Origin of the sequence: Paenibacillus sp. FSL F4-0243 (genome assembly GCF_037963295.1) — a bacterium.
In the GTDB taxonomy this organism is placed as follows: domain Bacteria; phylum Bacillota; class Bacilli; order Paenibacillales; family Paenibacillaceae; genus Paenibacillus_AQ.
This window is the reverse complement of sequence record NZ_CP150151.1, coordinates 1,669,223-1,726,893: the sequence shown is the minus strand read 5'-3', so window position 1 is coordinate 1,726,893 and position 57,671 is coordinate 1,669,223. Positions and strand designations below refer to the sequence as shown.

Below are 57,671 nucleotides of genomic sequence, written 5' to 3'. Positions count from 1 at the left end.
CGTTTGGAATACTGGATTTGGTAGTTTAGTCCATGAAGCTGCCTCCAGAAGTTCGCTGTCTTCATCCGCTACTAATAGTCCCATGCAATAATTGAAGTCTGTAGCACTCGCCGAGAAGCTGATAAAGATACGACCATTTCGTTTCAGTACTGCTGCGCCTTCGTTTACTTTGTACCCAATAATTTCCCAGTCATGCTCTGGAGTAGCAATCATAGTCTGAGGACCTGTGAGTGTCCACGGATTGCTCATTTCAGAAATATACAGATTAGAATTACCCTCAATATTCAGGTCCTTCTGAGCCCATACGTAGTACAGTTTTCCTTTATGCTGAAACGTTGTCGCATCCAAAGCGAACGATTCCCAAGCGGTCTTCACTTGACCTTTTTCTACCCATGTTCCTTCTAAGGGATCAGCAGATGCATTCTCGAGCGCAAACATACGGTGATCGAACAAACCATCCGTCGTCTCCGTAGTCCGTGCTGCGGCAAAGTAAATGTACCATTTTCCGTCTATGTAATGAATTTCCGGCGCCCAAATGTTAGCACTAAGCGGCCCCGTCTCATACTTGCGCCATGCTACAACTGGTTCTGCAGTAGTTAATCCTTCGATGGTTGTCGATCTTCTTACTTCGATCCGGTCGTATTCTGGAACAGAAGCTGTGAAATAATAATATCCATCCGTATGTTTATATACCCATGGATCAGCACGTTGCTCCACCAATGGGTTGTTGTACTCTCTACTCGTATCCATAATCTCTCTCCTCTATAAAAGCTTTAACAATGCAGAACCATGCGGTGGAAGAACCTGCGTAACCCCTTCATTAGTAACTTCCAGGTAATGGCTTTGCCACAGATTACGTATCGTTTTTGGAACTGAAACATTTAGCTTTTGGAACGATACCTGGAGTGTCGACTCTTTGTCACTGAGATTAAACAACGCTACATAGTGGTTACCTTGTTCATCCTCAGAAGTCCAGATCGCATACTCTTCGTTCCGCTCTACTTGTCTACCACCCTTACCAAAATGATGTAGGTGAAGCACTTCCCTATTGGTTAACAAAGATAATGTCCACTCATCATTGTCTCTAAGCTCTCCCCCGAACATTAAAGGCGAACGGAAAATAGTCCAGAGCGTCATCATGGTAACCTGTTCGTCTGGAGTAAACCTTGTAAATCGGTCTCCCCCGCCATCAACGGAACGAATCCCAAGATGACCTAGCGGCAGCATATCGCAGTCTGGCCAATGTCCAGGCTGAACGTAAGGAGCCCATTTTTCGCAGCGCTCGAACATTCCACGCAGCAAATGCCAATGATCCCAATAATCGTCGGTCATTCTCCACAGGTTAGCATGTTCAGCTAAGTGTTCAGCCTCTTCTACCGGAGCAGGTCCAGGTGAAAGACTAAGCACCATTTCACGACCACAGCGGTCGATAGCCTTACGGATCATGGCAACTTCGTCTTTGTGGTATCCATAAATACGTGAAGCGGCAATATCATCCACCTTCACATAATCTACGCCCCAACTGGCATACAGCTGGAAGAGAGACTCATAGTAAGCCTGACTGCCTTCTTTAGAAGCATCTACTCCATACATATCTGTATTCCACGGACATATAGAATTGGGATGTGCGATATCACGTGCAGTTTGCTCAGACCCTAGAATGGAACTTGCCGCATGAACGGCCTGTCGAGGGATTCCACGCATAATATGGATGCCGAATTTCAACCCTAATCCATGCACATATTCAGCGAGTGGGGCAAAACCTTTGCCTCCCTTTGCGGAAGGAAAACGATTTTCTGCCGGTTGAAGTCTGGAATACTCGTCCATGACCAGCGGTACAAAGTTACGATATTGCGAAGAGTTCGCTCCAGGCTCATACCACTGAATATCTACAACAACATATTCCCAGCCAAATCCCTTCAAATGAGCAGCCATATATTCAGCGTTGCCTCTTACCTCTTCTTCATTAACACTAGCTCCGTAACAGTCCCAGCTATTCCAACCCATCGGGGGCGTTGCAGCTAACATAATGATTTTCACGTCCTTTTCTAAGACTTTCAGTTTAAAAATAGCATAGACAAAAAGACTTGTAAACACATTTATTTAAACCTTTTAATACTTTTATAAAATAAATAGTGAAAGTAACATGATTCCGGTGTAAAACCATCTTATTTCGTGAATTAGTTTCATTAATTTTTAAATTAAATTAGATTAAATGCAAAAACAGGAAAAAATCCCCCTTATTTTTATCATTCTACAAAATAAGGAAGGATACTTTATTTATATGCTATATTAGTTTATAATTTCATAAAACAGTATTCATTTATGACCATTTGGAAGAAGGTATTGATAAAATGATCTATATTAAAGATTTAATGAGTGGTCTTGAAATATTCAAGGCGCTTAGTTCTGAAATCAGAATCCTCATACTCGAACTTTTAGCTACCAATCAAGCACTGAATCTGAATGAAATTGCCAAGAAGCTGAACCTCAGCAATGGCGCAATCACGATGCATATTAAAAAGTTAGAAGAAAGCGGTCTCATCGAGATAAACACATCCGTGGGTAAACACGGTATTCAGAAGGTCTGCTATTTAAATAAGGATAAGCTTATTGTTGATCTTCGCAGCAAGGATGTTGATAATCTCTACGAAGTAGAAATCCAAGTAGGACATTATAGCAACTATCAGGCTGTTCCGACCTGCGGACTTGCTACCAAAGACAGCATTATCGGCGACTTCGACGAACCCCGTTATTTCGCTGATCCTCAGCGGATTGAATCCGAGATCATTTGGATGGCTGAAGGCTTTCTCGAGTATAGAATTCCGAACTATCTTAAAGCTAATCAAACGTTCCGCGAAATCCAATTCTCGATGGAGATTGGCTCTGAGGCCCCTGGATCTAACGATAACTATCCCTCCGATCTTTATTTCTACTTAAATGGAATTGAAATCGGCTACTGGACTAGTCCTGGAGATTTCGGAGACACGCGTGGAACGTTTAATCCAGACTGGTGGCCTCCACATTTAAACCAATATGGTATGCTCAAACTGATCCGTATCAATAATGAAGGTAGCTTTATTGACGGTTGCCGAATTTCTGACGTGACCCTGGATGATATTAAGCTTGATTACAAGAGCGAGCTTACTTTCCGGATAGCCGTAACGGACAAGCCTGTAAACAAACGCGGGCTCACCATTTACGGCAAACATTTCGGCAACTATAGCCAGGACTTACTGGCGCGTGTACTATATGATGTTCATGAAGTTGAAATTGGCGCTTCTCGTACTGCCGTTACCTTATCAGAGTAAAACATTCCCTAAACAAAAAGACCTTAGAACCAGCAATAACTGGTCTAAGGTCTTCTTTTTCTTTGTATATTTTTTTGAGTTTGACTCATAATAACCTTGTCTCCCAAACCACCGAGAAGGAGTGTTTCGAATGCGTGAAGGTCTAATTCCCGCTGTTCTTGGAACCGTCGTAACCGCTTCTAGCGCCGCTTTTCTTGGAAGCAAGTATAAGATGGCAGCAACAGGCGTACTTGGATTTGGTCTGGCTCATGTCGTATTGGGTGCCATTGATCTGTTTGAGCATCGGTAAGGATTGGAAGATGCCGGGTGGCATAAACACTGCCCGGTTTTTTTGATATACATATTTTGCGCAATTAGAGCTACTTCTTCATACATGAATCATGAATCATGAATCCAACATTCCATGAAGCATACGGACTCAGATGACGTTATCTGCTTATTTTTAGCCCCTCGTTTTCAATAGCAGGAACCACACCGAACTCAAAAAAGAAGGGCTGTCCCATCAGCTATTTTCATAGCTTTTGGGACAGCCCCTCTTAGTATGTTGAATATTTATTTTATAGCAATATAAAATAAACGTTCCGCATCATCATCCGCCTCTATCCACTCGAAATCGGCGTAGGTCTTCACATCACTAAATCCAGCCTTAAGCAGTTCATCCTTCATCCACTGGGGATCGTAGGCACGCTGAATATGCGTCTCTTCGAAACGGCGATATACATCACTCCGTCCCTCTTCGCGAGCGAAAATGGACAGATGATGTTCTATTTCGCGGCGTGGAACATCCATCTCACAAGTCCAAATGTAAGACACCGATGGTTCGTCCAGAATAAAGGGCTGCTCTTCTTCATAACGGATCAGTGTGTTTGGATGATGTACATCGAACAGAAAGGTGCCGCCTTGCTTTAGTCCTGCAAAGGTACTAGCAAAGACAGCTCTGATATCGTCTTCTTCCAGCACATAATTCAGACAATCACAGAAAGAAATCACAGAATCCACAAGCTCTGGAAGCTCCCATTCCTTCATGTTTTGTCTAATCCAACGAACACTACCTTCGCGCAAGAAACGCCGTCCCTGGGGATGCTCTTCCATTTTGCGCTGTGCCACTGAGAGCATATCTGAAGATAGATCGATTCCGGTCATATGATACCCTGAACCCGCCAAAGGAATAGTGATACTCCCGGTGCCGCAGCCAAGCTCAGCCACGGTTACAGGCTTACCGTATTTGCTCCATGCGGTTTCAGCAAAGGAGATCCAATCAGGATACGGCATATCTGCCATGAGCTCATCGTATACATAAGCAAATTTCCCATAGGAAGACACTAGTACACCGCTTTCTATTACAACATTTAATATGATTCTATTATTGACCCATCGAGCATAAACGCTCTAGGCGTCCCCACAAGATCTCTTATGTTTTAAATTATTCGGTTGTTTCTTCATTTCCCTCGGTTGAACCTTCCTCTTCCTTAGGAGCAAGATACGTCCAATTCTCTTTTTGGGTAATATGGCCTTCCTTCATCAGCTTTCCAAGCGCACGCTTAAAGGCTGATTTACTAATTCCGAAACGCTGCTTGATAATATCCGGTGGTGTAGCATCCGAATAAGGCATCGCTCCACCCGGACGGGCATGCAAGAATTCCAAAATCGTGGCAGAGTCTACATCCATGCCTACTTCTTTACGGAGACCCATAGAAAGGTTAACTCGACCATCCTCGCGAATATGGGAGACACGTGCTTCGAACTGCTCTCCAAGACGTAGTAGACGACTCCGTTCAGAGGAATGGACCATACCGATAATACCAAAGCCTAAAACCCCAGCATCTACAAGAACAAAAGTCCCCATCTGCAGCGGTTTGTACACCCGGGCTGTCACACTCTGTCCCATCCAGGATTCAGGCGCAGGAAGAGCTAGCGGAGCTAGTTCCTGTTCTCCAGCTAATTTAGCACGAAGACGCCCCTGTTTATCATGCTCCATAATCGCATACACATAGTCGCCGATCTGAGGGCGCAGCTCTGGAAGCTCTGGAAGCTCACGAATGGGCAGCAGCAGCTGCCGTCCGAGACCCATTTCCAAGAAGCAACCTAGACGTGGATGGATATCAGCCACTTCCAATAAGGCCATTTCGCCCAATGTCAGAAACGGTTTCTTCATCGTTGCCGCTAGACGGTCCTCGGTATCGAAGAAGATAAAGACTTCTACTTTATCGCCTGTCTTAACCTTCTCGGTAAGCTCAGTATAATGCAGCATAACATCCTGATCTCCTGCATTCAGGAAAAATCCGTATGGGGATACCTCTCTTACTACATTAAGTGTAACTGTAGTTCCTGCAATCAGGCTCATACAGTCTCCACTACCTTCGCATCCGACCACAGACGCTCAATATTGTAGTATTCACGTTCATCGCGGTGGAAAATATGAACAATAACATCTCCAAGATCCATCAGCACCCAGCGTGCTGAATCCATTCCTTCGATCCCCTTAATTACTCCGCCTGCTTCATGGACCACTTTGCGGACTTCGGTGGCGATGGACTGAACTTGGGTATCCGAATTACCGTGACATACAACAAAGTAATCACTAATCGGTGAAACAGTACGCAGATCTAATGCCACTACGTTCATTGCTTTTTTATCTTCCACAGCCTTAAGGGCCAGTTCTAACAGCTTGCTTGGTTGTACACTCATATTTTATCCTCCAATATTCTAACTAAATCATTACGCGCCAGTACCGTTAACGGAAAGATCACTCGGCGTTTTTCCAGTAGCAAACTAATCGTAGAATCAAATCCAGCGACTAGTCCTTCTTCCAAACTTACTTTAGCCAGCTTACGTATCTTATCAACGCCTGGAAAATCTCGGCCAGGCTCGATATAGTCGGCGAGACAGACAATCTTCTCAAGTAAACTCATGTCTTCACGACCTGAGGTGTGAAAACGGATCGCATTAAGAATATCCGGATCTGTGATTCCATAATCTTGCTCTGCTACAAAGGCACCTACTTCCGAATGCCACAGCTGCTTGTCATGCTTCAGAAGATTCAAGTTCAGATGATTCTGCTCGATAATCTCCTTCATTCTCTCCACAGGCCAATACTTGGCCACATCATGCAGAATTGCCGCTGTCTCCGCACGCTCAGGATCAGCGCCATATTGCTCCGCTAGTTGAATGGATGACTCCATGACGCCCAGTGTATGCTTCCAGCGCTTAGCAGGCATTTGTGTCGAGACCGCCTCAATCAGAGCTTCGCGGCTGTATGCCATACAATCCACTCCTTTGAACATAATCGAACACTGCCTCAGGTACCATATAACGAATGGATTTTCCAGTTGCAGCCCGTTCTCTTAACATCGTTGACGAAATATCAACCAGAGGCATATCTGCTAGTAGTACCTTTTCTGCTATATAAGTTGGCAATGCGTCTAGATCAAGAGGTGTTCCCGGACGACCTACGCCGATAAATGTAAGCCGCTGCACAAGCTCTTCAATCTCGTTCCATTTCGGTAAATACTGGACCATATCCGCTCCAATGATGAAATAAAGATCGAAATGCGGATACGCCTCTTGCAGCCGTCTTATGGTCTCATACGTATAGGAAACGCCACCTCTGACAACTTCCCAATCTAATGTGCGAAAAGCTTCATGATTGTGTATCGCTTCCTGCACCATTGCCAGCCGATCTGCTCCAGATACCCCTGCCTCATGTTTATGAGGCGGAATATGTGAAGGCATAAACCATACTTCTTGAAGTCCATAAGTTTCTCTAGCTGCTTCCGCTGCCATCATATGACCAATATGAAGAGGATCAAAGGTACCTCCCATAATTCCAACTTTCAAGAGGACGACCTCCTCGGTAGTATGCTTTCAGGTATTAGCGTGGCAGCTCAATAGTTTTGTTATCACGCGATTCCTTATAAAGGACAATGGTCTTTCCGATCACTTGTACAAGCTCAGAACCCGATTGTTCGGCCAATGCAGCACCGATTTCCTTGGGATTCTCAATATTGTTGCTCAATATACTAATCTTCATAAGCTCACGCTTCTCAATAGCTTCTTCAATGTGACGTACGAGGTGATCGTTTACTCCACCTTTGCCCACTTGAAAAATAGGATCGAGGTGATGCGCCAATGAACGAAGATACCGTGTTTGTTTACCAGTTAACATAAATGAATAACTCCTTAATTAACATATATTATTACCCTAAATTGATGAATCCATTTCTTACTCTTTTCCACCCAGACAATGGAGTATGGTCTGTCGCATGATTTCCGTAGGAGCAGGCTGCCCTGTCCAATATTCCAGTGCATAGGCTCCCTGATAGACAAACATCCCGAGGCCTCCATGAATCGTACAGCCTCGTTCAAGTCCTTCTAACAATAGACGCGTGCGCAGTGGATTATAAATCAGATCACTTACGACCATCCCTGCACGAAGCAGTTCAGGATCTATAGGTGTCTCATCCATATGAGGATACATTCCTACGGAGGTTGTATTGATCAGTACATCAACGCCATCTAGCATTTCCGCTACTTCGTTCATGCTAATCCCGACCACATTCCCTTTGCTCTGGCACTCTGCAGCCAAGTCCTGTGCCTTATCAACACTGCGATTAGCGATAAGGATAGAAGAAGGCTTCTCCTGAAGCAGTGCGGCAACAATTCCTCTTGCTGCTCCACCGGCTCCAATCACCATAATCTTCGTACCTGACAAATCAGAAATAGCTTCCGCTTTAAGCGAACGTACATAACCGATTCCATCCGTATTATATCCGGTGAGTATCCCGTTATTATTAACAATCGTATTGACTGCACCAACGGCTACCGCACTTTCATCTAATAGATCCACATAAGCCATCACCGCAACCTTATGCGGAATCGTCACATTTACGCCACGGAATCCAAGCGTGCGAATCGCTTGCACCGCATCCTCCAGATTCTCTGGAAGGATATGAAGCGGCACGTAAGCACCCGGAATTCCCAGTGCTTGCAGTGCTGCTTCATGCATAATAGGAGATTTGGATTGTATAATAGGATCTCCCATTACGCCCAGTAAAATATTCCCGGTATTGTAGCCCTCGGTTGCAGTTATCAAAGACACTGTAATAGCCTCCCGTTAGATCATCGAAGGGCGGGTAAGCACCTTCACACCACGCGGAACGTGGATAGCCACGACTGCGCCTTCTGTCCCGTTGACCTTAATCCAGCCCAAACCTGAAATATATAGATCGCTCCGACTGCCTTTATTAATTCGGAACTCATGCCGTTGCCATGGTGGCAGCTTGTCCATCCGGTCACTTCCTGGAGGAGACAACATTTCACCACGATGGTCCGCATAAAGGGAATCTGCACGTTCCAGTTTGGTGCGATGGATTTTTAAAGTACCACTAATAAAGCAAGTGAACGATTGATGCGGACCTTGCACGAAATCAAAACGTCCCAGTCCACCGAAGAATAACGTCTGTCCTTCATTCAACTGGTAGACAGCAGGCTTCAACGGATTGGCCGGCATAACTGCATCCAGATCCTGACGCTCAACTAGTTCACTATAACGCCATGGATACACGATCCCTGGCGTATCTATAATATAGTGGCCATCATCTAGTGGGATTTTGACCGTATCCAGTGTTGTACCAGGGTAACGCGAGGTGGTTAACTCCTGCTCCAAATCACTATAGTCCGAAATCAAACGGTTGATAAGCGTGGATTTCCCTACATTCGTAGCACCCACTACATAAACATCACGTTGACCACGCAGTTCTGTTACAGCTTCCAGTAAACGGTCAAAGCCTTGATTACGTTTCGCACTACAAAGTACGATTTCAGCTGTCCGCAATCCTTCTTCTTTACAGCGTTGTTGCATCCAGTTACGCAGTTTATTCCAGTTCGTAACCTTAGGCAGCAGATCACATTTATTCACTGCAAGAATAACTGGGTTATTACCGACAAACCGCTGAAGGCCGGAAATCAAACTGCCTTCAAAATCGAAAATGTCAACAATATGAATAACAAGTGCATTCTTCTCCCCTACTCCACTCAGCAAGCGAAGAAATTCATCCTGGTTCACAGAAACAGATGAAGCCTCGTTATAATTCTTAATCCGGAAACAGCGTTGGCAAATCACAGGGTCCCGATCTAGTGCGACTTCCGGAAGGTATCCTGGTTGATCCTTATGCTCCGTCTGAAGCTTGATACCACAACCGCTACACTTCTCAGTACGCTGTGTTTCACTTTGTTCGTTCATTACTATTTTTCCTCCTCGTGCCACAATCCTTTTTTACGAAGCCGTGTCAGAGCAACTCGCTCTACCCGACGATTAAATCTTGTGCCGAACCCTTCATCCTTAACGGAGATTGGCAGCACCAATACGGTATACAGGCCAAGCCGATTGCCGCCGTATACATCTGTAAGCATTTGGTCTCCCACCACAATCGTCTGCTCCGGTGGCAACTCCATCTGCTTCATCGCTTTGAGAAAAGGAGCATTACTCGGTTTACGAGCCTGATGCACAAATTCAATATTAAGCGGTGTAGCAAAGCGTGACACCCGTTCCATGTTGTTATTGGATACGATGATGAGCTTAAAGCCCACTTCCTTCACCTTCTCAAACCATAACAACAGCTCCGGAGTAGCCACAGGCGCTTTGGCACCGACCAGTGTGTTATCCAGATCCGTAATGATTCCACGGTATCCCTGTCGATACAGCTCTTCTAGAGAAATATCGAATACCGTATTCACCCGGAGTTTGGGAACTAACATTTCAAACAATACGTTCACCTCGATTTCATACAAAAAACTATAACATACTCCATGCGCTACGCAAATAAATCTATAGCAATGATTTACTGCATAAAGGCTATTTCTTGGATCTTATCGTTCTCCGCAGCCGCAAAGCTTCAGTATACACGCTCTGCCAGTCTTTGTCTTCAATAACATCAGGGCTATACTTCGCTTGTTCAAACATCGTTAGCAGTGAAGAAAGATGATTGGCCACAGCAGGTCGTTCCTGACTCCAGCGGACTACGGCTTCACGCAATGTTTCATGCTCTTCCTTCATCATTCCCTTACGATGCAAATACCTTACCCAACGCTCAGTTTCAGCCACAACTTTCTGATCAGGCGTTAAAGGTCGGCCCATTCGCATCTGTTGAACGAAGAAGCGAAGCTTAAAGCGAATATGCCAAACTTTAAAAATAGTCCAGGATAATAATACAACCACTGCCGCCAAAATTACCCATAAACCCACATGGAAGCCTTGATCTGCTTGTGCATTAGTCACAGGTGCAGGTGTTGGTTCTGCCATTTCATCTTGATCTTCCGGGTCTGTCTCCGGTATTTGCTCATTCTTAGTCAGGAGAGGAACATTAAACCCCGGTGTAGCTTCAACAGGAATCCAACCATACTCACCAAAATAGACTTCAGCCCAGGAATGGGCATCTGCATTGGTAATCGTGTAATTATTATTTGCCGCACCCACCTGCTGCGCCAGATTCATAGGCATTTCTGGCTGTTCTCCAGGTGCATAACCCTTAACCCATCTTGCAGGGATGTTTAGGGAACGTGCCATAGTGACTAGTGCCGTAGAATAATAATCACAGTAACCTTCCTTCAGCTCGAACAAAAATCCATCTACAAAATCCTCACTTGAAACACGTGTTATATCCGGCTTGTTGGTATATGGAAAGGTTTGTTGTAAGTATTGTTGCAAAAGTGCTGTTTTTTCATACGGTGTTCTTCCTTGGGCTGTAATTTCCTCGGCCAGATCTTTAACCCGTTGAGGGAAGTCATCAGGCAGCTGAAGGAAGCTTTCCTCCAGATCATTACCTTTGTATAGCTCCTCATAGGTCTTTGCTGTCAATTCCTGAACAGGAATGACGGGAACTTCAGAAGTCAGCTCGAAGGTCGAGGGATAGTCTAGTTTCTTCTTATCCATATCCCATAGAAGCTCACTATCACGATCTCTCCAGAAAAGACCCTTCCCGGCTGCCTCACCATTCAATGAATCCACCGAAGTTACAGAATAAGCACCGAATAACACCGGAAATTCATTATTGTTAAGCACTTTAACCGTCTGTTTCAATGTGCGGGTAGTGACCTTAGAAGCCACACTTTGCTCCAAGGATTTCCCCGTCTCCACCTCTTCTATTGGTCCTCGCTTCAATCGATCCTTATCCGACCATCCACTTCCAGAATAGACTCTGCGGGTTTCTCCTCGCATATAAACACGTAAATCTGAAACTACTGTCATCACCGGGGTATAATCGAAGTTAAAGCCCCCGCCCAGGTTGTCATCATTCAGACTATAGCCAGACGAAGTATTATTAACCGAGGAACCTGAGCCCGTATTGGAATTTGTTGTTCCAGTTGTGCTCTTACCAGAAGACTTTCCAATTCCATTCCACTCTTGCCACGCCGTATAAGGATCCGTCAAAGTAGGCCTTACATCCGGCATATTCACACCGATTAAAATAACCAGAGAGAAGACGATTGCGATATTCATGACTATTTTCGAGGGATATTCCAGCAAATGTACCCATCCACGCGGATAATGTAGCTGAAAACTTCTCAGGTGCTGGCTGACAAGCCAGCCCATACCCGCAAATACTGTCCAAGCCACTTCCTGCCACAATACAATAGATGTAAAGGAATCAAGCGCAGCCAGCGCTACAATGTTCATTCCTATAAACCATAAGATACGCTTCTTAGAGGATACCCACCAAGACGATAGCAGCAGCAAAGCAGAGGCACCAAGAGCAAACCAGATATACGGCACCATATACACACTAATATCCTGGAGCTTATCAAGAAGGCTTGTGGCCCATGGATCAGGAACATAAATTCCATAATTAGTAATGTTGCGATAAACGATATAGATAATAGCTACTGCTTCTATAATCAGTCTGAATTGGACTTTAACAGGGATAAAAATCTCAATGACAGTGATCGTTAATAGGGCAGCCCATACAGAAGCAGTGGTTTGATTTAGCCAGATGGGTTCCGTATAAGAAATCCACTGCTGTGCAATAATCAATAGCCATAATAGGCCGACGGAACGGTGCCAGGAGAATTTTATCTGATTCCACCAGGTTCTCATATCAACCTTCCCCTCCTAACACTGAGGGAAGCTCTTGAAGCGAGCTAATACCATAACCGGTTATTCCACGAGATCTAAGGACGTCTATCCAATCGTTACCTCTATTTACCTCTGCCAAATTTCGCACATGAATGTGAGAAGCAGTCATTCCTCTGCTGTCAGCCCAACGTAGTGCATCAAGTACAGGCTGTCCACGCTGTGGACTAATTAACACGAAGTAAGAGCCTTTAGGAAACATACGGTATCCTTTTTCCAATCGGGAGATAAGCGGACCGCGTCCCTCAGCGTTTAGATCGATTAAATATTGAATCATCTTCTGACGCTCAGCAGCACCTTCAACTGGTGCGAACACCTTCGTCGTCTTATCCAAACAACACAGTCCAATTCCAATTCTCTCCCGAATGCCGAAGCCGAGTAGTGATGCCGTCACCGAAACTGCTAGTTCGAACTGATTCGTATTCATATAAGCTGATGTGCTTCCATCAAGGACTAGAATGGTTTTGGGAATCGACTCATGCTCAAACTCTTTGGATTTCCAAGAGCCTGTCTTAGCAGTAGCGTTCCAGTGAATTCGCGTCAAGCGATCACCATATACATAGTCACGGACGCCATTAATCTGTGTGGTTTCACGCCGAGATTGAACAACGGATGTCTGCGGTCCAGATAGCCGAGATTTTCTCTCATATAACTGCCAGCGCGGAACGTAGATCGCACGAGGCAAAACCTGAAATTGTCCTTCCGATAAAAATGTTCCCTTATGCTCGACAAGCCCAAATATATCTTGGCTGATAATATCCGTATTAGCGAATGTGTATGTTCCACGCTCTAAGGCTGGTGTCTGAAACTTCAGTTCCCCAATGCCTCTGAGGCTTGGAATCACACTTTCTTCAAATACCCACGATTCTCCATTATGCCGCTTAAGAACTTCCCTTACAACAACGTAAGGCAAGGGTAAAATCCCGGGGATTGTAACCTTTAGTTTTACACGAAGATGCCCTCCGGCAGAGAGCAAATCTCCCTTGTCTTGTTCAGAATAAAGACTGCGAGTGCCCTTAGCTCGCCGAACGCCTCCTAAACCTCCAGCAATCAAATATGCAATAAGTACAGAGACCATGATAAACAACATAAATGCTGTTTTCCCGCCCTGAAAAAGTACATATAAGAGTGTAATACTCCAAATTACAAGGATGCTTGCAAGCTTAGAGGGCTGAATGATGGCTGCAACCGACGACAAATAACGTCTCATATCATTGCCTCATCGTAACAGGCACATGAATACTCTGCAGAAGCTTTTGAAGCAAAGATTCTACGCTAATATTATCTAGGCGCGACTCTGGACGCAGCAATATTCGATGACCCAAGGCAAATGGAGTAAGGATCTTCACGTCATCAGGCAGAACGTAATCTCGTCCTTGCAAAAAGGCATAAGCTTTACAAGCCATCATAAAGGATAGTGAGGCACGTGGACTTGCACCCAGCATTACAAGTGGATGTTCTCTTGTCTGCCGCACAATATCTAACAAGTAATTCAGCACAGGATCACTCATGAAGATGTCGCGAATTTCTTCCTGAATCCCTGCAATTTGTTCCATGCTTGTTACTGGCGAAAGCCTGTCCACCGGTTGGCCTTCCTGATGGCTCAGCAATAAATTTTTCTCCGTCGCTGCATCAGGATATCCAAGGCTAATTCTCAGCATGAATCGATCTAATTGGGCTTCAGGCAGTGTATAGGTTCCCTCAAAGTCTATCGGATTCTGGGTAGCGCATAACATGAAAGGATGAGGAAGTGGATACGTCTCTCCATCTACGGTAACGTTTCGTTCCTCCATCACTTCCAGAAGTGCGGATTGTGTCTTCGTAGTAGCACGGTTAATTTCATCGGCTAGCAAAATATTCGTCATCACCGGACCAGGCCGGAAATGAAACATCTCATCCCTAGGATGATAAACAGATACACCTGTAATATCACTCGGAAGTATATCTGGATTACACTGAATTCGGCGATATTCACCGGACATTGATCTTGAAAGTGCGCGTATTAGCTGGGTTTTTCCTGTTCCCGGTACATCCTCGATCAATACATGACCACCAGCAAGCAGAGCGGTTAACAATAATTGTATTTCAAATGATTTTCCAAGTATGCAGGATTCCAAATTAGTGCGTACAGCATTCATAGTGTGCATCGATTCTTGACGTACGGGCATATATGATCCTCCTAGTCAGAATAAACAGTATTATTTATATTTTACATGATTAGGGGACCCAAAGTACATTGTTGAAGATCACGAAGTGAGGATACAAAAAAAACCATAAGATGAAACATCCTACAATTTTAAAATAACAAAAAAAGGATGCCGTCTTTTTCTGACGACAACCTTTTCATGTAGCATCAACTTTACCCCTTCGGCCGTACAACTAAAGCTGCCAAAAAGGAGAACACAATAGCTGACGAGATACCCGCACTTGTAATATCAAAGATACCCGTAACTACACCGATCCAGCCATCCCGCTCCAGCTCCGTTAATGCCCCATGAACCAATGAGTTCCCAAAGCTTGTGATCGGAATGGTTGCCCCAGCACCCGCAAATTTCACAAGTGGGTCGTAGATACCAAAAGCATCAGCAATCGCTCCGGCTACAACTAAGGTACTCATCGTATGTGCAGGTGTCAGCTTCAATACATCGAACATCAGCTGTCCTATAACGCAAATGGCTCCTCCAATCAGAAAAGCCCATAAGTAAATCATCATTATGCTTGACCTCCGCTCTCTATGGCTACGGCATGAGCAACACATGGAATACTCTCTCCCTGCTGATAAGACAAAGGTGATAAAAGTGCGCCCGTTGCCACTATAAGAACCCGTTTAAGTTCACCTTTTTTTAACCGCTTAAGGATATGACCATAGGTTACAACCGCTGAGCACCCGCAGCCGCTTCCTCCAGCGATCACATATTTCTGTTTCTCCAAGTCGTAGATAAGCAAACCACAATCGTCAAAGGTTGTTTGCTCCATAGGAATTCCCTCTTTAGCCAATAGGGTCTTGGCTATAGGTAACCCTACGGATGCCAGGTCGCCGGTAACAATTAAATCATAGTGCCCGGGCGATAGACCTGTATCCCGAAAATGCGCAGTGATTGTATCCGCGGCCGCGGGTGCCATAGCCGTCCCCATATTAAAAGGATCTGTCAAACCAAGATCCATAATACGTCCAAGCGTGGCAGACACCACGACTGGATAGTTACCCGAACCGTCATTCTGACCCACTACAGCACAACCCGAACCTGTAACTGTATATTGCGCCGTTGGGGGTTTCTGCGAACCATATTCCGTTGGATAACGAAACTGCTTCTCCACCGTACAGTTATGACTTGATGTTCCCGCTAGCGCATACTTACCGCCTCCAGAATCAACGATCATTGAGGCAATCGCAAGGCTCTCCATAGAAGTAGAGCAAGCACCAAAGACTCCGAGATAAGGCACACCTAATTTTCTTGCCGCGAAAGAGCTGCTGATAATCTGGTTCATCAAATCTCCGCCGACAAAAAACTCCAGCTTTTGTTTATCGATATTCGCATTAATCAGAGCCAGATGGGAAGCCTTCTCGAACAGAGCGCGCTCGGCCTTCTCCCATGTCTTCTCATCCATTTCCAGCGTATCAAAAATAAAATCAAAATCAGAAGCTAAAGGACCTTCTCCCTCCTCCGGTCCAACTACTGCGGAAGAGCCTAAAATAATGGGGCAGTTCGTGAACTCCCATGTCTGACTACCAAGCTGTTTCATGTATGGTGTGCACCTCCTGTGCCCAAAAAGATATAGACGATACCAATTATGAAAGCAGCGACGGCACCAAATACGATGACCGAACCCGCAAGCTTAAACATATTGCCGCCTACACCAAGTACAAGACCCTCAGCGCGGTGCTCCAGAGCTGCAGAGCACATACTGTTTGCGAACCCGGTCACTGGAACTGCGGTTCCTGCACCAGCCCATTGCGCCATTTTGTCGTACACGCCAAAGCTGGTCAGAATTACAGAGAGTAGGATCATCACCGCGACTGTGGGACTGGCAGCTTCTTTGGAGGTCATATCGAAGATTGCCATAAAAGCCTCCTGAATCCCTTGTCCAATAACGCAGATTATGCCGCCAGCAATAAACGCTCGTATGCAGTTTTTGAATACGGGCCTAGCAGGAACAAAAGGCTTGGACAATTTCTCATAATCTTGTGGAGTCAGGGTGTCAAGCTTCAGCTTGACACCCGATTTCTTAGTTTTCGCCGGCATTGAGGCACCTCCTGAAAGTTAGGCGAAGGGGGCTGACAAGCATCATAGTACTCACTTTTAAGCCCCTTAAGTTATTCTTCGCTTAGAAGTTTTCCTTATTGTTTGCCATCCTCCGCTTCGTTATGTCCCTCCAGTTCAGGAAAAATACAGTAACACAACAATCAGCAATAAAAAGAGCACAAAAATAAGTACTGCTTCTCTTTCCCTTGGATTGTGGCGCCAGTATCGTCTGCGCGTTCCGTTTCCTTGTAGGCTCCTACTTGATAATCCTCCCTGCACCCTTCTTGGGGGTACGCTACCCGCTACCCTCATTCATCTTCGCATCCTTTCTAAGGCTCCTGCCACCAAAGCCTCTAATGCATAGTATTCGTGGAGCTCGTGCCCGGTGTTCATTGTCTCTTGTCATGGACAAGTGAGCTCAGAATGTTCATACTAAGTTGCAGGAAGAAATAACGATGTGGTCCATTATGGATAACATCCGTTTCTCGTAGAAATATAAGAATGATGTATAAATGAGTTCTTATATTTTAATAAAGGAGTGAATTCATATGAATCAAGAAACATTGGACATGTTCAAAACACTTACCGAATTTCCCTCAGCCCCAGGATTTGAGCGCGAACTCCGCGCTTACGTCAAGGATGCTATGACTCCTTATACTGAAGAGTTCGTACAGGATCGTCTCGGTAGTTTGTTCGGCGTACTGCGCGGCGAAGAGAACGGGCCAAAGATTATGGTCGCTGGGCATTTTGACGAAGTAGGTTTCATGGTAACTGGAATTACTAACACCGGTATGATTCGTTTTCAACCACTTGGCGGCTGGCTTGCCTCTGCTGTTGCATCCCAGCGCCTACATATCATTACACCTAAAGGAACACTGACCGGAGTTGTTGGCAGTACGCCTATCCATTTGCTAAGCAATGAAGAACGTGGTAAGACTGGCGAAATCAGCAAAATGTATATTGATATCGGTGCAGACAGCCGTGAAGAAGCAGAAAGCTTTGGCGTTAGACCAGGCCAACAAGTTCTGCCGATTTGTCCTTTTACTCCCCTTGCTAATCCCAAAAAAATCTTGGCGAAAGCTTGGGACAACCGTTACGGCGTAGGTCTCGCCATTGAACTAGTTAAAGCATTGCACGGTAAAAAGCTGCCGAATACCGTTTTCGCTGGTGCCACTGTACAAGAGGAAGTAGGTCTTCGGGGTGCGCGTACTGCGGCTAATCTCCTGTCACCTGACATCTTCTTCGGTCTGGACGCGAGCGCTGCTGCCGATATGACTGGTGACAGTCAGGCATTTGGCCATCTGGGCAAAGGAGCTCTCTTGCGTATTTTTGATCCTACGATGGTTACACATCGCGGTCTGATTGAATATGTACAAGATACAGCGGATACCCACCGGATCAAATATCAGTATTTTGTATCCCAAGGCGGAACAGATGCAGGTCAGGTTCATGTTAGTGGAATTGGCGTTCCTTCCGCAGTAATCGGAATATGCTCCCGCTACATACACACCGCTTCATCAGTGATTCACAGTGATGACTACGATGCTGCTAAAGAGCTTCTGATCAAACTGGTAGAAGGCCTTGACCGGACTACACTACAGACAATTATTGAGAACAGCTAATCGCACAAGGAATGACAGAAGAAGCCCTCAAACACTTTTACAGTGATTGAGGGCTTCTCTTTATGTGAATAGAACGGATTTAAATCATATCTAGCGGTACTTTCCAAGAAGGTATTGGGAAAGCTTCGTCCAGCTTCCAAATTTCATCGTCACTTAGCGTAATCAAGCCTGCAGCAGCATTCTCAATGACGTGCTTACGAGAAGAAGCTTTTGGGATAGAAATAACATCCTCTTCACGCATCGTCCAAGCTAACATAATCTGAAGCGGTGTTGCCTGATGTGCACTGGCGATTTCCTGAACGACTTCACTCTCGATTACTCCTTTTCGGAGTGAACCAGCTTGAGCAAGCGGTGAGTAAGCCATTACCGGGATCTTGTGACTTCTCTGCCATGGCAGCAGTTCAGTTTCAATTCCTCTGGACCCTAAATGATATAGAATCTGATTGGTTGCACAATGAGTTCCTCCAGCAATACCAAGCAGTTCTTTCATATCGTCGACATCGAAATTGGATACACCCCATCTTGCTATTTTTCCTTGTGAGACTAGTTTCTCCATACCGACAACAGTCTCTTCTAGTGGAATATCTCCCCGCCAATGCAGCAAATAAAGATCCAGATGATCCGTATTCAAGCGTTTCAAGCTTTCTTCACAGCTGCGGATAAGTTGCTCATTCCCGGCATTATGTGGATAGACTTTTGACACCAGGTAAACTTGATCCCGAATGCCTTGGATGGCCTCACCTACTAAAAGCTCCGAGCGTCCGTCCCCATACATCTCAGCCGTATCTATTAAATCCATGCCTAGCTCCACGCCTAATCGCAGGGCAGCAATCTCTTCCTCCCTACGGGCATTGTCGTCACCCATATTCCAAGTTCCCTGCCCAATTCTGGGAAGTGACGTTCCATCTGGAAGCAGCATGCGGTTAGATTGGTTCATTCTTGCGATTTCAGCCAAATGTTCGATTGAATCCTTAGTCATATTAAAAATCCCCTTATTGAAGTATTGTATACTTACTTTATACGACCTATAAGAACCTTTCTAAACATCTGAATCGTGTCCAATTTATAACTAATCTCTCTTTTGAAGAGAAAAAGTAAAGAATGAATACCTAACTAAGCTATCAGCTTTAGTCCCACAGCGGCCCCCAGAATCATAATAATACAGACGATCCGGCGCCAGTCTTTGGCCTCTCCATACAATATCATCCCCAGAATCGCTCCGCCGGATGCGCCGATCCCCGTCCATACCGCATAAGCTGTTCCCATCGGCAGACTCTTCATAGCTAAAGACAGAAACAGAAAGCTTGCTCCAAAACCAAGAAAGAGCAGCGCGAACGACAGGAAATTCCGGTGTTTATTCAACCTATTAATCATAGCTACTCCAAACATTTCAAATAAACCAGCAACGACCAGAAATACCCATGCCATTTAAGACTCCCCCTTTACTTCGGCTTCTTTGGTCACCATTTTCAATCCTATAACGCCTGCCAGCAAAATAACCACTAGAACCAGCTTCATCAACTTGAACGGTTCTCCGAATAAAACCATGTCCGCAACTACTGTCCCTGCAGTTCCTAGACCAACAAACACGGAATATACCGTGCCGACCGGCAATTTGGTACTCGCTGAAATCATCACATAGAAGCTTATTATTATAGCTACCACAGTTATCAGCCACTCCCACATCGTGGAAGCATGTTTTAAGCCGATGACCCACATGACCTCGAAAACAGCTGCACCAACTACCTTTAACCACTCTGAATTGTTCTTCATTCCAAGCCCTCCTTCAATTCACTAACTTTATAATTGCCCACGAAACAAACAAATAAGCCCGGAAGGTCATCGTCATTTATAACGATACCTCCCGGGCTTTTATCCCTCCGTGTAGACACGAACGATGCTGTTCGTGCGTTTTCCCTCGGACCAGACCAGCTGTGCACCAGCTGCGGAACCCTAGAAAACAATAACTATTAAGTTACATCGTATGGTAGCAAATCGGGGTGATAAAATCAACCTTTTCTAAATAAAAAAAGAACAAACTCATAGCAATTATGAAGAGAGGTTAAAGATAAGCGGTGATTTTATTTCCTTAAATCCATTTATTCAATATTATGGTACAATTTAAGTGAATACAGCTTATAATGAACAACTAGGAGGGCGATCTAATGGTCTTTGGGATACTGTTTATTGGAGTCGTTGTATTTATAATCATACAGTCCATAGTTAGTAATGGTTCAAACTCGAACAGTAACAGATTTGAGAGAAATAGACGAGATGACGCCGCCAGCATGTCTTTTATGGCAGCTAGCCATCCAGATCTGCTGGATCCAAATAACCCGAATCATTCTAATCACCAATATCACCATCAACATCACGGGAGCGACTCCCATCACCATTCTGGACATGACAGCGGTCATAGCTGGGGCGGGGATAGCGGGCACAGCAGCGGGGGAGATTTCGGTGGCGGAGATGCTGGTGGCGGTGGCGGATGTGATTAGAGCGTTACTCTATAACAAAAGGAAAAGGGCATCCCTGATATTTCTTCAGGAATGCCCTTTTTATGATTGTTACTTTTTTAAAACACCAATAATCTTTGCTTGCGTGTGACTTAAAAAATTCTCAGCACCGTGCGGGTGTAGTGGTTCACTCCAAACAAATCCGTCTCCTTCGTATCTAGGGATAAGGTGCATATGGTAATGGGTCAGGTCGTTAAACTTCCCGCCATTTTGGCATATGCTTATGCCATCCGGTTTGAATAGATCCTTCAAGACGATTGACAGCTTCTTTGATGCGTCCATTATCGCATAGGAAGTCTCTGAATCGATTTCTTCGAGATCCCAATAATGCTTTTTAGGAAGGATCAGTAGATGTCCTTCGTTAAACGGAGCGATATCTAGCACACAAGTAATAAATTCATTCTCATATACTACTTTTACGTTAGGCTCAATTCCGTTAGCAATCCGACACCCCAAACACTCCATATAGCACACTCCATCCCATAATCAAAGGTCATCTCTATTATTGATTAAATTGAAACCGGCTGAGAAGCACCTCACCGTTAAAAACTACATAAACATCGCTAGTACCCGTCTCCACGGATACTTCGCCTTTCAATGTGCTCCACTGTTGCAGAACTCCACCAGAAGGAACAGTCACGGTTCCAACCAGTTTCCCAGCTGCGCTTCCGGTTCTGATCTCAATGCTGCCACCTTTTGCAGAGGAGACCAGAGCTTCAATTACTACTGCTCCATGATCGAACAATACGTCATTAAAAGCGATCCAAGCGCCCTCTTTTACCGGATGTACCGAAGCCCCGCCTGCTTTGCATTCGTCCAGATATACGCCTTCGTAGTCATCATAGTTCTCTGCTTTGGTGTTGTTATATAAATTACGGGAAGGAATGATGTCCCCTTTCACCGTTACTACTGAAGATAATTTAATATCAGCAGAAGAACAGCCGATCAAAATTGCGTATTCTCCATTTTCGACGCAATATTGTTCGCGTGTAACATCCCAGAATGCTAACTCTGTAACTGGTAATGCAAACTCTATAGTATTCGATTGACCTGCGGCGGTGCTCACTTTTTCAAAACCCTTCAGCTGCTTAATCGGACGTTTGACCCGGGAATTCAAAGTTTGCACATATAACTGAACAACCTCGTCCCCATCAGCTGCTCCAGTATTATCCACTTGAACGGAAATGTTAAGCGTATCGTCTTGCTGCAGTTCCTTTGTGCTCAAATTTAGATTCTTGTAATTCACTTCAGCATAACTTAGGCCGTGACCAAAAGGATACAATGGCTTACCGTCAAAGTACATATAGGTTCTTTTACCTTTGATAATATCATAATCCATCAGCTCAGGCAGCTGCTCCACAGAACGGAACCAAGTCATATTCAGCTTACCAGAAGGACTGTAATCTCCGAACAACACTTCTGCAACCGCATTACCAAGCTCTTGTCCACTGTGGGATGTATACAATACTGCCGGGATATTCTCGTCAATCCAAGTGGAAGAAATCGGATAACTGCCGACAATAACTACCACTGTATTTGGATTCGCTTCATAGACTGCTTTGACCAGGCGCTCCTGCTCCTCCGGAAGTACAATATCAGGTCTGTCGATTTCTTCTTTTCCGTTAAGGAGTGGATGATTACCGACAAAAACCACTGCTACTTCAGCTGCTTTGGCAGCTTCTACCGCAGCGTCCAGTCCGTTTGTAACGATGTTCTTTTTGAAAAGACGAGCGTCCGCACTTGCGACCTGATCAGCAACCTGCAGCGTGCCATCCTCAGCATTCACAGAGATCAATTTGTCATTCCAAGTCCGCAAAGAGACTTTACCCTCAGCTTCCGGGACGATGTTCAAGGATTCTTTTACAAACCAGCCGTAGATTTCATCAGCAGATGCTGTAAGTGTCTCCGCTTCGCTTAAAGTTACATACTGTCCACGACTTGTCGCCTTCAGAGTATTGCTAGTCCAGCCCCAAGCGGTATGTTGGAACAATTCTCCGTGCTCTGCTATGTCATGTTGTACAGCCAGCCTTCCGTCCTCACCCGTGATTCCGATGGCTTGGCCGTTTGCAGCTGAGGTAAGAATGATTTGATCTGCGCCGCTCTCAAAAGTAACTTGTTTACCAGGCAGTTTCTTACTAACACCTTGCAGTGGAGTCACTCCATAAGGTAATGTGCCGGAATACCAGTCTCTGAAAGCTTCATCGCCAAGTGGACCAATAATCGCCACTTTGTTTAATTCAGTCTTGCTCAGTGGCAATGTTGCCTGATCATTCTTCAGCAGCACAATGGATTGTTTGGCAGCTTCCAAGGAAAGTGCGGCATGTTTTTTGCTAAGAATTACGGAATCGTCGATTGCTGTGTATGGATTACCTTCAGCGGGGTCAAACTCTCCCAGACGGAAACGAACTCTAAATGTGTTAGTTAGTGCACGATCCAGATCTTCCTCTGATAGTAGGCCTTGGTCTAGTGCTTCATGAAGAACCTTGATCGTCTCTTCAGTTTCTTCTGTTACGCTGTCAATTCCGTTTTTGATAGATTCCGCCATCGACTGTGCAAAAGATTCATAATACTTATGATCCTTCACAATCCCGAATAAATCACCAGCATCACTGACGATAAAACCGTCCATGTCCCATTCGCCTTTGACAACATCCATGACTGCCGGATGAAGAATAACAGGCACGCCATTCACCGAGTTATAGGCGGTCATCATAGACTGTGCGCCACCTTCTTGAAAAGCAGGCTTGAATGCTTCCAGATAATACTCACGCATATTTCTCGGATCGATGCTGGCGGAACAATTTCCGCGTTCGATCTCGTTGTTGTTCCCTAGGAAGTGTTTAAGCGTTGCGACCGCTTTCAAATACACCGGGTGATCGCCTTGGATTCCTTGCACAAGTGATGTGCTGAGTTGTCCAGTTAACTCTGGATCTTCACCGTAGGCTTCTTCCGTTCTACCCCATCGTGGGTCACGCTCCATATCCACCGTTGGTGCCCATAACGTCAGGCCATTCACCGTTGGATTCTTTTTGTAAAATGCTCTTGCTTCATCTCCAATAGCCGAGCCGATTTCCTTCATTAGCTCTGGGTTCCAAGTACAAGCCAGTCCGCTTGGCTGAGGAAAAGAGGTCGCTTTTCCAAGCCAGGAAATTCCGTGCGCCGCTTCTGTACCATGCTTATAGGCTCCAACGCCTAAACGCTCTATAGCCGCTTGATACTGAGGGATCAGACTTACTTTTTCATCAAGCGTTAATCTGGAGATCAAATCCTGCACTCGGTCATTTAAGGGTAAATCAATCTGTTGAAATGGATATTTAGATGTCACTGTTTCCATCATAATCGCTCCTTCGATTCAAGTTGATAGCGGTTTCATATGTTCTCGAGGTAGTTGTCTGTGTCTAACACAAATCTGGTCTATCAACTTAATCATAGAAGATTAGCTTGATAAGTAACACCTAAACAATCTAAGTGAAAATCAGGTCAAAATTAGAGATTTATCGTATGCTTCGCTCGCCCGTCTCCCTTGGTGAAGTGAGATGCGATGATAACGGGACGTTCTCGGCCCTCTTTCGCTCAAATCCAGCCTTTTGGGTCGCATCTGGGGTATTTCTACCCCTCTTTTGCTCAATTCCAGCCTTTTAGGTCGCATCTGGGGTATTTTTACCCCTCTTTTGCTCAATTCCAGCCTTTTGGGTCGCATCTGGGGTATTTTTACCCCTCTTTCGCTCAAATCCAACCTTGTGGGTCGCATCTGGGGTATTTCTACCCCTCTTTTGCTCAATTCCAGCCTTTTAGGTCGCATCTGGGGTATTTTTACCCCTCTTTCGCTCAAATCCAACCTTTTAGGTCGCATCTGGGGTATTTTTACCCCTCTTTTGCTCAATTTCAGCCTTTTGGGTCGCATCTGGGGTATTTTAATTGCCTTACCATAACTGAATATCCTTTAAGGAATGGATATATTCATATTTGCAGACTCTACCGCTCTCCTGAGAAACTATGGGGCAAAACTTTCCTTTTTGGCTGAGAGCACTCAGTCCTTTTCGAGCCGTACGCTTATCAATCCCAAGCTCCCTCACCAAATCAACCGGACGAATGCACCCATTCGTGCGAACCGCAATCCGCAAAATATCACGCTCCAGTCGGCAAAACTCCCCCTGCTCCTCCATCTTCACAGCGAGGTAAGGCATCAGCAATGGTCTTAACAAAGTAATCGTAAGTTCAGGATTCGCATCCAGATCATCATAAGGAATCGCCACGACCCGATAACCCGCGATTTGCAGATAAGTCTCTCGATTCAGCTCCTGCCTGTAGCGTGTTCGGTCTGTATTTTGCACATGTGGGCCGTAGCCTTTAACTTCAAACGCAAACTTAACCTGGCCAGGCTTCCACACAAAATCAACAAAGTAGGGCTTACTACGCCAATCCAACACTTCATATTCAGGATGAAGGTCATTGAAATGCCCCATCATAGGCCACCATACCTTCTCCAAAAACATCCGCTCACCATGGCCATGTCCACGCTCCAATCTCCCCCGCCGTTCTCCCGTTCTTCTACTAATATGATCCTCTACCCACTTACGATGCTCCTCCGTAAATCCCATACGTCACCCTCCTTCTTGGCATAAAAAAATCCCGCACCCAATATGGGTACGGGACGTGCTTCGTCCTATTCCTCAAAAGTATAGTATTCACTTTCTGATGCTGTCAATAAACACTCTACATTCAATGATAGATCCAGCAAAATTTAACTTATCGATCAAAAAAGCTAGTTGGTTTAAGTACGTTGCGTTAAAGCAAAGCCAGCTTTAGTAAGCTCATTTGGAGTTAGCTCTATTAGAGTTTGTTCAGAGAAATTAGTTCAGTTACCGTCGACTCAACTTCCCATTCCAGCTGCTTACCCCGCCCTGCAAATGTGCAAGGCGAGTATACCCCTGCTTGCTCAGAATCCGCGCTGCACTTTTGCTTCGCATACCGCTGCGGCAGTAGAGCAACACATCCCGATCCTTAGGGATTTCACCGAGCCGCTTTTCCAACTGAGACAGCGGGATGTTTTTCGCCCCCGGAATAAATCCACTCTTGTATTCATCCGGTTCGCGGACATCGATCAGCAGCCTATTTTTGGATTGCTCCATTTCGCTCCGAAACTCTGACACCTTTAACGTTCTTACACTTACACTTGCGCTTTTACCAAATCCGAGACGGGACATTAATGAGCTTAAATCCATTATCCTTCACAACAACCTTTCACTGAAATGTCGGAGAGTGTTCTTTTACTTCCTAAAAAATCACCATTTACCGCATATAACTTTCGAAAGCCCTGTTTATACAGAATTCTCGCAGCTTTGTTTCTTTTATAGTAACTATCAGCAAGGATTAGAACCGAATCGTCAGTAGATAGACAATGTTGCCAGACATAGGCTAACCGCCCGATCGATATATTTATCGAGCCACGGATACTATCCTTCTCATAATCTACGGCATCTCTAACATCGAGCATTTTCATGTCCAGTGATTGATCTGCTAATTCGCGAACGTCACGGGCTTCTACATAGGAGAGTGAACGGACTGGCCAAGCGGAACGTAAGAACCTTACTATACTAAAAGCAATTACTATACTCAGTAGGATCCTAAACATCATGTTCATCTATTACCCCCGTACCAAAAAATCATCCGTCCAAGCGCTTAATCCACCCGTCATGTTCACAACGTTATAACCCTTTTCGCTCAGCAGCTCACAAGCCAATCCGCTTCGACCACCACTTAAGCACATTACAATCATCTCTCCATTAGGATCTAGTTCATCTATACGCATTAACAGCTGCCCAAGCGGAATATGCTTCGCACCGATCACATGTCCCTCCACCCATTCGGCGGGTTCGCGTACATCCAGCAGCGTAGGAGCCTCTCCATTCTTCAGACGTTCCGCCACTTGCTGAGGGGTAATTTCCTTTGAAATTTTAAAAGACATCGAGCATCTCTCCTTCTCTTTTTTTAAAAATAACTTGATTTTAATATCACTATATCATAATATTACGATATAAGGATATTGTAAAGCGAGGAGTTCATAACCATGGACAAAAATTTCAAAGCCTATAATCAAACCGCCGAAACCCTAAAGGCTATCGCTCATCCCGTTCGCTTGTGCATCATTAAAGGTCTGCTTGAAAAAGGCAGCTGCAACGTTAGCTTCATGCAGGACTGTCTCGACCTTCCACAATCTACGGTATCCCAGCATTTGCAGAAGCTTAGAGCTCTAGGCATTGTCGAAACCGAACGTAATGGACTGGAAATTAACTATTCTGTTAAAGACGAGAAAATCAAACATCTAATTCAGCTATTTTTAGGGGAGGAATAAATCATCATGAGTAAAAAAGTACTGATTGTCGGAGGAGTTGCAGGAGGCGCATCAGCGGCCGCCAGGCTTCGGAGATTAGATGAAGAGGCTCATATCATCATGTTTGAACGTGATCCGTACATTTCTTTTGCCAATTGCGGACTGCCTTATTATATCGGAGGTTCCATTCAGGATCGCTCCAAGCTGCTGGTTCAGACACCAGAGGCGATGCATAAACGTTTTAACATCGATGTTCGAATTCAAAGTGAAGTGGTGTCTATCGACCCTGTGAACAAGAAAGTAAGAGTAGAAAGTATAGAAAAAGGCTCCTATGAAGAGAGCTATGATGCGCTTATTTTATCACCCGGCGCTAAACCGATTCGTCCGAATCTACCTGGTATCGAGAGTTCCAAAATTCACATGCTGCGCAACATTCCCGACACCGACAAAATCAAAACCAAAGTCGCAGCCGAAGGCACTCGTTCCGCCGTTGTGATCGGTGGTGGGTTTATCGGTGTTGAGATGGCGGAGAACCTCAGAGAAGCAGGTCTGGAAGTAAGCTTGATCGAGGCGGGTCCACAAATCTTAGCTCCGTTCGATACTGAAATGTCTTCTATTTTGGCAAAAGAGCTCGACGAGCATGGCGTTAATCTTATTTTTTCCGATATGGTCCAGGGGTTTGCAGAAGTGGGTGAACAAATAGAGGTTCAGTTGGCAAGTGGCACTGTGCTTCAAAGTGATATGGTTCTGTTGGCCATCGGCGTTTCGCCGGATACCTCTTTCCTGAAGGATAGTGGTTTAGAGTTCGGTCCACGCGGCCATATCTTGGTCAACGAGCGCATGGAAACAAATTTGGATCAGGTCTATGCAGTAGGTGACGCGGTCGAGGTGGTTGATTTCGTGAACGGAACTAAAACTGCTATTCCACTAGCTGGTCCTGCCAATAAGCAAGGACGGATTGCTGCGGACAACGTCAGCGGTCTAGGCACTACTTACAAAGGATCACAAGGGACTTCTATTATTAAGGTTTTTGGAGTCACGGGTGCTTCTACCGGCAATAACGAAAAAACATTACAACGTTTGGGCTTACCATATCACGTGATTTACGTACATCCAAGCTCTCATGCAACTTATTATCCGGGGGCAACTCCAATATCTATGAAGCTGATTTTTGATCCAAAAGGTACAGTACTCGGCGCACAAGCTGTGGGTTACAGTGGAGTAGATAAACGTATCGACGATATCGCTACAGTGATTCGCTTTAGAGGTACGGTCACTGATTTAACGGAATTGGAGCTTACTTATGCCCCTCCTTACTCTTCTGCTAAAGATCCAGTGAATATGGCTGGCTTTGCTGCTGAAAATATTTTGAAAGGCATGACTACAGTATTCGTTCCTAAGGATTTAGAAGGTCGTGACAACAACAATACCATTTTAGTTGACGTACGTTCGGAAATCGAGCATGCCAACGGTCATATTGAAGGCTCCATTAACATCCCTGTGGATGATTTGCGTGGTCGTCTAGCCGAGCTTGATCCTAGTAAAGAAATTTGGGTGTATTGCCAAGTTGGACTCAGAGGCTACACAGCTTCCCGGATTTTGCAGCAAAAAGGTTTCCGTGTGAAGAACCTGACCGGAGGCTATAAGACATATCAACTGAGTAAATATTCACCTAAAAAAAAAGATAGTCTGACGCCAAACGCAGGTATTTCAGCAGCAGCCCGTAAAGAAATCGCAACAACGGGAGCACCGGCGGGAACTGACACTAGCAATGGAACTGGAACTGGCACTGCTTCAGCTGCAGCCAATACCAACACTACAGCTTTCGCAGCCAACTCTAGCCCATCTGTATCCACCCCTTCCAAACAAGAATCGGATCTAACACCTGATTCCGTGCTTGATGCTTGCGGACTATGCTGCCCTGGGCCGCTGATCCAAGTCAAGATGAGCATGGACCCGCTCTTGGACGGGCAAGTCTTAAAGGTAACGGCTTCCGATCCGGGATTCTATGAAGATATTAAGGCATGGGCTCGCATGTCGAAGCATACGCTTTTGCAATTAACGAAGCTGCCTACTGGCATGATTGAAGCTTATCTGCGCAAAGGCATTACCGCGGATTCCGTACCTGCAGGAGCACAGCCCGTCCAAACTAGTAATGCAAGTACGATGGTGGTATTCAGCGGTGATCTGGATAAAGCGATCGCTTCCTTCATCATTGCCAACGGAGCTGCCTCCAGCGGCAAAAAAGTGACGATGTTCTTTACCTTCTGGGGTCTCAATATTATCCGCAAGGATGAGAAAGTGCCTGTGAACAAGAATATTATCGGTAAAATGTTCGGAGCGATGATGCCCCGTGGCAGTCGGAAGCTAACGCTTTCGAATATGAACATGATGGGCATGGGCTCCAAAATGATCCGCTCTGTAATGAAGAACAATAATGTCTCTTCTTTGGAAGAATTGATTCAAATGGCTGTCGACCAAGGCGTCGAGATCGTTGCCTGCCAAATGTCCATGGATCTTATGGGCATTACCCGTGAAGAACTGATCGACGGTGTTGGAATCGGCGGTGTAGGATATTACCTCGGTCAAGCTGATCAATCTAGTCATAATCTATTTATCTAAATACCTTAACACCGCAAAGAGACTCCTCTATTTATATAGAAGAGTCTCTTTGTTATATAAAAATGAACTCACCAGAATCGGTGATATAGATTTGAATAACCAAAATGCAGAAATTGGCTGGATCTGGATACAGAATCTAAAACCTGCTATCCTATTTAATAGGCATTCATCCGAATAATGACCTATTTTAGGTGAAATAAGGAGATTAAATGAATAACCCGATACATATTCTCGTTGCTGAGGACGACAGCGACATCAACCGATTGCTGTGCAACATTATTAAGAAAAGCGGCTACATCCCCCAACCTGCTTACTCGGGAACGGAGGCACTTCTCTATCTGGAGCAACGTCAATGGAGCATGCTGCTACTGGATCTGATGCTGCCTGGCATGTCGGGAGAGGAACTACTTGAGAAGATTGCCGGGCGGGACGATATGTCCGTAATTATCATTTCAGCCAAGGGTGAGCCCCAGACCAAGGTATCTGCCCTGCGGGCGGGGGCGGATGATTTCATTACGAAACCCTTCGACGTTGAGGAAGTCTCTGCACGGATCGATTCTCATCTACGTTTGTATTCGCGGATTGCGCAATCGGCTATGCCTAACGTGCTCCAGCATCAGGGTCTTGTACTTCATCGAGAGGCGATGTCGGTTACGGCAAATGGAGCGAAACTGACGCTCACAGCTCTAGAGTTTGAGATTCTCTCGTTGCTTTTGTCGGCCCCTAAGAAGGTGTTCACGAAAGCGAATTTGTACGAAAGGGTCTGGCACGAGCCATATTACGGGGATGACAATACGGTCAATGTCCATATGAGCAATTTGCGCAGCAAGCTAACCAAGGCCGCACCAGGAAGCGAATTTATCGAGACAGTATGGGGCATAGGTTATCGGCTCAAGCCTTAAGACATTCTTAAGATTTGGCTTTAGCTCTTCTTATGTTTTCAATTCTATACTTGGTCTATCACGAAAAGGAGGCCAAGACGAGATGTACGAGTATGTATTAAAAACAAATCAGCTATCCAAAAAGTTCAAGGGCCATACAGCGCTGGACAAAGTCAATTTGTCAATCCGTAAAGGCTCTATTTATGGTTTTATTGGGCAAAACGGAGCTGGAAAATCAACATTAATCCGGATTGTGACCGGACTTGCTTTTCCGACTCAGGGGACGATCGAGCTGTTCGGAGCCAGTGAAGAGCAGGCCTTGATCCAGGCTCGTAAGCGAATCGGCTCGATTATCGAGAGTCCCGCTTTGTTCCCCCATATGACTGCGAGCGAAAATTTAGAAGCAAACCGGATTCTACGTGGTATTCCCGGCAAAGATTGCGTTCCTAGAATGCTAGAGCAAGTTGGACTGCAGGGCGCCGGCAAGAAGAAAGCCAAGAATTTCTCACTTGGAATGAAGCAGCGGTTAGGTCTTGCCATCGCCTTGCTGGGAGATCCAGAATTTCTGATTCTGGACGAGCCGACCAATGGGTTAGATCCGATGGGTGTCGTCGAAATGCGCGAACTGCTCAAGCGACTAAACCGTGAGCTTGGCATTACGATAATGATCTCAAGTCATATTCTAAGTGAGCTGCATTTAATGGCAAGTCATTATGGCATTATTCATCGCGGTCAGTTGCTTGAACAACTCACTGCGGAGGAATTAAACGAGAAATGTCAGCAGTATTTGTTTATCAAAGTGGATGATCCGGGCAAGGCAACAGCCGTCATTCAGAACGAGCTGGGTACGGCCGATTTCGAAGTGATGCAGGATGGAACCATCAAGTTGTATAGCCGTATTGAGCAGCCAGGCAAAGTATCAACAGCGTTATTCTCTGCAGGCCTCGAGATCGAGAAGTTTATGCCTATGGGTGAAGACTTGGAAAGTTATTTTACGAAGCGGATTGGGGGGAATCCAAATGTATAATCTGATCAGAGTCGAGTTTTTCAAGCTCCGTAAGAATAGATCATTTTGGACTTTTCTATTGGCACTTTCCGTTCTCTCGCTTGCTTACCCATTGCTATATTATTTTGATCATCGGTCCAATGGGGAACCTCAGATCACCGGCGCTGAATTTCTGACTACCTTTATTTCAAGCAATGCCTACATTATTAAATTCGGCGTAGCCATTCTGGCTGGATTCTTTATCTCTAACGAATATTCCACAGGGGTCATGAAGACGATTGCATCTTCGGGCAACACCAGAGGCCGGCTGTTCGCAGCAAAACTAATCGTATTCGCAGTTGGAGCCATGGCGATTTCGCTCGTCTTTCCTATTGTCAGCACAGTCGAAGTCACGCTGCTTTCGGGCTTCGGTCATCTGCCGGAAGGAAGCACTACACTTTTCATACCGCGAGCCCTCGGGCTAACGTTGTTGTACACAGCTGGTTACGCAGCCATCGGGGCGCTGTTCACCGTAATCCTAACCGACAGCGGCAAAACTATCGGCTTCTCAATGATTTTCTTCCTTATGATCGATACGGTTTTGGCTGGTATAGGTTCGAAGATCTTTTTCTTTAGTAATTTGTACGATTATTCCATCTTCAAACTGGTGAGCGATATCGGTAAGCCCAGTATCGACAGTGGAGATTGGCCAGCGCTTTTACTTGTACCGTTGTTGACAATAGCCGTTTCCGGGGTACTCGGTATTCTCGTATTCCACAGAAAAGAAATCAAATAATAAATAGGAGGTGCAGGAGAGTGTTGCTTATTCTGACAATCATATTGTTTGCGGCAGGAGCTCTCCTGCTTTTCCGTTTGTTGATGTTAAGGCGAGAGCTAGGGCGGATAACAGGGCAATTGCATACCTACAATGAGCGATCAACCGGTAAAAAAATCGATGTGGCTCTATTCGACCAGAAGCTTGAGGCACTTGCGGGACAAATCAATCGTCAATCTAATTTAATCGTCGAAGCGGAAGCCCAACGAAAACGTGTCGAACAAGAATTCCGTCAGGCTGTAGCGAATATTTCACATGATATCCGTACCCCCCTCACCTCCATCTTCGGTTATATTCAACTGTTGGAGGATGAGTCAATTACCCCTGATGAAAAACTTGAATATGTTGCCATCGTTAAAAATCGGACGAAACGGCTGCAGGCACTGCTGAATGATTTTTTTGAGCTTTCCTTGATCGAATCGCTAGATTATCCTCTACATACCGAAAAGCTTGGGATGACGGCCCTACTCTCGGAAATTCTGGTCGGATTTTACGATTCTTTCAACGAACGCAATATTACACCGGATATACGGCTACCTGAGGAAAATGTATCCGTATACGCCGATGAGTCCGCTGTGCGGAGGGTTGTCGAGAATTTACTTGTCAATACGGTCAAACACGCGACCGGGTATGTGGAAATCCGTTTCGAACGACGGCAGGTAACAGCTGACTTAACGATAGTAAACGATGCGAAGGAACTAGCCGGAAGCGATGTTAACCTCTTATTTGACCGATTCTATACCGCAGACCGTACCCGATCTTCTCAAGCCTCCGGGCTGGGTCTCTCCATTGCCAAAAGTCTGATGAATAAAATGGGTGGCACGCTGACAGCCGAACTGGAGGGTGACAAACTGATAATGACCTGCCGTTGGAAACTAGGCGATGCTGACAATGTCTTAGCTAATTAATTTGAATGTAAAGGGGACCGACAACGATTTGTGGAACCATTTATCCTGAAAAATATTCCAATCAAAAAGACTCCTCTATTTATATAGAAGAGTCTTTTTGCGTTGAAGGGCTGGCAGAAGTAATGTTCAATTCTAACTCAGCAAGTTGATGCTTGCTTCTTCAAGCGAAGGTATAAGAAATTTATGATCGATTGGCGATGACATCACGATTAGAATCGTATAGGTACCGTATTTGTCACATTGATTTCCGAAATCCTCGAGGGCTCGTGTAGAGTCGGTTACTACTTTCAATAAGTAGTTGTGTTCCCCACTTATACGGTAACATTCGACGACATCAGGACTTGAGCGGCAGAAATCAAGGAATGCATTACAATCCCTAGAATGAAATAACATGTAGGCAGCAGCATGTTTTCCAATCTTTTCAGGGGAAATGATGGTGCGATACTCGCTGATGATACCTTTCTCCTCCATACGCCTAACTCTTTCCGTAACTGCAGGTTGCGATAAACCGACACATTTTCCCAGCTCTGTCATAGAAATTCTCGCTTGATTTTGAAGATGAAAAAGAATTTGCTTATCAATATGGTCCATCAAAATCACATCCTTTAAATTTAAGGTTCCTCCTATAAACTAGCTTGTAATTAACCGTTATAAGGCTAATTTAACTTAGTTACCTTATGTAATCAAGATAACTTGTTATATATAATAACCCTACAATAGTAAAGTGTTCCTGGCTTTAACTATTCCGAAGGGATGAAGAATGTTGAGTATATTGGATTCAAACAAAATAAATACAGAATGGTTATCAGGTCGCATCGATGAAGTAATTGATCGAACCCTTGCTGACAAGCTCCTGGTCGGTGCTGTCATTAAAGTGGCGATAGATGGGGAACTCGTTTATAGCCGCGCTGCCGGTCTTGCCGACCGCGAGATGAGCAGACTTATGCAAGAAGACGCCTTATTCCGGCTCGCCTCTGTTAGCAAACCTATCGTTTCAACGGCAGCCCTAGTATTAGTTGCGCAAGGTCGACTACAGCTGGATGACCGCGTTGATCGTTGGCTCCCAGAGTTTCGGCCACGTTTGCAGAATGGCGAGTTCGCGACATTGACGATTCGTCATTTGATGACGCACACAGCAGGCCTTTCTTACCGATTTTTCCAAGAAGAGAATGGTTCCTATCAGTCAGCAGGGGTATCAGATGGTATGGATCAGTCCGGCATCACATTGGAAGAGAACCTGCGTCGTCTTGCCTCTGTCCCCCTCCTCTATACGCCAGGTACCGAGTGGAAATACTCCATCGCGACAGATGTGCTAGGAGCAGTAATTGCAAAGGTCACAGAAACACCGCTCAATGAGGCCGTACATTCACTCGTGACAAAACCGCTTGGCATGAGCGACACGGGTTTTATTGCAGTCAATCGAGAACGACTGGCTACTTCCTATGCCAATGATACTCCAGAGCCACGGCCTTTACATGATCCCGACAGTATTGCCTTTATGGAGGGAACGGCTGGATTCCTGCTTGCCCCTGGTCGAGCACTTGACGATACTGCCTATCATTCTGGAGGAGCTGGCATGGTCGGCAGTGCTGGGGATTTTTTGCAGCTGCTGGAAACATTACGTAAGGGCGGAGCACCGCTGCTACCAGAGTCTCTGGTTCACGATATGACGACCAACCAGATCGGTGATCTGCCAATGGCCTTCTGGCCAGGACGAGGCTTTGGCCTAGGCATTACGGTACTGAAGGATCCTGTCGCCGCAGACACTTCGGAATCCCCGGGTACATGGCGTATGGGTGGCACCTATGGTCATTCGTGGTTCGTCGACCCCGAGCAACGGCTCAGTGTCGTGGCATTTACTAATACTGCACTAGAAGGTATGTCGGGTCAGTTTACCGTTGACCTTTGTGATGCCATTTATGATAGACGTAATAAATAAAGAACGAACACAAAGAGCCTTGGTCCGGAATGAACCGGTCTAGACTCTCTGTCTAGTAAATCCTATTCGAGTGTGTATCATTGAGTTTTTTACAATTTAAAAGAGAGGTGCTTCTCCAATGACCCAAAACACAACTTCTGCCACACAAAGTGCCTCCAGTACTCCCTCTTCTGAACATTTACCATGGGCAGGATTACTCGCCCTTGCTATGGCGGGGTTTATCTGTATTCTTACCGAAACGATTCCGGCCGGCTTGTTGCTCCAAATAGGTGATGGGCTTGGTGTCTCCGAGGCCCTTGCGGGTCAACTTGTCACTTTGTACGCCCTGGGTTCACTGTTGGCCGCGATTCCCTTAACCACCGTGACGCGTGGATGGCGGCGGCGACCACTGCTACTAATGTGCATCCTTGGTTTTCTCGTATTCAACACCGTCACCACTTTTTCTTCCAATTATATACTTACGCTGGCAGCTCGGTTCTTCGCAGGCGTATCCGCTGGAGTCTTATGGGGCATGATAGCAGGTTATGCCCGGCGCATGGTGCCGGAGTCACTCAAGGGACGAGCAATGGCGGTAGCGATGGTTGGCACGCCTCTAGCTCTGGCACTCGGAGTCCCTGCTGGAACACTTCTTAGCACTCTTGTGGGCTGGCGCTCCATCTTCGGGATCATGTCGCTGCTGGCTCTGATGCTGGTCGGCTGGGTACTTTGGAAGCTACCGGACTATCCAGGGGAGGCTCCTGATAAGCGGCTCCCTCTCTACAAGGTTTTTGTTATTCCAGGGGTACGGCCGGTACTGTTTGTCGTTCTGACATGGGTGCTAGCACATAACATCCTGTATACCTACATTGCACCCTATCTTACTCAGACTGGGCTTACCCAGCGCGTTGACTTGGTACTGCTTATTTTCGGCATTACTGCGCTTATTGGCATCTGGGTCATCGGTATTTTGATCGACCGCAAACTACGTCCATTGGTTCTTAACAGCCTCGCTGCTTTCGCCTTGTCATCCATTGCACTGGGCATTAGCAGCAGCCAACCCATAGTGATCTATCTAGTGGTTGCTGTATGGGGGTTGACGTTCGGAGGAGCGGCTACTTTGCTACAAACAGCAGTTGCTGAAGCAGCTGGCGAAAGTGCAGATGTGGCCCAGTCGATGTTAGTGACGGTATGGAACCTAGCTATCGGCGGCGGCGGCGTGATGGGTGGGATTCTTATTGAAACAGTTGGTGTCCGCTCCTTCCCGTGGGTACTGTTTATTCTATTGATTCTTGCGCTACTAGTAGCGTGGCGCGCTAAAGAATACGGATTTCCTTCAAGAAAGCGTTGAAGCACACCTATGAAATCATGCCACAATCATCAAGTTTACGGAGCACGGTAGCCGAACACGAAATATAAAAAAAAAAGCCAGTGGTGCATATTATAAATGACTAATATGAACTACTGGCTTACTTATATTAGATTTTTATTAAAGACCAGACTTGGCCTTTTCTGATCTCCTACTCTACAGCCAAAGCATTAAATTCTTGCAGATCCTTGGCTAAATCTTCTTCTGTGTATTTCCCTTGACCGAAACCAACCAGCGCCCGTAGCGGCATATATTTCATCATCGCCATGAACATTTCCGGATTATCATCCATCGCACCTTCCATGCCAAAAATACTGCTGTACTTCTTCACTTTATCTGCCGTGCGTGGATTGTCCAGCAAATCACCAACGGTACTGTTGCGATGATAACTTAATGCAAGCGGAGCAGTCGATTCCACTTCAATAGAAGCAGTCAGACGAATATCCCGCGAAGATGAACCGATAGCAATCTCAAAGACTCCACTTTCCACATGCCAATCACCAATGTTAACGTTGTAATAAGCAAAGGAGCGTTTATCCAGTTCAAAAGAAACCTCTTGCTCTTCCCTAGGCTGAAGCTCTATCTTCTGGAAGCCCTTAAGCTCCTTAAGTGGACGGATCACGCTGCTCTTCACATCGCTAACATAGAGCTGAACGATTTCTTTTCCTGCGTGAGTACCCGTGTTTTTGACGGTGGCCGTAACTTGTACGTTCTCGGTATCTTTTATGCTGCTCTTGGAGATTCTCAAATTGCTGTATTGAAACGCTGTGTAGCTTAGTCCGAAGCCGAAAGGAAACAGCGGTTCAAGCTCTTTTTTATCATAATAACGATAGCCAACAAACAAACCTTCTTTATACTCTACTGTATCCCCTTCACCTGGGAAATTAAGAAAGGATGGATTATCGCTCAGCTTCATCGGGAAGGTCTCTGCCAGTTTGCCACTTGGACTAACCTCTCCAAACAGTAAATCTGCCACTGCACCGCCAAAAGCCTGACCGCCTAGATAACCTTCAAGAATACCCTTCGTTTTATGAATCCAAGGCATTTCTATGGGTGAACCATTGCTGAGTACGACAACGATATTGCTTTGCACCTCAGACACTGCTTCGATCAGCGCTTTATGGCTCTCTGGAAGCGACAAATGACTGCGATCATAACCCTCTGATTCATAGTTATCCGGAAGTCCAAGGAACAATACGGCTACATCCCCTTTTGCCGCTGTATCCCGTGCCTCTTGTAGCAAAGCTTCATTAATCCCGTCATGATTCAGTTCATATCCTTGCGCATATAGCAGTTCGGCAGAACCTGCAAGGACCTTCATCTCTTCAAAAGCATCGTCCAATTTCGTCGGATTCACATGTGAGCTGCCCCCGCCCTGATAACGCGGATTTCTAGCAAACTCGCCAATGACCGCAATCGTTCCTTGCTTTGTCAGCGGCAGAATGCCTTCCTCATTTCTAAGTAGAACCATGCTCTCCCGCGCCACTTCACGAGCCAGACGGTGATGCTCATCAGCATTAAATGAAGCATTATCTTTACGGTTCTCCACCGCCTTAAAAACAAAGGTAAGTAAACGTTCCACTGCAAGATCTAACGTTTCTTCAGACAGCTCGCCACTTTGTACTGCTGCGACAATCTTGGCATCACCAATGCCTCCGGTTGACGGCATTTCCAGCTCCAGTCCTGCTTGTAGAGCCTTCACCCGTTCATTAACCGCTCCCCAGTCGGAAACGACGAATCCCTTGTAGCCCCATTCCTCTCTAAGAATCTTTGTCAGGAGAAATTCACTCTCGGAGGCATATTCACCATTTACCCGATTGTAAGAGCACATCACGCTCCATGGCTGACTCTGCTTAACTGCGCCTTCAAAGCTAGCCAAATAAATTTCTCGTAGCGTCCGCTCATCAATCACAGCATCTACAGACATTCTCCGGTGTTCCTGATTATTAGCAGCAAAATGCTTAAGCGAGGTGCCTACCCCTTCACTTTGCACACCTTTGATATGATTCCCACCCATCTCCGAGGAAAGATAAGGGTCTTCCGAAAAATATTCAAAGTTACGACCGTTCAGTGGAGAGCGCTTAATATTTGTTCCCGGTCCGAGCAGAACAGCAACGTTCTCTGCTTGACACTCTTTCCCGAGTGCTTTACCTACACGCCCGATTAACTCCCGATCCCAGGAAGAAGCCATCCCTGCTGCCGAAGGAAAACAAGTCGCGGGTACACTGTTATGGAGTCCGAGGTGATCGGCGCTCTCTTTTTGCTTGCGTAAACCATGGGGTCCGTCCGTTACCATTAAAGAGGGGATTCCGAGTCGTTCAATGCCCTTTGTATTCCAGAAATCAAGCCCTGAACAGAGTCCTGCTTTCTCCTCAAGGGTCATTTGTGATATGAGTTCATGAATGTTGGTTTTCATAAAAATACCTCCTCTGAATGTATACTATCCCCATTTTAATCTACTTCATGTTAGATTTATGGCATTATCATTGTATTTTTGGTATTCTGGTTGGGCGAGGGGGTTGAAAGAATGTTGAATCATTTGGACGGTTATGAAGGAGCTCAATATATTTGTAAAGTGTTGTATGAATCGCTGCAAATTCCTGTGTTTCTGCTAGATGCCAATCGGAGAATCCAGCTAGCGCTGCCTACCTCTTCAGAGAGCGCCCCGTGGGTTCATAACCTCAATGAGCTTCTTTCAGAAATTGCAGACTCTACTAAAAGCGAGAACAACTCCGACCACGATAGCTCAAATGCCTCTATACCGATCATCCGCACCACTAACTTCCTAGAGAATTACATCCTTCTCCATCTGCCCTCAGGCAGCAGTAACGGGGGAAGCATTGTGATCGGTCCTACACTTTATACTCACCTTTCAGAGGACAATATGACAAGTCTGATGCGTGACCATGAAGTTCCATTAAAGCTTCAAGAGCAATGGATGAAATACTACCGCAGCTTGACCGTGCTAAGTAAAATGAGACTCTACCATACCGCTATGCTGATGTACTCGCTCGTCACCGGAAAGACGTTATCTCTTAGCGAACTGCTACTCGACACCCGAACTCTTGAGCATAAACAGCCTCCCGCAGGCAGTTTGGACTTGGATGTTTCCTATCGACGTGAGAATACATGGCTGCACCACGAACCCATGCTGGAAAAATCCTTATTTCACCATATCAAAAATGGAAATAAGGCTGAGCTACTTCGTGTCCAAGCAACCTTCTCCGAAGACAATTACGGAGTACTCTCCAAGAAGAGCCATTTACGCAACAAAAAAAATCTGGCGATCTCCTGTATTACGCTCGCTACTCGTGCAGCAATAGATGGAGGACTGTATTGGGAGATTTCTTATACCCTCAGCGACTTTCATATCCAGCATATCGAAGAACTAAAGGATGTTCCGGCTGTAGATCATGCTATTCTTAATGCGCTTTGCGATTTCGCCGACCATGTCAAAGAGAGCCGGATGGCGAAACTTTCGCGCACCGTGGCCCTCTGTCAGAACTATATTTTTAATCACTTATATGAGGAACTCTCCTTAGATAAGCTGGCTGAAGTCGCTGGATTGAACAGAAGCTATCTCTCCCTATTATTTAAGAAGGAAACAGGATTCACCATCAGTGATTTTATTCAATTCGAGCGGATTGTAGAAGCCAAACGATTAATCGAATTACCGGGCATTAGCTTATCTGATATCGCTACGAGGCTACATTTCAATGACCAGAGCTATTTTACCAAAGTGTTTAAGAAATATACTGGCACCACCCCTAAACAATTCAGAAGAAACTGGGAAAGCACGCTTTAAGTATAGATAACACGACAAAAAAACTAAAAAGAGGATTAAAGATCAGTGATGGCTGCCAGAACAGTATTATTGAAGTAATCCACATACATATTTTTAAATGGCTTCTGGTGATCTAGCTCTACGGATAAATGCACCGTAACTGTCTGATAAATCGGATCAACGCAGAGGAAAGGACCTGCCGCGCCCCAGTGTGAATAGGCTTCTGGAGAAAACAAATCTCCACCATCACGCTTCGAGCCGTTAATCGCCCATCCGTACCCCCAATACGCTTCTGGAAAAACCTCGTCTCTATATTGTGAGGATACGCCTGGAATTTGGTTGCGGGTCATTTCTTTTACGGTTACCGGACTAAGAAATCGTACTCCGTTATATATCCCGCCGTTAAGAAACATCTGGCCAAAGACAGCCAAATCCATAGCCGTCGAGTAAGCGCCGCCCCCCGCAGATACGGAATTCAAATTATACTCGCTGTCCACCCATTCCGCGCACGCTGCTTCTGGTGCACGTCTTACTACTTTATCCCGCACGTCCATGGGTACACGATAATATGTATTTTCCATACCAAGCGGTTTAAAAATGGTTTCCTTTACGAATACATCATAAGCCTGTCCGCTAACGCGCCGGATGATTTCACCCAACAGCTCATAGCCATACCCGCAATAAGACATGACCGTACCAGGTTCGTTACTAAGCGGTGCATCATAACCGCCATATAAGTACTTATGCTGATCTGGATCTTGATTAGGTTCGTGTGGAGGGTACTCTCCTTGTTCCTTTTTCAACTGTCCGTTCTGCCAAATCACCTCACCCTCCAGGCCAGAGGTATGTGTCAATAAGTGATGTACGCATACCTTAGTTTTGCCTTCACCTGTAAATTCGGGGATGTAATCGGAAACAGGTCTGTTTAGACCAATCTTCCCTTGTTCCATTAACATCATTATAGCGGTTGCCGTAAACAGTTTTGTTATGGAACACAGTGGATAAATAGCATCTACAGTTAATTCCGCTGCGCCTGGCTCCGGACCGAATTTCCCGTTCGCTTGATGGACCAGTAGCGTCCCCTTTCTCGCAGCAACAATAACTTGTGCCGGTGTGATGTTGTCTTCAACCATTTGTGCAGCTGCTATACGTATGCGCTCTACACCGTAAGCCGACACACCCGCCTGTTCTAAAGAATGAAATAATAGTTCTTTCATGGGTAGCCCTCCTAAACAAATTTATTCAATACATATATAAACTATTATACAAATATGTTAAATAATCCTGCTTACTTACTATTTACCTGTGACTCCATGGTTAATGGGCTATTCTTAATATAAGAAAAACGCTAATCTCGGTTATCTCCCGAAAATTAGCGTTTTATTTTAACCGCATCCACTTCTTCACTAAGTGACCGCTACCTTAAAAGCATCGACATTCAATGCCGTCCCATTGATGGTTAATGTGGCGTTGTAATAACCGCGATCACCACTCGGCTTACATTTATAATCACCCGAACATCCGCACACAAAGAATTTTGTATTTGTATAACCTGGATATATATTAGTAAGCTTTCGATAAAACAAATGTCCATGATGTGTGAAAATAGCTAGCACCTTATCCCTCACTTTCGTAGGAATAGCTGCAAAAAACTTAGCAGTCTCCGCCGCGCTTAATACATGGCTAGGATCGACCGTGATCCCGCTCACTTTTAAAGGCCAATGAAAATCTATAATATAAAAATGCTGATCATCTAAATTTTTCAATATATTTATACTACCCGGAGTGAACAGACCCAGAGCACAATTAAGCCACACGTACTTCACCTTACCCTGTGTCCCAGGGAAATTCATTTGCCCTTCTACTGCACCTAAATATTGCGTGAATAAGGACTGGGTACTTGCCTCCCAATTTCCTATCGATGCTTTATAGGGGATACTTCCGAGCGTGCTAGTTACTGTATCCTTGAAGTCCTTGTAATAGGCATTTGCATTATTTCCATGATTCGCTCCCGCTTGCGTGTTATCTCCTCCAAAAATAACAAATCTCTTATTCCCGCTCCCTACAGCCTTTGGCAAAAGATTTTTAAAAATGCTTGCGCTATTCCCATATCCCACATGACTATCCCCAATTACCGCGAAGTTGATAGTCTGGGCTGTTGCTTTAGGATTCAGATTACGTTTGGGCTTAGGACTGGCGAGAAGCCTTCGCTTCTTAGTGGAGGCTGACTGCTTTTTCATCTTAATCACCTCTTTAAAATGGATGAAGAATACCTGGTAGTATATATATTCGATCCAATATGCTTTCTCTTGGACAGACGTATCCTTTAAAAAGAATAATAGGGCAGATAATTAACAGGCTTATCTAAAAAGGGAAGATGTTATAATTAGTTCCACAGACGTCAATAATACAGTTCAATCCATAGCATTATAGTTTGAAAATATATTCAAGTAACGGAGGCCTTATTTTGAATAACGTTATCCCGGAATGGGCCGAATCTCATTTTCCTTTATATAGCGCTGGCAGCATTCAATCGATGTATGGGACCTCAAATCTACCAAGAGTTCAGATTCATGAGAATCTAACCGTATTACTGGCCGTTGCAGCTGGTAAAGGGAGCCTTGAGGTTAATAATCTGACTTATGAGCTTACGGAAGGAAGCGTAATCCTTCTCCCCGCTAATACTCATGCCTCTTTAATTACAAATCTCCAGCAGCCGCTTCACGCCTATAAGCTCACCATCTGGATTCAAGAGCAGACTCAGGCTATACCTGGCGGTGCGATGATACGAAAAAGCGAAATGGCTTCGAGTTCAAATATGCTGTTGTTTCCTTATGAGCCTACTATTGTATCCAGTGTCAAGGAATTGTATCTTCACCGACTGCCAGATCGAGAAACACGCCATGTACAGAATCAAATGCTTTTTCATCAGATTATTCTACAATTGCTCGAACAGCAGGAAGCCAGATATACAGTTAACGAGCAACCATCGATGGAACGGAGCATTTCTTACCTGGAGAATCACTTTAGCGAAAAAATAACACGTGAGCACTTAGCCGCCATTGCGGGTGTAAGCAGCTCGCATTATTCAACGTTGTTTAAGCAGGTGACAGGCTTCAGCCAGAGCGAATATCTGTCGCGGCTACGGGTTCATAGTGCCAAGGAGCTTTTGCTTAACGGTTCAGGCACACTTAGGGAAATTGCGCTAAAGGTAGGCTACAAGGATGAATTTTATCTCAGTCGTCGTTTTAAGCTGCAGACAGGCGCATCTCCGTCTGGTTACAGCCGAAGCTCTTTCCAGCGAGTTGCCGTAATGCTTACCCCTTATGCAAGCCATTTGCTGTTACTTGGCTTAGAACCTGCGGTAACCATCTCTGAAAGTAGTGAATATTTGAATCTTTCGGATCAGGAGCCACCGCAGTCGATGAAGTTTATCAATACAAACAGCTCGGCTGAACAGATCAGATCGCTATTAATTGATGCCAACGTTGAACTGATTATTGCGGCCAAAGAACATCTGGAGGAATACGGATTGAAGGCCGGGCAGCTGCGAGCTGTAGCACCTATTATGGAGATCTCTTGGAACGAAATCGGCTGGAAAGATCAGCTACGCCTAATCGGCCGAGCCATTCAGCGGAGTGAACGGGCGGAGCAGTGGCTGAAGGATTTTGAACAAGAAGAGCTAGAAGCCCGAGAAATAGTACAGCACAGCACAGTAGCTAACGATATCATCACCATTCTGGTAATCAAGCCTGAGGAGCTACTCGTTTACGGAGCAAGGAATGTAGGTTATGTGATGTACCAATCCCTTGGACTTAGAGCACCGACCTTGATTGACAACGAGATAAAAAGATTGGGAGATCAGTTCCATTCGATTTCGATCGGGGTTTCAGATCTTGCAGATTATGCAGGAGACCGAATTTTAGTCATTGTATTTCCCGATGCCAAAGGCTCTACTGCGCATACTGAAGCGATCTTTCAATCCCCTTATTGGAGCCAGCTTCCCGCAGTGCAGCAGAAGAAAGTCCATATTCTTGATCTGGATGATTGGGTGCCTTATAACCCGGCTTCGATTCGCTTACAACTAGGACGAGCGGTAGCTTTATTCGGAGGCAAATAATAGTCCAAGTCTTTTTTCCAACAAAAAGGCATGGTTAGGCACATGAGTGATCCCTATAATGATTACAAATGCGAATGATTCTCATAATCACTCTAAGGCATAGGCTGAAGATTGATTTACACTGTTTGAATTGTTCAAAGTAACACTGTCATACAAAAAAGGGGAGAATTATTTAATGAGAAAGATATTTATTCCGTTTGTACTTATTATGGGGATTGCACTTAGTGCTTGTGGGGGAAATCAGGCGAAGAATGATGCTAGTCCTACAAACAGCCCATCTTCTACTCCTGCTGCGGAGTCAGAAAGTGCGACTTTTACGTATCAATCCGAAGATGGACCTGTTGAGGTTCCAACACATCCTCAGCGTGTTGTTGTACTCACCCGTTTTTTAACAGGTAATGTCATGGCACTGGGTGTACCTGTTGTGGGCGTAGATGAAATGTCTAAAACTAACCCACGCTTTGAAGAGCAACTAAAAGACGTAGAAGCGGTTAGCGATGAAAGTCTGGAGAAAATCATTGAACTGCAGCCGGATCTGATCATCGGACTCTCCGATATTAAGAATATCGATAAATTCAAGCAAATCGCACCAACCGTTACTTATACTTATAATAAAGTGGATTACTTAACCCAACAGCTGGAAGTCGGCAAATTGGTGAACAAAGAAAAAGAAGCTCAAGCTTGGGTCGATGATTTTAGTGCCCGCACCAAAAAAGCGGGTGAAGAAATCAGAGCGAAGATCGGTGATAATGCAACTGTCTCTGTTATTGAGACCTTTAATAAGCAATTGTATGTATACGGGTATAACTTTGGCCGCGGAACTGAACTCCTCTATGGGGACTTCAAGCTTGGCATGCCAGAAACAGTAAAAGAAAGCACCAAAACGGATGGATTCTTTGCTGTCTCGACAGAAGTGCTGAAGGATTATCTGGGCGATTACGTTATTTTCAGTAAAAATGCGGATGAAGATAATTCCTTCCAGAATACAGAAATCTACAAGAGCATCCCTGCCGTCAAAAACAATCGCGTATTCGAGGCTGATGCAAAAGCATTCTACTTTAACGATCCACTCAGCTTAGAGTACCAGTTGGAATTCTTTGAACAACAATTTCTTGGAAAATAAAGATAATGACTACGAAGCAAACTTCCATTCCATTTTTTTATAAGCTGCTTGGTAGCGTATTGGTAATGGTTATATGCCTCGTGATTGCAATGCTATTCGGGGCTAAAGAAACCACATTCAATGATCTGTGGCTTGCCATCGCTTCAAATTCAAAGGCAGACAATGTCCTTATTCTCCGTGAGATCCGGCTGCCTCGCGAACTGGCCGCCATGCTGATCGGTGCTGCCTTTGCCGTATCCGGTGCTATCATGCAAGGAGTGACGCGCAATCCGCTAGCTGATCCAGGCCTGCTCGGTCTGACTTCAGGCGCTAATATGGCGCTGGCTCTTACATTTGTATTTCTGCCCGGACTGAATTATTTTGGTACCATGATCGCTTGTTTTTTTGGCGCTGCCCTAGGAGCCGTGCTAGTGCTTGTTCTAGGTTCTGTGCGCCAAGGTGGCTTCTCTCCGATTCGAATCGTACTCGCCGGTGCAGCGGTATCTGCCTTTCTGTATGCTATTGCAAGTGGTGTAAGCATTGCCTTCAAAATATCCAAGGATGTATCCATGTGGACAGCGGGTGGATTGATCGGCACAACCTGGGGCCAGCTTCAGGCTATCGCACCCGTTATTCTCATCGGCATTGTGGTGGCATTAATATTTTCAAACCAGTTAACCATTCTTAGCTTAAGTGACGAGGTAGCCATCGGATTAGGACAAAACCTTGCTGTGGTTAAAGGGATTCTATTCACTCTTATTATTCTGCTGACTGGAGCATCGGTCGCTCTAATTGGGGATATGGCTTTTGTAGGGCTGATGATTCCGCATATTGTCCGTAAGATTGTCGGTACCGATTATCGGTATATTTTGCCGATATCGATCTTTACGGGTGCATCGTTCATGCTTCTCGCGGATACAATTGGACGGACAATCCATGCACCTTATGAGACGCCAGTGGTCGCCGTCGTAGCTATGCTTGGGCTACCTTTCTTCTTGTTTGTTGTTCGGAAAGGAGGTAAAACACTCTCATGATTTCCTCTGCACCCGTGCGAAAACAACGTATTATCCTATGTGTATGCACCGGATTGATTCTGCTAACAGCAATCGTCAGCATGGGAATCGGGTACTCTTCCCTATCTTTTGACAGACTGCTCCCGGTTCTGTTCGGGCATGGAACCTTTAAAGAGGACTTTGTATTATTCTCTGTAAGATTGCCGAGGATTCTGATTACACTGCTGGCAGGCATGGCCTTGGCGTTATCCGGTTCCATTCTGCAAAGCGTTACACGAAACGATCTAGCCGACCCCGGTATTATTGGTATCAACTCTGGTGCGGGTGTGGCTGTCGCTGTTTTCTTTCTTTTTTTCCCGGTTAGCGCTGGATCATTCATTTATGCGCTGCCGCTGGTTGCTTTTATAGGGGCATTACTTACGGCAGCGTTAATCTATCTATTTTCATATAGTCGGACTAAGGGGCTTGATCCTGTTCGATTGGTGCTCGTTGGGGTAGGGTTCTCCCTAGCGTTGTCTGGCGTTATGATCGTGATCATTTCGTCCGCGGATCGTGCCAAGGTAGATTTTATTGCAAAATGGATCGCAGGGAATATATGGGGTACAGATTGGCCATTCATTTGGGCTTTACTGCCTTGGTTGATCTTACTAGTTCCCTTTACCCTGTACAAATCACAGCGACTCAACCTGCTCAGCCTAAGTGAAGTCTCTGCCATTGGTGTCGGGCTGAATCTCGAACGTGAACGTATCGTTCTGATTCTCACGGCAGTTGCAGCTTCCGCCTCCGCGGTTTCTGTCACAGGCGGGATCGCCTTCATCGGACTGATGGCTCCACATATTGCCAAATCGCTAGTCGGCCCGCGTAATCAGATGTTTATTCCCGTCGCTGTATTGCTGGGCGGCTGGTTACTTTTGATCGCGGACACCGTTGGCCGCAATCTCGTCGATCCTGACGGCATTCCGGCAGGTATCATGGTGTCGCTAATCGGCGTACCTTATTTCGCTTATTTATTGCTTAAGAAATAAGCAGTTCTATAAACAAAAAAGAGGACCTCGGCATAATTGCCGAGGTTCTCTTTACTGACCGTCTTTGTCCCCAGATTTCCACCGCTACGAGCGGTTCAATCAAGAAATCTGGGGACAACAACGGCCGGAAGTCCAATGATTCACCGCAGTGAATACTGAGCTTTTTGTTCGCAAATTTAGTTCAGCCTATATATCACCTAAATCTTCATATCCTTACCCGTATAATCTACAAACATGAAATGACCTTCTGGTGTAGTACGCTTCTCGATCAGGTCAAGGATCCCCTCGGCACTTTGATTTGGATTTGTCGGTGCCTCTGCCCCACCCATATCGGTTTGCATCCACCCCGGATGCACGCTGAGCACTTGAATCCCACGTTCTTTTACATAGACATGCAACTGCTGTGTGAACATATTGAGCGCCGCTTTGGAAATGCCATAAGGATAGTCGTTCGGATAAGCATTGGTGATACTTCCTGCTTCCGACGATATATTGATGATCGAGCATTCGGGTTCCGTAAGTAGCGGCAGGAAATGCTTAACCACTCGTATCGGTCCATACAGATTAATATCCATCGTTATAAGCATATCTTGGAAATCCAACGCTTCAATCGATGTATCCCGAGCGTTGAGTACCGCCGCATTATTAATAATGGCACCGAGGGTCCGACCTTGTTCTTGTAGACTCGCAGCCAGTGCCGCGATTCCTGCCTCGTCCGTCACGTCCATCGCAGCGATGGTTAGCTTCTCTCCATAGGTTTCAGCAAGCTTCGATAGCGCTGTTTGTTCCTGATCGGGCCGGCGAACCCCAGCAATAACTCCATAGCCCCGCTTCAGCGCTTCGGCCGCCAGTTCATAACCCAGTCCACGTCCAGCACCTGTAATGATAATATTCATAGTTATTCCTCCCCGTTATCCTTATCGTTCTCTAGCAGCTCCACAATTACTTTTAACTCCTTGAAAGTGTCCATATAAGCATAACGCCCCCCGGTATACTCACCCTTTTGCTGGAGTGGGAAGCCTTTGCCTTCTAGCAGCATTATCTTTTCTTTCATTCCTTCAACTACAAAAGCAATATGATGAGGCCCCTCACCATGTTCATTCAAGTAATCCCGCCACGTACTCGGCTCATGATCCGGTTCAATCAATTCCAGCTGTAAAGAGCCCATATCAAAAAAAGCTAGCTTAGCCCGCGCCTGCGTAGCCACGCCATTATGCCGGGTCTGCGCAATATCTTCTGTATCTGTAACGATAATTTCCGGCTTTTTGAGTCCAAAAAACTCCGCATATGCCGTACTTACCTTCTCCACATCATTCACCAATATTCCAATCTGCGTAACAAAATTACCAAGCAATCCTGACATGTGCATCAACCTCCTATTAGTCTGACAAGTCCACCATACCGATTCTTTGAAAGGGCTGTCAAGCCTGTGTTGAAATCATTCTGAGCAGCGATAATTTCAAGTATGTTTGTTTCGCTTAATCACCAATCCGGTTATAGAATGAAAAGTTTACATTAACAAAAAGGGGTGAGGAACGATGGACCATAGAAAAAGATCACGCCTGATGCAGCAGTTTGTTTTTGTCGGGCCGACTTCCTTGTTTTTCTTTATGATTGTGCTGATTCCTTTCTTTTTAGGACTCTATTATTCTTTTACCAGTTGGAACGGAATCTCACGTGATGTGGAGTGGACCGGACTCCGGAATTATCTACATATCTTCACAAAGGACCCTTCCTTTCTTCATTCATTCTGGTTCACGGCGAAGTTCACTTTCTTCGGTCTGATACTGACCAATCTGCTCGGCTTCGCACTCGCTTATGTACTGACCCGCAAGCTATTCACGCGCAATGTCCTGAGAACGGTATTTTTTGTACCTCATGTTATCGGTGGACTTTTGCTCGGGTTCATTTGGCAGTTTATTTTTGTCAGAGGGTTCTCCTCGATTGGACAGGCTACGGGCTGGTCCTTCTTTAATCTTCCGTGGCTGGGCACCGGAGGGACAGCTTTCTGGGCGATTGTGATCGTATTTGTCTGGCAAAATGCAGGGTACCTAATGGTCATCTACATCTCTGCAATCAACAACGTTCCCAAGAGCCTGCTTGAAGCCTCTAAAGTGGATGGCGCTGGACGCTTTCAGGCTTTATGCAATGTCACTATCCCACTCGTTATGCCAGCTGTTACCGTCTGCCTATTTCTGTCTATCTCTTGGTCGTTTAAGCTGTTCGATCTTAACCTATCGCTGACCAAGGGTGGTCCCTTCAAAGCTACCGAATCTGTAGCGTTGAATATTTATAATGAGGCCTACACCATCAGCCGGTTCGGAATGGGCTCGGCCAAAGCGATGATTTTCTTCGTTATTGTGGCCGTGATCTCCCTGCTACAGGTTAGAGCAACCAAGAAAAGAGAGGTGGAGCTGTAATGGAGACTACCGCCAAGAAATTCAATGTTCCCCTGCTGCTGATCGAACTGCTTGTGATCCTGCTGGGACTTTTATTCCTAGTACCGTTTTACTTTTTGCTGGCCAACTCAGTGAAAAGCTACAGCGAGATTCTTTCGGATTCCGCTGCGCTCCCCTCCGTATTCCAGTGGAGCAACTACGCCGAAGCTTGGAAAGCTATCGATTTTCCACATGCCTTCCTGAACTCTTTTATTATCACGGTGATTAGTAATATTCTGCTAGCGTTCCTCTGCTCTATGTGTGCCTATAAAATGGTACGCAATAACAGCTTGTATAACCGCTTGCTTTATATTGCTTTAGTGGCCGCTATGGTTATTCCGTTTCAGGCGATCATGATCCCGCTGGTGCAAGTTGTTAGCGGTCTGGGCGTCATGGATTCAACCGCAGGTTTGATTTTAGCGTATCTTGGATTTGGCGCCCCGATGACTGTGTTTCTATTCCATGGCTTCGTCAAATCAGTACCTCTTGATATTGAGGAGGCTTCGAGAGTAGACGGCAACAGTCCTTATGGTACCTTTTTCCGGATTGTGCTTCCGCTCATGCAGCCGATTATTGTCACTGTCATTATTCTGAATACCCTGTGGATCTGGAACGATTACCTGATGCCTTCGCTTATTCTGCAGGACCCGGTGCTTCGCACCATTCCCATCGCCACTTATAGCTTCTTCGGACAATATACGAAGCAATGGGATTTGGCACTTCCGGGACTTGTGCTCGGGATTACGCCCGTGGTCATCTTTTTCCTAGCGATGCAAAAATATATTATTGAAGGCATTGCCCAAGGCTCTGTAAAGGGCTAACGATACATGTTATTTTCAGCCAGAGAGGATGAATGAATATGAGAACCAAACGTGGAATTCTCCTCGCATGCTCCCTGCTGCTGGCTGCTCTGACAGCCGGCTGCGGACGTGGCAGTGACAATGCGAATGGAGTTAAAACCGTGCATATCTACCAGTTCAAGGTTGAAATATCTGAAGCGCTAGCTTCGCTTAAGACTGAGTTTGAGAAGGAACACCCCGATATTAAGCTGGAGGTGCAAAGCGTGGGTGGCGGGACCGATTATGGTGCCTCCCTACGCGCCAAGTTCTCATCTGGAGATGAACCGGATATCTTCACCATTGGTGGCAACAATGAACGTGATATGTGGATGGAATATCTGGAGGATTTAAGCGGTGAAGCTTGGGCCAAGGATGTAAAGCCCCTTGCAGCAGAACAAATGACTGCAGATGGCAAGCTCTATGGCATGCCCATGAATCTCGAAGGATACGGCTTCATCTATAATAAGGACCTGTTTAAGAAAGCAGGCATCACCGAGAAACCCTTAACTCTAACCTCTCTGCGCGAAGCCTCCGAGAAGTTAAAGGCAGCAGGCATCACACCTTTTGCAAATGGATATCAGGAATGGTTCGTGCTCGGCAATCATAATGTGAACGTAGCTTTCGCCCAGCAGCCAGATCCCGAAGCATTTATCGCCGGGCTTACGGACGGCACCAAAACTTTCGCTGGAGACCCGGTTTTCTCCAAATGGATCGACCTGCTGGACCTTACTGTAGAGTACGGCAACAAAAATCCACTCTCCACCGACTATAATACCCAAGTCACGATGGTAGCGAGCGGAGAAGCCGCGATGATGCAGCAGGGTAACTGGACGCAAGGACAGATCGACGGCATCGATCCTAATCTAAATCTGGGTATCCTACCGATGCCCATTGACGACACCCCAGAAGACAATGACAAGCTGTATGTAGGCGTGCCAAGCAATTGGGTGATCAATAAAAACTCCCCCGTTAAGGAGGAAGCCAAGGTCTTCCTGGATTGGCTGGTCACCTCCGAGACCGGGAAAAAGTATATCACTAAGGAATTCCAGTTCATCCCTGCGCTCGACAGCATTAAGGGCACCGAAGAAGATCTTGGAGCGCTGGGCGCCGAGGTGCTGGCTTATACCGATAAGGATCAAGCGCTGACCTGGAACTGGACCCGTCTGCCGAACGGGATGCCGCAGGAATTATCCAGCAGCATTCAAGGCTATCTCGGTGGCAAGCTGAACAAGGAAGGTATGCTGAAGGAATTCCAAGTCAACTGGGATAATCTCAGTGTGCAGTGAGTTACCCGCTCTGTACACGATCGTAAAGAAAAAGCCGCGCAGCGATGCACGGCTTTTTCTTTACGATCGTATTCATTTGACTAGTTCGCACGCAGCATACTAATTTGTCTGGCAAGATACACTGGTGTATAGGGCATGTCATCTCGAAGCCAAGAAATAACCGTGCCAATCAGGGCTGCTGAACCGTACCAAACGGCAATGTCCTTCTGTATGGGCATCTTGGAATGCTCAGCAGCACCCTCCTTTTTCTCCTGGTGTGCAGAGATGATTTCCGCCATCAAGTTGAACAGACGGTCTGTAAAAATAGGGCTTCTTTTCGATGTGAGTATCACTTTATAGAATTTGGCATTTTCCGCAATATGCTTAAGCAGACTCTCTAATATCCTCAAATTCTCTTCTTCAACCGATTCGTGATCGTTGTCATCGTTGTTGACCACTTGTAAAATGTCCTCCACCATCTCATCCGCCATCTTTTCCAACATATCCGGGAGATCCCGATAATGCAGATAAAAAGTAACACGATTGATTTTAGCCCGCTCTGCAATACGGTTTACTGATATTTTCTCAATATCCATTTCCTCAAGCAATTCAATCACAGCATCTCTAAGCAATTGACGTGTACGAAGTACCCGGGGATCTGTACGTTGCGTTGTGTTATTCATCTTACTCTCTCCAATCTTTAACTTTCATATCGTAAACTACAATTTATAAAAAATTGTTGTTTTTTCATGAGAAAACACTACAAATTTAAAATGAATGTAAACTATTTTACATTTTTTCGCAAATCGTTGCTTGATTACATGAAAATTTCATTTATAATCTAATTCATGCATTGTAAACTATACAACACACTGTAAATTTAGTCCATGATCGACGATTTGAGAGGATGGAGTGGAGTGAGTACAAAGACAGAAGTATCAAGCAGTTCCGTAAAAAAGGGACCCATCTTATTCATTATGATTTTGGGCGCTTTTCTTGCGACACTGAATCAGACAGTAATGAGCGTTGCCGTTCCCGAGTTAATGCATGATTTTAATATCTCGGCTGCAACCGCTCAGTGGCTGACAACAGGCTATATGCTGGTTAATGGTGTTCTAATCCCAATTACAGCTTATTTGATGCAACGGTTTACGACACGAGAGCTTTTTCAAGCTTCCATGTTTATATTTTTAGCTGGAACGATCGTCTCAGCCATCGCGACAAACTTCCCTATTCTACTGACCGGGCGTATGATTCAGGCAGCTGGCGCTGGGATTATAATGCCACTGCTCACAAATGTCATCTTGACCCTGTTCCCTCCTGCAAAGAGAGGGGCTGCCATGGGGATGGTAGGGTTAGCCATTATTTTCGCACCTGCGATTGGACCTACTTTGGCCGGATATATTTTGGAGCATTATTCTTGGGAGACTATGTTCTATGGCATGATTCCTTTGACCGTCATTGTAATCATCTGCGGATTTATTTATTTGAGAAATGTATCGGAGCGCATCTATCCTAAGCTGGATATTGTTGGTGTAGTTCTTTCTACTATCGGTTTTGGCACCTTGCTGTATGGCTTCAGCCGTGCTGCAAGCGCAGGCTGGTCAAGCGCGGAAGTACTGTTGTCTCTTGGATTGGGTGTCCTTTCCCTTGGCTTATTCGTTTGGAAGCAACTAGCTTCCCATAACCCGCTGCTTGATCTTCGGGCCTTCAAATACAGTATGTTCTCCTTAACAACTGTCATCAGTATCGCAGTTACAATTGTGATGTATGCAGATATGATGCTGCTGCCTCTGTATCTGCAAAATGCCCGTGGCTTTACAGCGATGGAATCCGGCTTACTGCTGCTTCCTGGTGCGCTCATTATGGGTTTATTGATGCCGGTAACCGGAAAGCTGTTCGACCGGTTCGGGGCAAAGTGGCTCGCTATTATCGGTCTACTGATTACAATTGCAACTACACTAAGCTTTGTTAATTTAACGGACTCAACCAGTTACATGTATCTGGTATATATGTCAACAGGCCGCCGGATCGGTATGGCTCTGCTCCTTATGCCAATACAAACTTTAGGGCTAAATCAATTGCCCTCCAAGCTTAGTGCGCACGGTACAGCAATTTCGAATACCATTCGACAAGTGGCTGGCGCAGTGGGAACTTCCTTACTCGTCACCGTAATGACGAGCCGTACTACAACGCATATGAAGGATATGCTGGCCTCGGGCAGCACACAGAACGGAACACAAGAACATATGATTATGGAAGCTTCCATTCAAGGTATCAATGATTCCTATCTAGTTATTGTTGGTATCGGCATTCTTGGGCTGCTGCTCTCTTTCTTCATTAAACGTGTTGGGCAAGCGCCTGATCCGGAGCAAGAACCCGAAGTGAAGCTCAAAAAAATTATTGCTAAAGAAGCTTAATATATAGAAGCAATTAGCACTATTTAAACCAACTTGCAAAAGAGATCAGCGATGTTAATCATTGCTGATCTCTTTTTAGTCTGACAACTACCCTGCTTACAAGCTCGGGCGGTTAAATACCCTGCATCCTGAATATAACCCCCACTCACTTCTAAAAAATTGCCCATTGCGCAATCTTGCCCTTTGGGCAATAATATAAAAATAGAAAATAGAGCACAGAATGTCCTCTGTACTTAAGAAAGGAGATCGCATAGAACTTGAACCCCAAACAGACGCTGCGCGACAAAAAAAAAGAAGCTACGGCCTATGCCTTAGCCAAATCTGCCTTCGAGCTTGCGCTTGAACTAGGGATGGACGACTTCATCGTCGACGACGTTGTACAGAAGGCTGGCTACTCCCGGCGGACCTTTGCCAACTACTTCTCGTGCAAAGAAGAGGCGGTAGCAGCATATTTTATCAGCAACTCTTCAAGAGAAGATAAAAGCATGTTATTCGATAACCTGCCACCAGATGCAACACCGCTAGATGCCTTGTACAAATTGTTCAAGCTGCAGTTTACTTCCGAGTTTCTGTATCAATTGCGGCAGTTCGTATCGCTGGCTAATCAGTATCAGTCACTGGAGCCTTATATTCTCAGCGTATTCCGCCGCCTGCAGATTGCCGCACAGGAAGTGCTCGAACAGTTCACTCATGGACGTTATGCCGACGGGTATACACATCTTCTCGCAGGCGCCGTTTACGGAGCGTTCGTGCCGATTCTGGATGGACGTCTGAACGTCATGCTGCCAGGTGAAGCGCAGGATGAACACTCCGATGCCATATCGTTCGATCAATATCTAAATTCCATGTTTACTTATTTACGCAAAGGCTTTTAATTTAGAGATACAAAGGAGAAACCATAATATGTCTACATTTCTATACCGATTGGGCAAATCTGCATATACCAAGCCCTGGTATTTCCTTACCGTCTGGATTCTGATTCTCGGTGTTATAGGCGCCCTGCTTGGTGTCAATGGCATCCAGTCCAGCTCAGAAATGAAAATTGAGGGCACTGAATCGCAAAAAGTACTGGATATGCTGGTCAAGGAACTTCCAGCAGCTGCTGGCGGTCAGGCGAGTGTTGCCTTCACCGCGCCTGATGGAGAACGGCTAGATACGCCGGAGAGATCAGCACGGATTCTGAAGGCTATAAATGATGTCTACAGCATGGACTATATCATCAATCCTGCTGAACTGGCCGCGCAAGCCGCGGCGGCTGCGGGTCAAGCTGCAGGAGCAGACCCATCAGCAGCTGCCAGTGGCCAAACTGCCACTGCAGACCCTTCGGCGGCTGCCAGTGGCCAAACTGCCACTGCAGACCCTTCGGCGGCTGCGGGTCAAGCTACTGCTTCGGTTCAGGCCGTTCCTTACGGGCCACTAATCGTTGATGGTGCTCCGGTTCCCGGCGTCATGCTGTCTGCCGACGGCAGCATCGCCCTGTTCCAATTCCAGTTCACTGTTCAGCAGACATCACTCCCCTCTTCTGTACCAGATAACGTGATTAAGGCTGTAACCGAAGTCGAGCAGGCAGGCTCCGGGATCACAGCCATTCCGAGTGATTCGCTCAAAAGCACACCGTCCATCGGATCTACGGAAGCGATCGGAGTAGCCGTCGCAGCAGTTGTGCTGTTTATTACACTCGGTTCGATTGTTGCAGCCGGACTGCCGCTGATCACCGCGCTTCTTGGCGTCGCGATTAGCGTCGGCGGTGCTTTTGCTCTTTCGAATATTGTGCACATGAATGACATTACACCCATTCTCGCAGTCATGATCGGTCTGGCTGTTGGTATCGACTACTCCTTATTTATCGTGAACCGGCAGCGGCGGTTAATTCTCGATGAGAATTTAAGTGCCAAGGAAGCAGCAAGCCGAGCGGTCGGCACCGCCGGCAGTGCAGTATTCTTCGCCGGACTGACCGTCATCATCGCCCTATGTGGCATGTTGGTCATCGGCATCGGCTTCTTGTCAACCATGGCTCTCGTTGCTGCTGTCAGCGTGCTGATCACTGTTCTGTTGGCGCTTACCCTGCTGCCTGCGCTGCTGGGTCTCGTCGGCGAACGGATCTGCACCGCCAAGGCACGTTCAAAGAACGTAGCTTCCGCGAACAAAGCCCGTAACGGGTTCTCACACCGCTGGGCGAACGCAACGGTAAAATACCGCTGGGCTATCATTGTTCTAGTGGTCTTGGTTCTTGGTACAGCGGCGATTCCAGTAACCAAAATGGAGCTAGGTATTCCGTCTGGCGCTTCGGCAAATCTGGACACTCCAGCACGCCAGAGCTATGACATCATCTCCAAGGGCTTCGGCGAAGGGTTCAACGGTACGCTACTACTGGTGGCCCAACCAAACAACCCGTCCGACAAGATTTCCATGGAGACGCTTGGTAAGCTGGTTCAAGAGCTGCAAATGCATGATAACGTCACGCTGGTGTCCCCGATGGGTGTCAACGCGACCGGAGATATTGCTATTATCAGTCTAATCCCTAAAACCGGCCCTACAGATACAAAAACGAGAGATCTGGTACAGGATCTGCGCGATCCTGCTTCCAGGCTCGCATCATCAAATGATGTAACACTTGGTGTGACCGGCTTCACTGCGATCAACATCGATATGTCCTCCAAGCTATCCGATGCGTTTCCCGTGTATATCGGCATCATCGTAATTCTATCCCTAATTATACTGCTGCTTGTTTTCCGGTCGGTCATCGTTCCGATCAAGGCGACGGTAGGCTTCATTCTCAGTGTGCTCGCTACTTTCGGTCTAACCACGGCCGTATACCAGTGGGGATGGCTGCACTCCCTGTTTGGTTTTGACACAGGAGGCCCACTGCTCAGCTTTATGCCAATTCTGGTCACCGGCATTCTGTACGGACTGGCGATGGATTATCAGGTATTCCTCGTCAGCTCCATGCGTGAGGCTTACGTCCATGGACGTCGTGGCAACGACAGTGTGGTACA

General features: G+C 45.8%; 57 protein-coding genes and 1 riboswitch (2 of these 58 running past the window's edge). Of the genes, 24 read left to right on the top strand and 33 right to left on the bottom strand.

Going from position 1 to position 57,671, the window contains the following annotated elements:
* Both NSS87_RS07815 and NSS87_RS07810 read right to left on the bottom strand, forming a co-directional pair.
* Positions 1-750, bottom strand: partial view of a family 43 glycosylhydrolase gene (locus tag NSS87_RS07815; protein ID WP_339246059.1) — the 5' portion only. 210 nt of this gene lie to the left of the window's left edge; the window shows 750 of its 960 coding nt (coding positions 1-750); it begins with the start codon at positions 748-750; the stop codon falls past the left edge of the window.
* 12 nt (positions 751-762) lie between these two features.
* Positions 763-2,040 (bottom strand): glycoside hydrolase family 27 protein, encoded by a 1,278-nt coding sequence (locus NSS87_RS07810; RefSeq protein WP_339248466.1) that lies wholly within the window; start codon positions 2,038-2,040, stop codon positions 763-765.
* A 314-nt stretch (positions 2,041-2,354) separates the two neighbouring features.
* On the opposite strand from NSS87_RS07810, the gene NSS87_RS07805 reads away from it, so the two are divergent.
* Positions 2,355-3,311: a winged helix-turn-helix transcriptional regulator gene (locus tag NSS87_RS07805; RefSeq protein ID WP_339246058.1), complete on the top strand. Its 957-nt coding sequence runs from the start codon at positions 2,355-2,357 to the stop codon at positions 3,309-3,311.
* A gap of 130 nt (positions 3,312-3,441) precedes the next feature.
* Positions 3,442-3,600: a hypothetical protein gene (locus NSS87_RS07800; protein WP_036675694.1), complete on the top strand. Its 159-nt coding sequence runs from the start codon at positions 3,442-3,444 to the stop codon at positions 3,598-3,600.
* Positions 3,601-3,863: 263 nt separating this feature from the next.
* On the opposite strand, the gene NSS87_RS07795 is transcribed toward NSS87_RS07800, so the two are convergent.
* From NSS87_RS07795 to spoVAC, 15 genes are all read right to left on the bottom strand, one after another.
* A complete protein-coding gene (locus tag NSS87_RS07795) occupies positions 3,864-4,634 on the bottom strand; it encodes a class I SAM-dependent methyltransferase (protein WP_042185976.1) in 771 nt (256 codons plus the stop codon).
* Between the two features lie 100 nt (positions 4,635-4,734).
* Positions 4,735-5,655 carry a S1-like domain-containing RNA-binding protein gene (locus NSS87_RS07790; protein WP_339246055.1) on the bottom strand — a complete coding sequence of 307 codons (921 nt, stop codon included), beginning with the start codon at positions 5,653-5,655 and terminating at the stop codon, positions 4,735-4,737.
* Positions 5,652-5,999 carry a ribosome silencing factor gene (gene rsfS, locus NSS87_RS07785; RefSeq protein WP_042185972.1) on the bottom strand — a complete coding sequence of 116 codons (348 nt, stop codon included), beginning with the start codon at positions 5,997-5,999 and terminating at the stop codon, positions 5,652-5,654. Before rsfS ends, NSS87_RS07790 begins: the two co-directional genes overlap by 4 nt.
* Entirely contained in the window at positions 5,996-6,574 is a 579-nt protein-coding gene (gene yqeK / locus NSS87_RS07780; protein WP_042185970.1) for a bis(5'-nucleosyl)-tetraphosphatase (symmetrical) YqeK, read from the bottom strand. The genes rsfS and yqeK overlap by 4 nt, the downstream gene beginning before the upstream one ends.
* Complete coding sequence (locus NSS87_RS07775) at positions 6,546-7,148, bottom strand: nicotinate-nucleotide adenylyltransferase (protein ID WP_042185968.1); 603 nt, start codon at positions 7,146-7,148, stop codon at positions 6,546-6,548. Before NSS87_RS07775 ends, yqeK begins: the two co-directional genes overlap by 29 nt.
* Positions 7,149-7,182: 34 nt before the next feature.
* Positions 7,183-7,476 (bottom strand): ribosome assembly RNA-binding protein YhbY, encoded by a 294-nt coding sequence (gene yhbY, locus NSS87_RS07770; RefSeq protein WP_042185967.1) that lies wholly within the window; start codon positions 7,474-7,476, stop codon positions 7,183-7,185.
* A gap of 57 nt (positions 7,477-7,533) precedes the next feature.
* A complete protein-coding gene (gene aroE, locus NSS87_RS07765; protein WP_269321813.1) occupies positions 7,534-8,409 on the bottom strand; it encodes a shikimate dehydrogenase in 876 nt (291 codons plus the stop codon).
* A gap of 15 nt (positions 8,410-8,424) precedes the next feature.
* Positions 8,425-9,552 (bottom strand): ribosome biogenesis GTPase YqeH, encoded by a 1,128-nt coding sequence (gene yqeH, locus NSS87_RS07760; protein WP_076284315.1) that lies wholly within the window; start codon positions 9,550-9,552, stop codon positions 8,425-8,427.
* 2 nt (positions 9,553-9,554) lie between these two features.
* Positions 9,555-10,076 carry a YqeG family HAD IIIA-type phosphatase gene (locus NSS87_RS07755; protein WP_042193454.1) on the bottom strand — a complete coding sequence of 174 codons (522 nt, stop codon included), beginning with the start codon at positions 10,074-10,076 and terminating at the stop codon, positions 9,555-9,557.
* 88 nt (positions 10,077-10,164) lie between these two features.
* Positions 10,165-12,402, bottom strand: coding sequence for a transglutaminase domain-containing protein (locus NSS87_RS07750; protein ID WP_339246048.1), 2,238 nt, complete (start codon positions 12,400-12,402; stop codon positions 10,165-10,167).
* Position 12,403: 1 nt separating this feature from the next.
* On the bottom strand, positions 12,404-13,648 hold the full coding sequence (locus NSS87_RS07745; protein WP_042185961.1) for a DUF58 domain-containing protein: 1,245 nt from the start codon (positions 13,646-13,648) through the stop codon (positions 12,404-12,406).
* A gap of 1 nt (position 13,649) precedes the next feature.
* The gene (locus tag NSS87_RS07740) at positions 13,650-14,606 is read right to left on the bottom strand and encodes a MoxR family ATPase (RefSeq protein WP_076284318.1); all 957 of its coding nucleotides are present in this window, start codon (positions 14,604-14,606) and stop codon (positions 13,650-13,652) included.
* Between the two features lie 191 nt (positions 14,607-14,797).
* Positions 14,798-15,148: a stage V sporulation protein AE gene (gene spoVAE / locus NSS87_RS07735; RefSeq protein WP_036675923.1), complete on the bottom strand. Its 351-nt coding sequence runs from the start codon at positions 15,146-15,148 to the stop codon at positions 14,798-14,800.
* Positions 15,149-15,150: 2 nt separating this feature from the next.
* Positions 15,151-16,182, bottom strand: a complete 1,032-nt coding sequence (spoVAD, locus tag NSS87_RS07730; protein ID WP_339246045.1) for a stage V sporulation protein AD — start codon at positions 16,180-16,182, stop codon at positions 15,151-15,153.
* Positions 16,179-16,682, bottom strand: a complete 504-nt coding sequence (gene spoVAC, locus NSS87_RS07725) for a stage V sporulation protein AC (RefSeq protein WP_042185955.1) — start codon at positions 16,680-16,682, stop codon at positions 16,179-16,181. Before spoVAC ends, spoVAD begins: the two co-directional genes overlap by 4 nt.
* Before the next feature lie 548 nt (positions 16,683-17,230).
* On the opposite strand from spoVAC, the gene NSS87_RS07720 reads away from it, so the two are divergent.
* Positions 17,231-18,304 carry a M42 family metallopeptidase gene (locus NSS87_RS07720; RefSeq protein WP_042185952.1) on the top strand — a complete coding sequence of 358 codons (1,074 nt, stop codon included), beginning with the start codon at positions 17,231-17,233 and terminating at the stop codon, positions 18,302-18,304.
* Between the two features lie 79 nt (positions 18,305-18,383).
* Here NSS87_RS07720 and NSS87_RS07715 read toward each other — a convergent pair whose 3' ends face one another.
* The 3 genes from NSS87_RS07715 to NSS87_RS07705 all read right to left on the bottom strand — a co-directional run bounded on the left by NSS87_RS07715 (position 18,384) and on the right by NSS87_RS07705 (position 20,077).
* The gene (locus tag NSS87_RS07715) at positions 18,384-19,283 is read right to left on the bottom strand and encodes an aldo/keto reductase (RefSeq protein ID WP_339246042.1); all 900 of its coding nucleotides are present in this window, start codon (positions 19,281-19,283) and stop codon (positions 18,384-18,386) included.
* 134 nt (positions 19,284-19,417) lie between these two features.
* The gene (locus NSS87_RS07710; RefSeq protein ID WP_042125359.1) at positions 19,418-19,732 is read right to left on the bottom strand and encodes a multidrug efflux SMR transporter; all 315 of its coding nucleotides are present in this window, start codon (positions 19,730-19,732) and stop codon (positions 19,418-19,420) included.
* On the bottom strand, positions 19,733-20,077 hold the full coding sequence (locus NSS87_RS07705; protein ID WP_042125357.1) for a multidrug efflux SMR transporter: 345 nt from the start codon (positions 20,075-20,077) through the stop codon (positions 19,733-19,735).
* An 86-nt stretch (positions 20,078-20,163) separates the two neighbouring features.
* Positions 20,164-20,272: riboswitch (guanidine-I (ykkC/yxkD leader) on the bottom strand.
* A gap of 197 nt (positions 20,273-20,469) precedes the next feature.
* Between NSS87_RS07705 and NSS87_RS07700 the strand changes: the two genes are divergently transcribed.
* The gene (locus NSS87_RS07700) at positions 20,470-20,802 is read left to right on the top strand and encodes a hypothetical protein (RefSeq protein ID WP_339246038.1); all 333 of its coding nucleotides are present in this window, start codon (positions 20,470-20,472) and stop codon (positions 20,800-20,802) included.
* A 69-nt stretch (positions 20,803-20,871) separates the two neighbouring features.
* Here NSS87_RS07700 and NSS87_RS07695 read toward each other — a convergent pair whose 3' ends face one another.
* Positions 20,872-21,285 carry an HIT family protein gene (locus NSS87_RS07695; protein WP_042185945.1) on the bottom strand — a complete coding sequence of 138 codons (414 nt, stop codon included), beginning with the start codon at positions 21,283-21,285 and terminating at the stop codon, positions 20,872-20,874.
* Between the two features lie 37 nt (positions 21,286-21,322).
* Positions 21,323-24,154, bottom strand: coding sequence for a glycoside hydrolase family 3 C-terminal domain-containing protein (locus tag NSS87_RS07690; RefSeq protein WP_339248463.1), 2,832 nt, complete (start codon positions 24,152-24,154; stop codon positions 21,323-21,325).
* A 286-nt stretch (positions 24,155-24,440) separates the two neighbouring features.
* Here NSS87_RS07690 and NSS87_RS07685 point away from each other — a divergent pair, with 286 nt between their 5' ends.
* Positions 24,441-24,752 (top strand): hypothetical protein, encoded by a 312-nt coding sequence (locus NSS87_RS07685; RefSeq protein WP_339246036.1) that lies wholly within the window; start codon positions 24,441-24,443, stop codon positions 24,750-24,752.
* On the opposite strand, the gene NSS87_RS07680 is transcribed toward NSS87_RS07685, so the two are convergent.
* From NSS87_RS07680 to NSS87_RS07665, 4 genes are all read right to left on the bottom strand, one after another.
* Entirely contained in the window at positions 24,744-25,421 is a 678-nt protein-coding gene (locus NSS87_RS07680; protein ID WP_339246034.1) for a hypothetical protein, read from the bottom strand. The two genes, NSS87_RS07685 and NSS87_RS07680, sit on opposite strands and share 9 nt — an antisense overlap.
* 261 nt (positions 25,422-25,682) lie before the next feature.
* Positions 25,683-26,045 carry a rhodanese-like domain-containing protein gene (locus NSS87_RS07675; RefSeq protein WP_042185939.1) on the bottom strand — a complete coding sequence of 121 codons (363 nt, stop codon included), beginning with the start codon at positions 26,043-26,045 and terminating at the stop codon, positions 25,683-25,685.
* The gene (locus tag NSS87_RS07670; RefSeq protein WP_197071272.1) at positions 26,045-26,458 is read right to left on the bottom strand and encodes a rhodanese-like domain-containing protein; all 414 of its coding nucleotides are present in this window, start codon (positions 26,456-26,458) and stop codon (positions 26,045-26,047) included. Before NSS87_RS07670 ends, NSS87_RS07675 begins: the two co-directional genes overlap by 1 nt.
* A 9-nt stretch (positions 26,459-26,467) precedes the next feature.
* Positions 26,468-26,788 (bottom strand): rhodanese-like domain-containing protein, encoded by a 321-nt coding sequence (locus NSS87_RS07665; protein WP_076298156.1) that lies wholly within the window; start codon positions 26,786-26,788, stop codon positions 26,468-26,470.
* A 102-nt stretch (positions 26,789-26,890) separates the two neighbouring features.
* On the opposite strand from NSS87_RS07665, the gene NSS87_RS07660 reads away from it, so the two are divergent.
* From NSS87_RS07660 to NSS87_RS07635, 6 genes are all read left to right on the top strand, one after another.
* The gene (locus tag NSS87_RS07660) at positions 26,891-27,175 is read left to right on the top strand and encodes a metalloregulator ArsR/SmtB family transcription factor (RefSeq protein ID WP_042185935.1); all 285 of its coding nucleotides are present in this window, start codon (positions 26,891-26,893) and stop codon (positions 27,173-27,175) included.
* A 6-nt stretch (positions 27,176-27,181) separates the two neighbouring features.
* Positions 27,182-29,776: an FAD-dependent oxidoreductase gene (locus NSS87_RS07655; RefSeq protein WP_339246028.1), complete on the top strand. Its 2,595-nt coding sequence runs from the start codon at positions 27,182-27,184 to the stop codon at positions 29,774-29,776.
* A gap of 209 nt (positions 29,777-29,985) precedes the next feature.
* Positions 29,986-30,678, top strand: a complete 693-nt coding sequence (locus NSS87_RS07650) for a response regulator transcription factor (protein ID WP_339246026.1) — start codon at positions 29,986-29,988, stop codon at positions 30,676-30,678.
* 82 nt (positions 30,679-30,760) lie between these two features.
* On the top strand, positions 30,761-31,684 hold the full coding sequence (locus tag NSS87_RS07645) for an ABC transporter ATP-binding protein (protein WP_036675740.1): 924 nt from the start codon (positions 30,761-30,763) through the stop codon (positions 31,682-31,684).
* Positions 31,677-32,438 carry an ABC transporter permease gene (locus NSS87_RS07640; RefSeq protein ID WP_339246023.1) on the top strand — a complete coding sequence of 254 codons (762 nt, stop codon included), beginning with the start codon at positions 31,677-31,679 and terminating at the stop codon, positions 32,436-32,438. Before NSS87_RS07645 ends, NSS87_RS07640 begins: the two co-directional genes overlap by 8 nt.
* Before the next feature lie 20 nt (positions 32,439-32,458).
* Positions 32,459-33,385 carry a HAMP domain-containing sensor histidine kinase gene (locus tag NSS87_RS07635; RefSeq protein WP_339246021.1) on the top strand — a complete coding sequence of 309 codons (927 nt, stop codon included), beginning with the start codon at positions 32,459-32,461 and terminating at the stop codon, positions 33,383-33,385.
* A gap of 132 nt (positions 33,386-33,517) precedes the next feature.
* Here the strand turns inward: NSS87_RS07635 and NSS87_RS07630 are convergent, their stop codons facing one another.
* Positions 33,518-33,976, bottom strand: coding sequence for an Lrp/AsnC family transcriptional regulator (locus tag NSS87_RS07630; RefSeq protein ID WP_076298160.1), 459 nt, complete (start codon positions 33,974-33,976; stop codon positions 33,518-33,520).
* A gap of 169 nt (positions 33,977-34,145) precedes the next feature.
* Here NSS87_RS07630 and NSS87_RS07625 point away from each other — a divergent pair, with 169 nt between their 5' ends.
* A complete protein-coding gene (locus NSS87_RS07625; RefSeq protein ID WP_339246018.1) occupies positions 34,146-35,324 on the top strand; it encodes a serine hydrolase domain-containing protein in 1,179 nt (392 codons plus the stop codon).
* A 118-nt stretch (positions 35,325-35,442) separates the two neighbouring features.
* On the top strand, positions 35,443-36,651 hold the full coding sequence (locus NSS87_RS07620; RefSeq protein ID WP_339246017.1) for an MFS transporter: 1,209 nt from the start codon (positions 35,443-35,445) through the stop codon (positions 36,649-36,651).
* A gap of 169 nt (positions 36,652-36,820) precedes the next feature.
* Here the strand turns inward: NSS87_RS07620 and NSS87_RS07615 are convergent, their stop codons facing one another.
* Positions 36,821-39,085 (bottom strand): glycoside hydrolase family 3 C-terminal domain-containing protein, encoded by a 2,265-nt coding sequence (locus NSS87_RS07615; RefSeq protein WP_339246015.1) that lies wholly within the window; start codon positions 39,083-39,085, stop codon positions 36,821-36,823.
* Between the two features lie 111 nt (positions 39,086-39,196).
* Between NSS87_RS07615 and NSS87_RS07610 the strand changes: the two genes are divergently transcribed.
* Complete coding sequence (locus NSS87_RS07610; RefSeq protein ID WP_339246012.1) at positions 39,197-40,474, top strand: AraC family transcriptional regulator; 1,278 nt, start codon at positions 39,197-39,199, stop codon at positions 40,472-40,474.
* 35 nt (positions 40,475-40,509) lie between these two features.
* Here NSS87_RS07610 and NSS87_RS07605 read toward each other — a convergent pair whose 3' ends face one another.
* On the bottom strand, positions 40,510-41,670 hold the full coding sequence (locus tag NSS87_RS07605) for a serine hydrolase domain-containing protein (RefSeq protein WP_339246010.1): 1,161 nt from the start codon (positions 41,668-41,670) through the stop codon (positions 40,510-40,512).
* A 189-nt stretch (positions 41,671-41,859) separates the two neighbouring features.
* Positions 41,860-42,693, bottom strand: a complete 834-nt coding sequence (locus NSS87_RS07600; protein ID WP_339246008.1) for a metallophosphoesterase — start codon at positions 42,691-42,693, stop codon at positions 41,860-41,862.
* Positions 42,694-42,920: 227 nt separating this feature from the next.
* Between NSS87_RS07600 and NSS87_RS07595 the strand changes: the two genes are divergently transcribed.
* The 4 genes from NSS87_RS07595 (at position 42,921) to NSS87_RS07580 (ending at position 47,713) form a co-directional block, all read left to right on the top strand.
* Positions 42,921-44,573, top strand: a complete 1,653-nt coding sequence (locus tag NSS87_RS07595) for a helix-turn-helix domain-containing protein (RefSeq protein ID WP_339246007.1) — start codon at positions 42,921-42,923, stop codon at positions 44,571-44,573.
* Positions 44,574-44,748: 175 nt separating this feature from the next.
* Positions 44,749-45,696 carry an iron-hydroxamate ABC transporter substrate-binding protein gene (locus NSS87_RS07590; RefSeq protein ID WP_042185910.1) on the top strand — a complete coding sequence of 316 codons (948 nt, stop codon included), beginning with the start codon at positions 44,749-44,751 and terminating at the stop codon, positions 45,694-45,696.
* Between the two features lie 5 nt (positions 45,697-45,701).
* Positions 45,702-46,709 (top strand): iron ABC transporter permease, encoded by a 1,008-nt coding sequence (locus NSS87_RS07585; RefSeq protein WP_339246002.1) that lies wholly within the window; start codon positions 45,702-45,704, stop codon positions 46,707-46,709.
* Entirely contained in the window at positions 46,706-47,713 is a 1,008-nt protein-coding gene (locus tag NSS87_RS07580; protein ID WP_042185906.1) for an iron ABC transporter permease, read from the top strand. Before NSS87_RS07585 ends, NSS87_RS07580 begins: the two co-directional genes overlap by 4 nt.
* Positions 47,714-47,910: 197 nt before the next feature.
* Here NSS87_RS07580 and NSS87_RS07575 read toward each other — a convergent pair whose 3' ends face one another.
* Entirely contained in the window at positions 47,911-48,609 is a 699-nt protein-coding gene (locus tag NSS87_RS07575; RefSeq protein ID WP_042185904.1) for an SDR family oxidoreductase, read from the bottom strand.
* 2 nt (positions 48,610-48,611) lie between these two features.
* Positions 48,612-49,076, bottom strand: a complete 465-nt coding sequence (locus tag NSS87_RS07570; protein ID WP_042185902.1) for a VOC family protein — start codon at positions 49,074-49,076, stop codon at positions 48,612-48,614.
* Between the two features lie 175 nt (positions 49,077-49,251).
* Here NSS87_RS07570 and NSS87_RS07565 point away from each other — a divergent pair, with 175 nt between their 5' ends.
* Genes NSS87_RS07565 through NSS87_RS07555 form a run of 3 tightly spaced genes read left to right on the top strand, consistent with a single transcriptional unit; the run spans position 49,252 to position 52,276 of the window.
* The gene (locus NSS87_RS07565; protein WP_339245998.1) at positions 49,252-50,133 is read left to right on the top strand and encodes a sugar ABC transporter permease; all 882 of its coding nucleotides are present in this window, start codon (positions 49,252-49,254) and stop codon (positions 50,131-50,133) included.
* Complete coding sequence (locus NSS87_RS07560) at positions 50,133-50,972, top strand: carbohydrate ABC transporter permease (protein WP_339245997.1); 840 nt, start codon at positions 50,133-50,135, stop codon at positions 50,970-50,972. Before NSS87_RS07565 ends, NSS87_RS07560 begins: the two co-directional genes overlap by 1 nt.
* A gap of 38 nt (positions 50,973-51,010) precedes the next feature.
* The gene (locus NSS87_RS07555; RefSeq protein ID WP_339245995.1) at positions 51,011-52,276 is read left to right on the top strand and encodes an ABC transporter substrate-binding protein; all 1,266 of its coding nucleotides are present in this window, start codon (positions 51,011-51,013) and stop codon (positions 52,274-52,276) included.
* A gap of 80 nt (positions 52,277-52,356) precedes the next feature.
* Here NSS87_RS07555 and NSS87_RS07550 read toward each other — a convergent pair whose 3' ends face one another.
* Entirely contained in the window at positions 52,357-52,938 is a 582-nt protein-coding gene (locus NSS87_RS07550) for a TetR/AcrR family transcriptional regulator (protein ID WP_042185894.1), read from the bottom strand.
* Between the two features lie 294 nt (positions 52,939-53,232).
* On the opposite strand from NSS87_RS07550, the gene NSS87_RS07545 reads away from it, so the two are divergent.
* The 3 genes from NSS87_RS07545 to NSS87_RS07535 all read left to right on the top strand — a co-directional run.
* Complete coding sequence (locus NSS87_RS07545) at positions 53,233-54,675, top strand: DHA2 family efflux MFS transporter permease subunit (protein WP_339248460.1); 1,443 nt, start codon at positions 53,233-53,235, stop codon at positions 54,673-54,675.
* Between the two features lie 257 nt (positions 54,676-54,932).
* Positions 54,933-55,550 carry a TetR/AcrR family transcriptional regulator gene (locus NSS87_RS07540; RefSeq protein ID WP_339245992.1) on the top strand — a complete coding sequence of 206 codons (618 nt, stop codon included), beginning with the start codon at positions 54,933-54,935 and terminating at the stop codon, positions 55,548-55,550.
* 28 nt (positions 55,551-55,578) lie between these two features.
* Positions 55,579-57,671: the 5' portion of an MMPL family transporter gene (locus NSS87_RS07535; protein ID WP_339245990.1), read on the top strand. 298 nt of this gene lie beyond the right edge of the window; only the first 2,093 of its 2,391 coding nucleotides appear in the window; it begins with the start codon at positions 55,579-55,581; its stop codon lies off the right edge, out of view.

Bases quoted from the DNA above. Each gene is read 5' to 3' on its own strand.
- NSS87_RS07675 (WP_042185939.1), bottom strand. From the start codon at position 26,045: ATGGATTTAAGCTCATTAATGTCCCGTCTCGGATTTGGTAAAAGCGCA.
- NSS87_RS07800 (WP_036675694.1), top strand. From the start codon at position 3,442: ATGCGTGAAGGTCTAATTCCCGCTGTTCTTGGAACCGTCGTAACCGCT.
- NSS87_RS07750 (WP_339246048.1), bottom strand. From the start codon at position 12,402: ATGAGAACCTGGTGGAATCAGATAAAATTCTCCTGGCACCGTTCCGTC.
- NSS87_RS07615 (WP_339246015.1), bottom strand. From the start codon at position 39,085: ATGAAAACCAACATTCATGAACTCATATCACAAATGACCCTTGAGGAG.
- NSS87_RS07570 (WP_042185902.1), bottom strand. From the start codon at position 49,076: ATGTCAGGATTGCTTGGTAATTTTGTTACGCAGATTGGAATATTGGTG.
- NSS87_RS07600 (WP_339246008.1), bottom strand. From the start codon at position 42,693: ATGAAAAAGCAGTCAGCCTCCACTAAGAAGCGAAGGCTTCTCGCCAGT.
- spoVAC (WP_042185955.1), bottom strand. From the start codon at position 16,682: ATGCCGGCGAAAACTAAGAAATCGGGTGTCAAGCTGAAGCTTGACACC.
- NSS87_RS07610 (WP_339246012.1), top strand. From the start codon at position 39,197: ATGTTGAATCATTTGGACGGTTATGAAGGAGCTCAATATATTTGTAAA.
- NSS87_RS07560 (WP_339245997.1), top strand. From the start codon at position 50,133: ATGGAGACTACCGCCAAGAAATTCAATGTTCCCCTGCTGCTGATCGAA.
- NSS87_RS07700 (WP_339246038.1), top strand. From the start codon at position 20,470: ATGGTCTTTGGGATACTGTTTATTGGAGTCGTTGTATTTATAATCATA.
- NSS87_RS07695 (WP_042185945.1), bottom strand. From the start codon at position 21,285: ATGGAGTGTTTGGGGTGTCGGATTGCTAACGGAATTGAGCCTAACGTA.
- NSS87_RS07555 (WP_339245995.1), top strand. From the start codon at position 51,011: ATGAGAACCAAACGTGGAATTCTCCTCGCATGCTCCCTGCTGCTGGCT.
- NSS87_RS07690 (WP_339248463.1), bottom strand. From the start codon at position 24,154: ATGGAAACAGTGACATCTAAATATCCATTTCAACAGATTGATTTACCC.
- NSS87_RS07565 (WP_339245998.1), top strand. From the start codon at position 49,252: ATGGACCATAGAAAAAGATCACGCCTGATGCAGCAGTTTGTTTTTGTC.
- NSS87_RS07550 (WP_042185894.1), bottom strand. From the start codon at position 52,938: ATGAATAACACAACGCAACGTACAGATCCCCGGGTACTTCGTACACGT.
- yqeH (WP_076284315.1), bottom strand. From the start codon at position 9,552: ATGAACGAACAAAGTGAAACACAGCGTACTGAGAAGTGTAGCGGTTGT.
- NSS87_RS07720 (WP_042185952.1), top strand. From the start codon at position 17,231: ATGAATCAAGAAACATTGGACATGTTCAAAACACTTACCGAATTTCCC.
- NSS87_RS07630 (WP_076298160.1), bottom strand. From the start codon at position 33,976: ATGGACCATATTGATAAGCAAATTCTTTTTCATCTTCAAAATCAAGCG.
- NSS87_RS07715 (WP_339246042.1), bottom strand. From the start codon at position 19,283: ATGACTAAGGATTCAATCGAACATTTGGCTGAAATCGCAAGAATGAAC.
- NSS87_RS07605 (WP_339246010.1), bottom strand. From the start codon at position 41,670: ATGAAAGAACTATTATTTCATTCTTTAGAACAGGCGGGTGTGTCGGCT.
- NSS87_RS07645 (WP_036675740.1), top strand. From the start codon at position 30,761: ATGTACGAGTATGTATTAAAAACAAATCAGCTATCCAAAAAGTTCAAG.
- NSS87_RS07745 (WP_042185961.1), bottom strand. From the start codon at position 13,648: ATGAGACGTTATTTGTCGTCGGTTGCAGCCATCATTCAGCCCTCTAAG.
- yqeK (WP_042185970.1), bottom strand. From the start codon at position 6,574: ATGGCATACAGCCGCGAAGCTCTGATTGAGGCGGTCTCGACACAAATG.
- NSS87_RS07625 (WP_339246018.1), top strand. From the start codon at position 34,146: ATGTTGAGTATATTGGATTCAAACAAAATAAATACAGAATGGTTATCA.
- NSS87_RS07805 (WP_339246058.1), top strand. From the start codon at position 2,355: ATGATCTATATTAAAGATTTAATGAGTGGTCTTGAAATATTCAAGGCG.
- NSS87_RS07650 (WP_339246026.1), top strand. From the start codon at position 29,986: ATGAATAACCCGATACATATTCTCGTTGCTGAGGACGACAGCGACATC.
- NSS87_RS07590 (WP_042185910.1), top strand. From the start codon at position 44,749: ATGAGAAAGATATTTATTCCGTTTGTACTTATTATGGGGATTGCACTT.
- NSS87_RS07660 (WP_042185935.1), top strand. From the start codon at position 26,891: ATGGACAAAAATTTCAAAGCCTATAATCAAACCGCCGAAACCCTAAAG.
- NSS87_RS07665 (WP_076298156.1), bottom strand. From the start codon at position 26,788: ATGTCTTTTAAAATTTCAAAGGAAATTACCCCTCAGCAAGTGGCGGAA.
- yhbY (WP_042185967.1), bottom strand. From the start codon at position 7,476: ATGTTAACTGGTAAACAAACACGGTATCTTCGTTCATTGGCGCATCAC.
- spoVAE (WP_036675923.1), bottom strand. From the start codon at position 15,148: ATGATTTACTTATGGGCTTTTCTGATTGGAGGAGCCATTTGCGTTATA.
- NSS87_RS07680 (WP_339246034.1), bottom strand. From the start codon at position 25,421: ATGGGATTTACGGAGGAGCATCGTAAGTGGGTAGAGGATCATATTAGT.
- NSS87_RS07710 (WP_042125359.1), bottom strand. From the start codon at position 19,732: ATGGCATGGGTATTTCTGGTCGTTGCTGGTTTATTTGAAATGTTTGGA.
- spoVAD (WP_339246045.1), bottom strand. From the start codon at position 16,182: ATGAAACAGCTTGGTAGTCAGACATGGGAGTTCACGAACTGCCCCATT.
- rsfS (WP_042185972.1), bottom strand. From the start codon at position 5,999: ATGAGTGTACAACCAAGCAAGCTGTTAGAACTGGCCCTTAAGGCTGTG.
- NSS87_RS07670 (WP_197071272.1), bottom strand. From the start codon at position 26,458: ATGATGTTTAGGATCCTACTGAGTATAGTAATTGCTTTTAGTATAGTA.
- NSS87_RS07575 (WP_042185904.1), bottom strand. From the start codon at position 48,609: ATGAATATTATCATTACAGGTGCTGGACGTGGACTGGGTTATGAACTG.
- NSS87_RS07545 (WP_339248460.1), top strand. From the start codon at position 53,233: ATGATTTTGGGCGCTTTTCTTGCGACACTGAATCAGACAGTAATGAGC.
- NSS87_RS07620 (WP_339246017.1), top strand. From the start codon at position 35,443: ATGACCCAAAACACAACTTCTGCCACACAAAGTGCCTCCAGTACTCCC.
- NSS87_RS07790 (WP_339246055.1), bottom strand. From the start codon at position 5,655: ATGAGCCTGATTGCAGGAACTACAGTTACACTTAATGTAGTAAGAGAG.
- NSS87_RS07705 (WP_042125357.1), bottom strand. From the start codon at position 20,077: ATGAAGAACAATTCAGAGTGGTTAAAGGTAGTTGGTGCAGCTGTTTTC.
- NSS87_RS07655 (WP_339246028.1), top strand. From the start codon at position 27,182: ATGAGTAAAAAAGTACTGATTGTCGGAGGAGTTGCAGGAGGCGCATCA.
- NSS87_RS07640 (WP_339246023.1), top strand. From the start codon at position 31,677: ATGTATAATCTGATCAGAGTCGAGTTTTTCAAGCTCCGTAAGAATAGA.
- NSS87_RS07740 (WP_076284318.1), bottom strand. From the start codon at position 14,606: ATGCCCGTACGTCAAGAATCGATGCACACTATGAATGCTGTACGCACT.
- NSS87_RS07585 (WP_339246002.1), top strand. From the start codon at position 45,702: ATGACTACGAAGCAAACTTCCATTCCATTTTTTTATAAGCTGCTTGGT.
- NSS87_RS07580 (WP_042185906.1), top strand. From the start codon at position 46,706: ATGATTTCCTCTGCACCCGTGCGAAAACAACGTATTATCCTATGTGTA.